At 44.1% G+C, this 55,298-nt stretch carries 66 protein-coding genes and 1 tRNA gene (2 of these 67 cut by a window edge); 60 read left to right on the forward strand and 7 right to left on the reverse strand.

Annotated features, from left to right (window positions below; translation table 11 throughout):
* The 20 genes from ACRD7A_RS11670 to ACRD7A_RS11765 form a co-directional block, all read left to right on the forward strand.
* On the forward strand, positions 1-499 hold the 3' portion of the coding sequence (locus ACRD7A_RS11670; RefSeq protein ID WP_430811301.1) for a phage antirepressor KilAC domain-containing protein. 212 nt of this gene lie to the left of the window's left edge; 499 of the gene's 711 nt are visible here — the last part of the coding sequence; its start codon lies beyond the left edge, outside the window; it ends in the stop codon at positions 497-499.
* 1 nt (position 500) lies between these two features.
* Positions 501-779 (forward strand): helix-turn-helix domain-containing protein, encoded by a 279-nt coding sequence (locus ACRD7A_RS11675; protein WP_430811300.1) that lies wholly within the window; start codon positions 501-503, stop codon positions 777-779.
* Positions 780-789: 10 nt separating this feature from the next.
* Positions 790-948, forward strand: a complete 159-nt coding sequence (locus ACRD7A_RS11680; RefSeq protein ID WP_430811299.1) for a hypothetical protein — start codon at positions 790-792, stop codon at positions 946-948.
* A 171-nt stretch (positions 949-1,119) separates the two neighbouring features.
* A complete protein-coding gene (locus ACRD7A_RS11685) occupies positions 1,120-2,316 on the forward strand; it encodes a coiled-coil domain-containing protein (RefSeq protein WP_430811298.1) in 1,197 nt (398 codons plus the stop codon).
* A gap of 2 nt (positions 2,317-2,318) precedes the next feature.
* A complete protein-coding gene (locus ACRD7A_RS11690) occupies positions 2,319-2,888 on the forward strand; it encodes a hypothetical protein (protein ID WP_430811297.1) in 570 nt (189 codons plus the stop codon).
* A 3-nt stretch (positions 2,889-2,891) separates the two neighbouring features.
* Positions 2,892-3,929 (forward strand): hypothetical protein, encoded by a 1,038-nt coding sequence (locus ACRD7A_RS11695; RefSeq protein ID WP_430811296.1) that lies wholly within the window; start codon positions 2,892-2,894, stop codon positions 3,927-3,929.
* Between the two features lie 2 nt (positions 3,930-3,931).
* The gene (locus ACRD7A_RS11700; RefSeq protein WP_430811295.1) at positions 3,932-4,234 is read left to right on the forward strand and encodes a hypothetical protein; all 303 of its coding nucleotides are present in this window, start codon (positions 3,932-3,934) and stop codon (positions 4,232-4,234) included.
* A gap of 1 nt (position 4,235) precedes the next feature.
* A complete protein-coding gene (locus ACRD7A_RS11705; RefSeq protein ID WP_430811294.1) occupies positions 4,236-4,673 on the forward strand; it encodes a recombination protein NinG in 438 nt (145 codons plus the stop codon).
* Complete coding sequence (locus tag ACRD7A_RS11710) at positions 4,670-5,425, forward strand: hypothetical protein (protein WP_430811293.1); 756 nt, start codon at positions 4,670-4,672, stop codon at positions 5,423-5,425. The genes ACRD7A_RS11705 and ACRD7A_RS11710 overlap by 4 nt, the downstream gene beginning before the upstream one ends.
* The gene (locus ACRD7A_RS11715) at positions 5,422-5,637 is read left to right on the forward strand and encodes a putative quorum-sensing-regulated virulence factor (RefSeq protein ID WP_430811292.1); all 216 of its coding nucleotides are present in this window, start codon (positions 5,422-5,424) and stop codon (positions 5,635-5,637) included. The genes ACRD7A_RS11710 and ACRD7A_RS11715 overlap by 4 nt, the downstream gene beginning before the upstream one ends.
* Positions 5,621-5,863: a hypothetical protein gene (locus ACRD7A_RS11720; RefSeq protein ID WP_430811291.1), complete on the forward strand. Its 243-nt coding sequence runs from the start codon at positions 5,621-5,623 to the stop codon at positions 5,861-5,863. The genes ACRD7A_RS11715 and ACRD7A_RS11720 overlap by 17 nt, the downstream gene beginning before the upstream one ends.
* Before the next feature lie 141 nt (positions 5,864-6,004).
* Complete coding sequence (locus ACRD7A_RS11725; RefSeq protein WP_430811290.1) at positions 6,005-6,439, forward strand: PcfK-like family protein; 435 nt, start codon at positions 6,005-6,007, stop codon at positions 6,437-6,439.
* Positions 6,436-7,719 carry a PcfJ domain-containing protein gene (locus ACRD7A_RS11730; protein WP_430811289.1) on the forward strand — a complete coding sequence of 428 codons (1,284 nt, stop codon included), beginning with the start codon at positions 6,436-6,438 and terminating at the stop codon, positions 7,717-7,719. Before ACRD7A_RS11725 ends, ACRD7A_RS11730 begins: the two co-directional genes overlap by 4 nt.
* An 18-nt stretch (positions 7,720-7,737) precedes the next feature.
* Positions 7,738-8,448, forward strand: coding sequence for a hypothetical protein (locus ACRD7A_RS11735; protein ID WP_430811288.1), 711 nt, complete (start codon positions 7,738-7,740; stop codon positions 8,446-8,448).
* 2 nt (positions 8,449-8,450) lie between these two features.
* Positions 8,451-9,194, forward strand: a complete 744-nt coding sequence (locus ACRD7A_RS11740) for a DUF6291 domain-containing protein (RefSeq protein ID WP_430811287.1) — start codon at positions 8,451-8,453, stop codon at positions 9,192-9,194.
* Positions 9,179-9,778 (forward strand): P-loop NTPase family protein, encoded by a 600-nt coding sequence (locus ACRD7A_RS11745; protein ID WP_430811286.1) that lies wholly within the window; start codon positions 9,179-9,181, stop codon positions 9,776-9,778. Before ACRD7A_RS11740 ends, ACRD7A_RS11745 begins: the two co-directional genes overlap by 16 nt.
* A gap of 9 nt (positions 9,779-9,787) precedes the next feature.
* Positions 9,788-9,946 (forward strand): hypothetical protein, encoded by a 159-nt coding sequence (locus ACRD7A_RS11750; protein ID WP_430811285.1) that lies wholly within the window; start codon positions 9,788-9,790, stop codon positions 9,944-9,946.
* Positions 9,933-10,307 carry a hypothetical protein gene (locus ACRD7A_RS11755; RefSeq protein ID WP_430811284.1) on the forward strand — a complete coding sequence of 125 codons (375 nt, stop codon included), beginning with the start codon at positions 9,933-9,935 and terminating at the stop codon, positions 10,305-10,307. Before ACRD7A_RS11750 ends, ACRD7A_RS11755 begins: the two co-directional genes overlap by 14 nt.
* A 1-nt stretch (position 10,308) precedes the next feature.
* A complete protein-coding gene (locus ACRD7A_RS11760) occupies positions 10,309-10,503 on the forward strand; it encodes a hypothetical protein (protein WP_430811283.1) in 195 nt (64 codons plus the stop codon).
* Between the two features lie 641 nt (positions 10,504-11,144).
* Positions 11,145-11,417 (forward strand): hypothetical protein, encoded by a 273-nt coding sequence (locus ACRD7A_RS11765; protein ID WP_430811282.1) that lies wholly within the window; start codon positions 11,145-11,147, stop codon positions 11,415-11,417.
* A gap of 60 nt (positions 11,418-11,477) precedes the next feature.
* Here the strand turns inward: ACRD7A_RS11765 and ACRD7A_RS11770 are convergent, their stop codons facing one another.
* On the reverse strand, positions 11,478-11,885 hold the full coding sequence (locus ACRD7A_RS11770; protein ID WP_430811281.1) for a hypothetical protein: 408 nt from the start codon (positions 11,883-11,885) through the stop codon (positions 11,478-11,480).
* A gap of 31 nt (positions 11,886-11,916) precedes the next feature.
* Positions 11,917-12,114, reverse strand: coding sequence for a type II toxin-antitoxin system HicA family toxin (locus ACRD7A_RS11775; protein WP_430811280.1), 198 nt, complete (start codon positions 12,112-12,114; stop codon positions 11,917-11,919).
* A 142-nt stretch (positions 12,115-12,256) separates the two neighbouring features.
* On the opposite strand from ACRD7A_RS11775, the gene ACRD7A_RS11780 reads away from it, so the two are divergent.
* From ACRD7A_RS11780 to ACRD7A_RS11885, 22 genes are all read left to right on the forward strand, one after another.
* Positions 12,257-12,637: a hypothetical protein gene (locus tag ACRD7A_RS11780; RefSeq protein WP_430811279.1), complete on the forward strand. Its 381-nt coding sequence runs from the start codon at positions 12,257-12,259 to the stop codon at positions 12,635-12,637.
* Positions 12,609-12,986 carry an HNH endonuclease gene (locus tag ACRD7A_RS11785; protein ID WP_430811278.1) on the forward strand — a complete coding sequence of 126 codons (378 nt, stop codon included), beginning with the start codon at positions 12,609-12,611 and terminating at the stop codon, positions 12,984-12,986. The genes ACRD7A_RS11780 and ACRD7A_RS11785 overlap by 29 nt, the downstream gene beginning before the upstream one ends.
* Before the next feature lie 2 nt (positions 12,987-12,988).
* The gene (locus ACRD7A_RS11790) at positions 12,989-13,366 is read left to right on the forward strand and encodes a hypothetical protein (RefSeq protein ID WP_430811277.1); all 378 of its coding nucleotides are present in this window, start codon (positions 12,989-12,991) and stop codon (positions 13,364-13,366) included.
* A 126-nt stretch (positions 13,367-13,492) separates the two neighbouring features.
* Positions 13,493-13,819 carry a P27 family phage terminase small subunit gene (locus ACRD7A_RS11795; protein ID WP_430811276.1) on the forward strand — a complete coding sequence of 109 codons (327 nt, stop codon included), beginning with the start codon at positions 13,493-13,495 and terminating at the stop codon, positions 13,817-13,819.
* Positions 13,819-15,546, forward strand: coding sequence for a terminase large subunit (locus ACRD7A_RS11800; RefSeq protein WP_430811275.1), 1,728 nt, complete (start codon positions 13,819-13,821; stop codon positions 15,544-15,546). The genes ACRD7A_RS11795 and ACRD7A_RS11800 overlap by 1 nt, the downstream gene beginning before the upstream one ends.
* The gene (locus tag ACRD7A_RS11805) at positions 15,543-16,793 is read left to right on the forward strand and encodes a phage portal protein (protein ID WP_430811274.1); all 1,251 of its coding nucleotides are present in this window, start codon (positions 15,543-15,545) and stop codon (positions 16,791-16,793) included. The genes ACRD7A_RS11800 and ACRD7A_RS11805 overlap by 4 nt, the downstream gene beginning before the upstream one ends.
* A complete protein-coding gene (locus ACRD7A_RS11810; protein ID WP_430811273.1) occupies positions 16,786-18,417 on the forward strand; it encodes an HK97 family phage prohead protease in 1,632 nt (543 codons plus the stop codon). The genes ACRD7A_RS11805 and ACRD7A_RS11810 overlap by 8 nt, the downstream gene beginning before the upstream one ends.
* A gap of 78 nt (positions 18,418-18,495) precedes the next feature.
* Entirely contained in the window at positions 18,496-19,008 is a 513-nt protein-coding gene (locus tag ACRD7A_RS11815; RefSeq protein ID WP_430811272.1) for a head-tail connector protein, read from the forward strand.
* On the forward strand, positions 19,005-19,319 hold the full coding sequence (locus ACRD7A_RS11820; RefSeq protein WP_430811271.1) for a head-tail adaptor protein: 315 nt from the start codon (positions 19,005-19,007) through the stop codon (positions 19,317-19,319). Before ACRD7A_RS11815 ends, ACRD7A_RS11820 begins: the two co-directional genes overlap by 4 nt.
* Positions 19,319-19,804, forward strand: a complete 486-nt coding sequence (locus ACRD7A_RS11825; RefSeq protein ID WP_430811270.1) for a hypothetical protein — start codon at positions 19,319-19,321, stop codon at positions 19,802-19,804. Before ACRD7A_RS11820 ends, ACRD7A_RS11825 begins: the two co-directional genes overlap by 1 nt.
* Entirely contained in the window at positions 19,788-20,186 is a 399-nt protein-coding gene (gp17, locus tag ACRD7A_RS11830; protein ID WP_430811269.1) for a tail completion protein gp17, read from the forward strand. The genes ACRD7A_RS11825 and gp17 overlap by 17 nt, the downstream gene beginning before the upstream one ends.
* Positions 20,187-20,202: 16 nt before the next feature.
* Entirely contained in the window at positions 20,203-20,634 is a 432-nt protein-coding gene (locus tag ACRD7A_RS11835) for a phage tail tube protein (RefSeq protein WP_430811268.1), read from the forward strand.
* A gap of 64 nt (positions 20,635-20,698) precedes the next feature.
* Entirely contained in the window at positions 20,699-21,016 is a 318-nt protein-coding gene (locus ACRD7A_RS11840; protein ID WP_430811267.1) for a hypothetical protein, read from the forward strand.
* Between the two features lie 44 nt (positions 21,017-21,060).
* On the forward strand, positions 21,061-21,384 hold the full coding sequence (locus ACRD7A_RS11845; protein WP_430811266.1) for a hypothetical protein: 324 nt from the start codon (positions 21,061-21,063) through the stop codon (positions 21,382-21,384).
* The gene (locus tag ACRD7A_RS11850; RefSeq protein ID WP_430811265.1) at positions 21,371-23,437 is read left to right on the forward strand and encodes a hypothetical protein; all 2,067 of its coding nucleotides are present in this window, start codon (positions 21,371-21,373) and stop codon (positions 23,435-23,437) included. Before ACRD7A_RS11845 ends, ACRD7A_RS11850 begins: the two co-directional genes overlap by 14 nt.
* Positions 23,437-25,482, forward strand: a complete 2,046-nt coding sequence (locus tag ACRD7A_RS11855; protein ID WP_430811264.1) for a hypothetical protein — start codon at positions 23,437-23,439, stop codon at positions 25,480-25,482. Before ACRD7A_RS11850 ends, ACRD7A_RS11855 begins: the two co-directional genes overlap by 1 nt.
* A complete protein-coding gene (locus ACRD7A_RS11860) occupies positions 25,479-27,167 on the forward strand; it encodes a tail fiber domain-containing protein (protein WP_430811263.1) in 1,689 nt (562 codons plus the stop codon). The genes ACRD7A_RS11855 and ACRD7A_RS11860 overlap by 4 nt, the downstream gene beginning before the upstream one ends.
* Positions 27,167-28,207 carry a hypothetical protein gene (locus ACRD7A_RS11865; protein ID WP_430811262.1) on the forward strand — a complete coding sequence of 347 codons (1,041 nt, stop codon included), beginning with the start codon at positions 27,167-27,169 and terminating at the stop codon, positions 28,205-28,207. Before ACRD7A_RS11860 ends, ACRD7A_RS11865 begins: the two co-directional genes overlap by 1 nt.
* 19 nt (positions 28,208-28,226) lie before the next feature.
* Positions 28,227-28,526 carry a hypothetical protein gene (locus tag ACRD7A_RS11870; protein ID WP_430811261.1) on the forward strand — a complete coding sequence of 100 codons (300 nt, stop codon included), beginning with the start codon at positions 28,227-28,229 and terminating at the stop codon, positions 28,524-28,526.
* 43 nt (positions 28,527-28,569) lie between these two features.
* Positions 28,570-29,493, forward strand: coding sequence for a hypothetical protein (locus ACRD7A_RS11875; protein WP_430811260.1), 924 nt, complete (start codon positions 28,570-28,572; stop codon positions 29,491-29,493).
* Between the two features lie 3 nt (positions 29,494-29,496).
* Positions 29,497-29,718, forward strand: coding sequence for a hypothetical protein (locus tag ACRD7A_RS11880; protein WP_430811259.1), 222 nt, complete (start codon positions 29,497-29,499; stop codon positions 29,716-29,718).
* 18 nt (positions 29,719-29,736) lie between these two features.
* Positions 29,737-29,958, forward strand: a complete 222-nt coding sequence (locus tag ACRD7A_RS11885; protein ID WP_430811258.1) for a hypothetical protein — start codon at positions 29,737-29,739, stop codon at positions 29,956-29,958.
* 22 nt (positions 29,959-29,980) lie between these two features.
* Here ACRD7A_RS11885 and ACRD7A_RS11890 read toward each other — a convergent pair whose 3' ends face one another.
* Positions 29,981-31,198, reverse strand: coding sequence for a site-specific integrase (locus ACRD7A_RS11890; protein WP_430811257.1), 1,218 nt, complete (start codon positions 31,196-31,198; stop codon positions 29,981-29,983).
* A 130-nt stretch (positions 31,199-31,328) separates the two neighbouring features.
* Positions 31,329-31,406: transfer RNA gene (locus tag ACRD7A_RS11895), tRNA-Pro, on the reverse strand.
* Positions 31,407-31,564: 158 nt separating this feature from the next.
* Here ACRD7A_RS11895 and ACRD7A_RS11900 point away from each other — a divergent pair.
* From ACRD7A_RS11900 to ACRD7A_RS11930, 7 genes are all read left to right on the forward strand, one after another.
* Complete coding sequence (locus tag ACRD7A_RS11900; protein WP_430811256.1) at positions 31,565-32,152, forward strand: RNA polymerase sigma-70 factor; 588 nt, start codon at positions 31,565-31,567, stop codon at positions 32,150-32,152.
* An 89-nt stretch (positions 32,153-32,241) separates the two neighbouring features.
* On the forward strand, positions 32,242-32,415 hold the full coding sequence (locus tag ACRD7A_RS11905) for a hypothetical protein (protein ID WP_430811255.1): 174 nt from the start codon (positions 32,242-32,244) through the stop codon (positions 32,413-32,415).
* A gap of 64 nt (positions 32,416-32,479) precedes the next feature.
* On the forward strand, positions 32,480-33,445 hold the full coding sequence (locus ACRD7A_RS11910) for a FecR family protein (RefSeq protein WP_430811254.1): 966 nt from the start codon (positions 32,480-32,482) through the stop codon (positions 33,443-33,445).
* A 22-nt stretch (positions 33,446-33,467) separates the two neighbouring features.
* Positions 33,468-36,128 (forward strand): TonB-dependent receptor, encoded by a 2,661-nt coding sequence (locus ACRD7A_RS11915; protein ID WP_430811253.1) that lies wholly within the window; start codon positions 33,468-33,470, stop codon positions 36,126-36,128.
* A gap of 2 nt (positions 36,129-36,130) precedes the next feature.
* Entirely contained in the window at positions 36,131-37,084 is a 954-nt protein-coding gene (locus ACRD7A_RS11920) for a DUF4249 domain-containing protein (RefSeq protein WP_430811252.1), read from the forward strand.
* A gap of 142 nt (positions 37,085-37,226) precedes the next feature.
* A complete protein-coding gene (gene trxB, locus ACRD7A_RS11925; protein WP_430811251.1) occupies positions 37,227-38,228 on the forward strand; it encodes a thioredoxin-disulfide reductase in 1,002 nt (333 codons plus the stop codon).
* Positions 38,229-38,468: 240 nt separating this feature from the next.
* A complete protein-coding gene (locus ACRD7A_RS11930) occupies positions 38,469-39,194 on the forward strand; it encodes a FadR/GntR family transcriptional regulator (protein ID WP_430811250.1) in 726 nt (241 codons plus the stop codon).
* 83 nt (positions 39,195-39,277) lie between these two features.
* Here the strand turns inward: ACRD7A_RS11930 and murQ are convergent, their stop codons facing one another.
* On the reverse strand, positions 39,278-40,105 hold the full coding sequence (gene murQ, locus ACRD7A_RS11935; RefSeq protein ID WP_430811249.1) for an N-acetylmuramic acid 6-phosphate etherase: 828 nt from the start codon (positions 40,103-40,105) through the stop codon (positions 39,278-39,280).
* Between the two features lie 3 nt (positions 40,106-40,108).
* Positions 40,109-40,906 (reverse strand): ATPase, encoded by a 798-nt coding sequence (locus ACRD7A_RS11940; RefSeq protein ID WP_430817946.1) that lies wholly within the window; start codon positions 40,904-40,906, stop codon positions 40,109-40,111.
* Positions 40,907-41,227: 321 nt separating this feature from the next.
* On the opposite strand from ACRD7A_RS11940, the gene ACRD7A_RS11945 reads away from it, so the two are divergent.
* From ACRD7A_RS11945 to ACRD7A_RS11970, 6 genes are all read left to right on the forward strand, one after another.
* Complete coding sequence (locus ACRD7A_RS11945) at positions 41,228-44,194, forward strand: golvesin C-terminal-like domain-containing protein (protein WP_430811247.1); 2,967 nt, start codon at positions 41,228-41,230, stop codon at positions 44,192-44,194.
* 41 nt (positions 44,195-44,235) lie between these two features.
* Positions 44,236-45,690 (forward strand): glycosyltransferase family 2 protein, encoded by a 1,455-nt coding sequence (locus ACRD7A_RS11950; protein ID WP_430811246.1) that lies wholly within the window; start codon positions 44,236-44,238, stop codon positions 45,688-45,690.
* 218 nt (positions 45,691-45,908) lie between these two features.
* On the forward strand, positions 45,909-46,853 hold the full coding sequence (locus ACRD7A_RS11955) for a DUF4922 domain-containing protein (protein ID WP_430811245.1): 945 nt from the start codon (positions 45,909-45,911) through the stop codon (positions 46,851-46,853).
* 210 nt (positions 46,854-47,063) lie between these two features.
* On the forward strand, positions 47,064-47,969 hold the full coding sequence (locus ACRD7A_RS11960; RefSeq protein ID WP_430811244.1) for a GNAT family N-acetyltransferase: 906 nt from the start codon (positions 47,064-47,066) through the stop codon (positions 47,967-47,969).
* Positions 47,970-48,114: 145 nt separating this feature from the next.
* Positions 48,115-49,446 carry a SpoIID/LytB domain-containing protein gene (locus ACRD7A_RS11965; protein ID WP_430811243.1) on the forward strand — a complete coding sequence of 444 codons (1,332 nt, stop codon included), beginning with the start codon at positions 48,115-48,117 and terminating at the stop codon, positions 49,444-49,446.
* A 93-nt stretch (positions 49,447-49,539) separates the two neighbouring features.
* Complete coding sequence (locus tag ACRD7A_RS11970; RefSeq protein ID WP_430811242.1) at positions 49,540-50,829, forward strand: AmpG family muropeptide MFS transporter; 1,290 nt, start codon at positions 49,540-49,542, stop codon at positions 50,827-50,829.
* A 76-nt stretch (positions 50,830-50,905) separates the two neighbouring features.
* Here the strand turns inward: ACRD7A_RS11970 and ACRD7A_RS11975 are convergent, their stop codons facing one another.
* A complete protein-coding gene (locus ACRD7A_RS11975; RefSeq protein WP_430811241.1) occupies positions 50,906-51,601 on the reverse strand; it encodes an XRE family transcriptional regulator in 696 nt (231 codons plus the stop codon).
* 273 nt (positions 51,602-51,874) lie between these two features.
* Here ACRD7A_RS11975 and ACRD7A_RS11980 point away from each other — a divergent pair, with 273 nt between their 5' ends.
* The 5 genes from ACRD7A_RS11980 to bioA all read left to right on the forward strand — a co-directional run.
* Positions 51,875-52,675, forward strand: a complete 801-nt coding sequence (locus tag ACRD7A_RS11980; protein WP_430811240.1) for an SDR family NAD(P)-dependent oxidoreductase — start codon at positions 51,875-51,877, stop codon at positions 52,673-52,675.
* Positions 52,676-52,710: 35 nt separating this feature from the next.
* On the forward strand, positions 52,711-53,682 hold the full coding sequence (locus ACRD7A_RS11985; protein ID WP_430811239.1) for an NAD-dependent epimerase/dehydratase family protein: 972 nt from the start codon (positions 52,711-52,713) through the stop codon (positions 53,680-53,682).
* Between the two features lie 78 nt (positions 53,683-53,760).
* The gene (locus ACRD7A_RS11990; RefSeq protein ID WP_430811238.1) at positions 53,761-54,096 is read left to right on the forward strand and encodes a hypothetical protein; all 336 of its coding nucleotides are present in this window, start codon (positions 53,761-53,763) and stop codon (positions 54,094-54,096) included.
* A 49-nt stretch (positions 54,097-54,145) separates the two neighbouring features.
* A complete protein-coding gene (gene bioB / locus ACRD7A_RS11995; RefSeq protein ID WP_430811237.1) occupies positions 54,146-55,138 on the forward strand; it encodes a biotin synthase BioB in 993 nt (330 codons plus the stop codon).
* Positions 55,139-55,150: 12 nt separating this feature from the next.
* Positions 55,151-55,298 carry the start of an adenosylmethionine--8-amino-7-oxononanoate transaminase gene (gene bioA, locus ACRD7A_RS12000; protein WP_430811236.1) on the forward strand. It continues 1,142 nt past the right edge of the window, so the window shows 148 of its 1,290 coding nt (coding positions 1-148); its start codon is at positions 55,151-55,153; its stop codon lies beyond the right edge, outside the window.

The raw sequence follows: 55,298 nt of genomic DNA on the forward strand, positions 1-55,298 counted from the left end.
CGACTTAATGACCGGTTACAATGCCGAATTGCGAATTAAAGTAAATCGTCGCTGGGAAGAGTTAGAGAAAACAAAGGGCTTGCCCGATTTTTCGAACCCTGCCATTGCTGCCAGAGCCTGGGCTGATGAGGTTGAGAAAAAGATGTTGGCTGAAGCTCAAATAAAAGAGCAGGCGCCAAAGGTATTGTTTGCCGATTCTGTCACAGCTTCAAAGAAAAGCATCCTTATTGGTGAGTTAGCCAAGATACTGCGCCAGAACGGCATCGAGATCGGACAAAACAGGCTGTTTAGCTGGATGCGCGAGAATAACTTCCTGTGCAAGCATGGCGAAAAGTACAACCGCCCTACTCAGCGAGCAATGGAGTTGGGTTTGTTCGAAGTAATTGAGCGGACTATCAGCCGACCTGATAAAGAACCACTGGTGAGTATTACCACCAAAGTAACCGGCAAAGGGCAGGTGTATTTTATCAATAAGTTTTTATCGAAAAAAGCATGTTGATATGGCCCGACCTAAGCAAACACTACAAGTTATCTGCGACATTAACACCAAAAGGTATTTGAGTACGAAAGAAGCCATGGCCTATTTAGATGTAAGTGCCAATGTACTTGAAAACTGGCGAACCGAAGGTGTGATGATCAAGCAGAAGGTAGGAGGGAGCTACAAGGATAAAACTATTCAGTTACCCTACTACAAAGCAGGAAAAGGAAACAGCAGGATCCGTTACAAGCGGACTGAGATAGACTCTTTTATCGAACAGGCCTTTAGAGTGGCCACCTAAACCCATCCGAATGAAAACTGTAAACTATGTTATTGCCAGTGCTTTTACACTACTGGCGTTAGGCTGTGCTATATCCATATTCTTCGGTGCTTATCACCAAGCGATACTATTGCCAATATGTGCACTGGGGGCTTTGATGTTCTTTTTAGAAGCCCGCAAAGATGAGTAATAGAAGAGGAATGCTATCAGCCAAGGATAAGCCCAAGCCTAAGCCTAAACACAAACGGATGTTTTACCAAAAATGCCCCCAATGCTGACATCACTCATTAGCCAGTGGACGAGCCTGGCAGGAGTGTGCCGATTGTAAAGTGATATTTCCAATAACCTAAATATTATTAATATGTCAGAAACAAAGACATTGGTAATTTCCGATTTTCGGATGCTGCCAGAGTATATTAATGCACGGCAGAAGCAGGAGACCCTTGTAAAAGAGAATCCTTTTGTAGAAATCATCGACACCAAAACACTGAAAGAAGCTCAGCAGCGACGAACAGCCCTCAAGTCTGGCAGAACCGAGCTGCAGAAAGGTGAAAAACTTATTGCTTCGAAACTTGCAGAGTTCCGTAAGGATGTAAAGGAGGAAACGGCCAATCTGATTGCCATCACCTTGCCATACGAGGAAAAGCAACAAGCCGAAATTAACCGCTATGATGAGCAGCGTCAGAAGGAACGTGAAGAGCGTGCCAGGCAGGAGCGTCAGCGCATACTCAAGCATCAGAATGTTATCAAGGCTTTTAAGGAGGAGAAGATCAAAGCCATTAATACAGCCACGGTTAAGACCATTGGCGTGATAATGGAAGACATTTCAAACACAACACTCGATGTAGAGGAGTTTGAAGATGATTTCCTAACGGCTAAAAAAGAAGTGCTGGCCATGGCTGAGCAGAAGGAAACGAACCTGGCTGAAGCTGAGCGATTGCGCATTGAGCGTGAAGAATTGGAGAGACAGCGAAAAGAAGCAGAAGCCGAGCGCAAGAGGCAGGAAGCTGAACGCCAAAGAGCAGAAGCCGAAGCCCGAAAAAAACGACAGGTGGAAGAGGCTAAGTTGAAAGCCGATCGTGAAGCGTTGGCTAAGCAAAAAGCAGAGCTGGATCGTAAGGAGTCAGAGCGTAGAAAAGCCGAAGAAGCCAGGCAGAAGGCACAAGCCGAGGAGGCGCGAAAAAGGGCAGAAGCCGAAGCAAAAGAAGAGTTTGAACGCCGTAAACTTATCCTTAGTGATAATGGCTATACCTACGATGAGGAAACCGGCCATTTAACCTTTGGCAACCTGGTTATTAAGAAGTGGGAAGTAGAAGGTGCCAGCAATGAAGCTTTTGAAACAGCGTTATTGCCCGAATTAAAAGCTATGGTTCATAAAGAAGCCGCCCGACTGGAAGCTATTAAGCCGGATAAGGAAAAGATGCTTGAAGTATTGTCGAAGATTCAGCTACCCCAGTTAGCGCTAAACAGCGATAAGAGCAACAAGGTGTACGCCCAAATAACAGCCAATATTTCCGAATTGGTTCAAAATTCAATTGAATACATTAACGAACTATAATCATGACAGAGATAGAAAAAAGAGGATCATTCCTACCTGAAGCTTACCAGGTACCTGATAAAACTCGCCAGTTTATGAAGCTTACGCCTGGCGATAATGTAATACGTGTATTAAGTGCTCCAATGCTTGGTTACGTGGTGTTTACCGAAGATAAAAAGCCACATCGCCGCCATATTGAAGAGGGCGACTTTACAACAGATGCGTTACGAGAAGTAAGAGCCAAGCGTAATGAAGATGGCGACTTTGAAGGATCGAAACACTTCTGGATTATGCTGGTGTGGGATTACGCCAGTAAGGCTCCGAAAATTCTTGAAATCACCCAAATATCGGTATTAAAGCCACTCTACGCCTTAGCCGAAGATGAAGACTGGGGCGATCTGCGCGACTTCGATATCAATATCCACCGCACTGGTACCGGGAAAAATGATACCGAGTTTGCCGTAACACCTAAACCGCATAAGCCATTACAGGCGGATATCGAAGACGTAATCCAACAGCTTGAAGAAAAGCAGCTGCTTGATTTGAATGCCATCTGGCGTGGCGAGTATCCATTTGAAATTTACAACTGGTAAGATATGAGCGATTTTTTAAAACAAGGGGGAGCGAGTCTCCCCGCTGATTACGCCTCCATGCTAGAGGCCATGGAGCAGAAAGAAAAGACCCGACTTAAGCCACGTAATCCATTCCCTAAAAAAGTACAGGCCAGCTTTAGTCATGTTGCCACTCGCGATAATTACGACGATTACTTATTTCGCTGCCACAGCTTTGGCCGGTTGATGGGGGGCTTGCCTAAGCCATTAACAGAAAGCCAGGCGAAAACTTATGCAGCCTATCACGATCGCTTTATGGGCATTGGCCGGCCGCTTACCGAGAATCAAGAGGCTACCTATTATGATTTAGGTGCCAAGATGCGCGCTAAGATTCAGTTGTCCGATGGTGCTAAAACCCTTTGTGAAGAGCTGGTGAGAGAGGATGTGTTTAAAAGGCGCAAGGTTATTGAGACAAAATACATGGACAAGGGTATTGAAATGGAGGATGCGTCTATTAAGCTGTACGGCCAATACATTGGCCAAGAGTTGGAGAAGAATACCGAGCGCAAGCTGAATGATTACTGGGTTGGCGAGGCCGATAATGTACAGGGTAAGGTGCGCGACTTTAAAACCAGTTGGGATCATGATACTTTTCCGAGAGCAGTACCCAAGATAAGCACGTTGTACGAGTGGCAGCTTCAATTGTATATGGATCTGTGGCAGATGGATGAGGCTGAGCTGATTTACACCTTAGTAGATACTCCCATTCGACTGGTAGATGATGAGCTGAGGCGCATGGACTGGAAGTATAACCTGATGACCATGGATGGCTGCATACGTCCGGAACATATACCCTTTGTGGTAGAGAAGGTAAGCAATATGATTTATACCGAAGCTGGACTGGTGGAACTGTGCGAGATGAGCGGTACGCTTGATATTGACTGGTTTGCCGCTGGTTTTATGGAGCTGCCAATAGAACAACGGATAAAGGTTTTCCACACCAAGCGCAATGAAAAGATGCTGCGGCAGGGTCGCGAAATGGTAAAGCTGGCCCGCGATTACATGAACAAAATTAAAAACTAAACATGAAACAAGGAAGAAGACGCACCATGAGCATTTGCCTGAGTGATATTAAGGAAAATGCAGCGCATAAGATTGTTAAGGCCGGTAACGGTAAGCTATACCTCCCTATTGAGACATACGACTACGATGAGCCGGATCGGTTTGATAATGACTTTAGCGTGTCGGTATCGCTAAGCAAGGAAGAGATAGAAGCCAAGCGATCAGGCCAGCAGGTTATGCGTGTGTTTATTGGTAATGGCCGTATATGGGAGGATTTGCAAGCGCAGCCGCCTACACAGGATGATATTGACGATTTACCTTTTTAGCATGCACGTATCGGATGAGATAATAGCGAGGTACGCTAAAAAAACAAATCAATGGCTGGATAAGGAACTATGGCGGCTTATGTCGCTGTGGGTTCGCCAGCAAAACACCGACGATAATGGAGTGGGGCGATGCGTAACCTGCGGGGCTTACCGGCAATGGCGTAGTATGGATGCCGGCCATTACATGAGCAGGCGGCATAAGATTACCAAGTTTCACCCGCAGAATGTGCATCCGCAATGTAAGCGCTGCAATGGACCCGAAGGAGGTGGTGAGCCGGAAAAAATGGCCAGGTATATTGATCGGCTTTATGGCCCCGGCACCGCTCAGCACCTTCAGGCACTATCGAAGCTTAGCCATCATTGGTCGCGCTTCGACTACATAGAACTGATTGAGAAGTATAAATCGATGCTAAGCAAGCTAAACTACGAGCTAAGATGAAAACAAGAAAAGACGAAACAATAATTACCACCAATAAGCCGGAAGAGATGCAGGGCATGTACCTGGCAGAGCGCCTTTGTCGCGGTTGGATGGAGGACTTTGTGGATGAAGACACCAGCGAAGTGGTATCCATCGAGCGCAAGGAAGTGATATTGGGCAAAGGCACATATCTCGAGAATGAGACAATCTCTTCTATCATGTTCCACATTCAAAGCGGCGATGTGGCCGAGGTTACTGTGAGCAACCAACGGCGCGAGGCAACCATTATGATGGATGGCGGCACTCGAATATGGAGCGCTCTGGTTGAGGTGGGAAAAAAGAAGGTGAAACTGTTGTTGTATGCCAATTCTTTTGATGTGGCCACGGCTATTGTGAAAGATTATGTGGAGCAAAACTATTCGGGCTATTGCAAGCTGTCGCAGCTTAAGGAGTTTGGCGATTACACGGTTATTGAAGAGTCCTTGGCGAAAGAAGATGCAGACAACGATACGGAAAAGAAACTGTACAAAATGGCCATGCTGATTAACGATGACGGCCATGTATATTCCAACAACTTTCTGGTATTTGCCACCGACGTAGAGGCGGCATCCACAGCCATTAATTATTGGATAAGCAATGAACTGAACGCCAGTGGGCATGTGGCTGATTTTTCCACCACCTTGGAGCAGGCTGTTATTATCTCATTCACGGCCATTATTGGTCGCGATTTCTCCGAAGCTTATATCCAAACGGCAAAAAACGAAGAGCAATGACACTAACAGATAATGACCCCATGCCCTATGGCAAGCACCAGGGAAAGCCGATGATTGATGTGCCCGCAAGCTACTTGATGTGGCTGTGGGAAAATAATAAGGTTAAAAAAACCAGCGGCGGCACACGCAATGCCGTGTACTGGTACATACACGAGAACCTGGATGTAATTGAAAAAGAACTAAACGAACAGAACAATGAAAACGAAATTTAAGATTGGCGACAAAGTGGCCTACATGAGCAACAACCGAATTTGTGAAAAAGAGATACTTGGCATTGTAAGTATCGAAGGAGCCGTGAAGAATAGCTGGCTTGAGAACAAGAGTAACGAAAGTAGGGTGCAGTATCAGTTTGGCCCTTACGATTACACCGATGAAGAGAATGTACATGCCAGCATTGATGAGCTGAAAAAGCATCTTTTTGCGAACATACAATCCTGATACAACGGTACCAGGGAGCCGCCACCAATAAAACTATTTATATCAAAATATCAAAAAAACAGACCGGCGGCTTTTGAGCGGATTGGATGCAAGAGGGTTCGACTCCCTCTCCGCTCGCTGAACTGAACTAAAAATGGAATTATGAAGTCAACCCAAGAATTTAAGCAGATTATTAAGGCGGAACTGGAAGCCAGGGCGGCCAGCGATGCATTATTTGCCGCCAATTATGCCAAAGCGGGTAAGAGCATTGATGATTGCATTACCTACATAATTAATACAGTGAAGGCAAGCGGCTGTAATGCCTTTGCGCCTGATGAAGTTTACGCCATGGCCGCGCACTATTACGATGAGGATAACATTAAGGTGGGTAAGCCGGTGCAGTGCAGGGTGGTTACCAATAGGCCTGCAAAGCAGTTTGTTGAGTTGTCCGATGAGGAGAAAGCCCAGGCGAAGGAAGAAGCCAAAAAGCAAGCCATTGCCGAGGAGGTGGCGCGGCAAAAAGAAAAGCTAACACGCAAAGCAGCAAAGGCCAATAATCAACCCAATTCGATAACCCAAACAAGCTTATTCGGATGAAGCCAAAAACACTTTTTCAGCAGCAGATCTGCAAGCTAAGTAAGCAACTGCCGCCCATCAGCGAGAAGCAAAAGGATTGGGCTTTTAAAACTTTGTATCAGGATTATGTGGTGATTTCGCGCAATCGTACTTTTTGCCTTAGCTGCGGGCATAAATGGGAAGAAAGGCCATTGCTGGCTGTTAAGTTAGATGGTTGCATCTGCCCGGCATGCAGCAATAAGCTGAAATATACCGATAAAACGCATGTAGATAAGGAATCGGCCTACTTTGCCGTAATTACCACAAAAGGTGGCTATCAGGTTATCAGGATGTTTCTGTTTGATCAGCATTTTAGAAAAAAGAAACCGAGCCACTTCAACATAACCGAGGTGATGCAGCACTGGATTAATCAACGCGGTGAAATGAAAAGCTTAATGAAGCCGGCCAATACCATGAGTGGCATTGTTGACCAGTGGTGCCTTGGCGATTTAGAGCCACGCACCGAAACATGGTCGCACCAGATAAGGCAGGGTATTGGTCCTTGGAAAGTGTGCCCCGGGCGAAAGGTGTTGCCCATAATAAGGCGCAACGGCTTTAACGGACATTTCTACGGCTTTGCGCCCCAGTGGTTGTTTACTGAACTGTTGACCAGTAACCGTGCCGAAACGCTTTTGAAAACGAAGCAAATTAGTGTACTGGCTAACATTAACAGCCGCCAACGAGATATTGGCTACTTCTGGAAGAGCATTAATGTATGCACTCGCCATGGCTACATTATTAAGGATGCCACCACGTGGTTCGATTATCTGAACTTGCTCCATTATTTCGGCAAGGATGTGCGGAATCCCAAATACATCTGTCCGGATGATTTGCAAAAAGAGCATGATGCGTTGTTGGTTAAAAAGAACAGGATACGCGATGAACGCATGCGCTTGGAAAAAGAGCGTGAGTATGCTAATTATCAGGAATCGTATAAGCGCGAGAAAGGTCATTTGTTTGGCGTTCAGTTTCAGGATGGCGAGCTGTGCATTAAGGCAATGACCAGCATTGATGATTTTAAAGCCGAGGCCGATGCGCTTAGTCATTGTGTGTTTTCAAACAAGTACTTTACCCGTGAAGATTCGCTGATAATGTCGGCGCGAATCAAGGACCGTCCGGTTGAAACCATCGAAATAAACCTGAAAGAATTTAAGGTAGTGCAGGCACGGGGCAAGTACAACAAAGCCAGTGAGCACCATGATAGGATACTGGCCGTTGTGCAGCAGAATATGGAACAGATAGCTAAGCTGGTGGCAGTGTAACCCTTTAATAGCATATTGATGATTAATTATCACCCTATAGATTGCGTTGCCTTCATGAAAGAACTTCCTGACCAATATTATGATTTGGCAGTTGTTGATCCGCCTTATTTCAGTGAACCCGAAAAACGCATGTTTTATGGCAAAAAGAAAAGTTCTATCAATGTTAAGCGCAAGAATTATGAAGAGATGGAAACTTGGGAAGTACCAGGAAAGGAGTATTTCAGAGAGTTATTTCGGGTTTCTAAACGTCAAATTATTTGGGGGTGCAATTATTTTGAATGGGATTTTACCCCTGGTAGAATAATATGGGATAAAGTTAATGGCAACTCTTCTTTCTCTGATTGTGAAATAGCTTTTTGTAGCATGCACGAATCCGTTAGGCTTTTCCGCTTTATGTGGAACGGCATGTTACAAGGCAAAAGCATCAAAGAGGGCCACCTTCAGCAAGGCAATAAAAGGCTTAATGAATTTCGTATTCATCCTACACAGAAGCCAGTTAAGTTATACCTATGGACATTTCAGACTTACGCGGAAAACGGATGGAAGATACTTGATACGCATCGGGGAAGCGGAAGTAGCGGCGTGGCCATTCTTGAGTTAAACAAAAAGCTCGGAATGAATCTCACTTTAGATTCTTGTGAGAAGGATATTTCCATGCATAGGAAATCAAGCGAATGGCTGGTCAGAGAGCAGGCAAAGTATGAATTAAACCCAGTTTTATTTGAATAACCATGGCAGTAGATAAAAAATCATTCCTCTTATACACTGACCTCATCCACACGGTGAGCCAGTTGCCCGATGATAAAGCCGGTGCATTGTTCAAGCATATTCTTGAATACGTGAATGACAATAATCCTCAAACGGACGATATCATTGTAAAGATTGCATTCGAACCAATTAAGCAAGGCTTGAAAAGGGATCTGAAGAAATATGAAGAGATTAAGAAAAAACGAAGTGAGGCAGGGAAGGCAAGTGCACGCAAAAGGCAACAAGAGTCAACAAGTGTTGAGCAAAGTGAACAAATGCCAACACATGTTGAAAGCGTTGAACAAACCTCAACAAAATCAACCGTAAATGATAATGTTAATGTAAGTGTTAATGATAATGTATTACCTAACGGTAATGAAAAGAAAAGTACCCCTAAATCCCCTAAGAGGGGAAAACCACCTATGAAATTAGATTTTCCTTATTCATCTGATAAGTTCATGAAATCATGGGATCAACTATTGACCTCTCCGAAGTGGAAGAAGAAAATACAAGCCGCTTTGCAGATTTCACTAAACAAACTTGGTAAGTATGAGGAAGCCTTTGCCATCGAGTTGATGGATGATTGCTTTTCGGCAGGCTGGCAAGGTGTTGTTTTTCCCGATACGGATGAGAAATATCAAAAGTGGCTTAAGAATAAGGGCAAAGGATTAAAACCCGGACAAAAACATTATCAACCCTCAAATAACAGAAAATGCAAAGATTGGTAGATACATACGATAACATGCGTCAGCATAATCAAACATTTAAGATCCGTGAAGCAACAAAATTTTCGTTTGGAACTATTGAGCAATGCAGAACGCTGCTTCACGATGCACTTAAGCTGGTTGATACAACGGCGGAAATAGTTTGGCTACCAGAATACGACCAGGTGGCCGACTGGATGAGTAACAACCGGGGAAAAGGTTTGCTTTTGTCGGGTGATTGCGGACGAGGGAAAAGCAATATTGTGATGTTTGCTTTGCCGCTATTGTTTCTGCATCATTTTCGGAAAGTTACCGAGCCGGTACATATTCAGCAGCTGCCAGATAAGTTAAAGCAAAGTACGTTTATGAGGCGTTGGTCATATGCGGTTGATGAGGTAGGAGCCGAGCCCGAAACAAGTGACTATGGGGTGAAGTACTATCCGTTTATGAACCTCATCAACGAAGCTGAAATAAACTTGAAAGTCTGCCTTTTCTCAACAAACCTAAGTAGCATGCAGATGCTCGAAAAGTACGACAACCGAACGCTTGATCGCTTAATACGTCTTTGCAGAGTTGTGAAATTCGAAGGCGAATCATTACGAAAATAACACATCCTAATGAAAACTGAACGCATAAACATAAAGCTTAGTAAAGCAGATCGAAAGAAAGTTGACTACCTGGTAAACTGCGCCAAAACAGATAAATCGAAGGTAATACGTGGCTTGATAGATAATGCCTACGAACTTGTAAAATCAGTAGCTAATGAGAAAGATTGATCCTAACTACCTAAATGATGAAAAGTACACGCCGTATCAGGAGCTCACCAGCCAGGAGCGCGAAAACATGCTGTCTCGATACGAAGAGCTTCACCCCTTTTACGCTAAAAAAGCCGAAGTGATTGATGCCCGTGGATTTTGCCCAATGGATGTGCTGCACGAAATAATACTTACTGAGAAAAAACAAGCATGGACCACCGAGCGAACGCTGCGAACCGAGGCGATCCGCGAAAGCCAGAAGCAAGAGGAATACTTGTATGGGCTTGATACCAGCGAAGAGCAAAGCGATTTTAGCGCGCTGGCATACATCGAGCAGCATGAAGATGAATTGAGTAGAATATTTAAAATAAAAACGAATTGATATGAGTAAAATACATTGGATAACAGAAGCATTTAACATGCAACCTGTCACCTATTCAATCGGTCAGTCTCTAGTGACACGAACATCAAATGGTGATATGAGCAAAATTGAAGTTGCTGAGATAAAACTTGAAACTACCAGGATAGAGGGAGATCCTTTTGAGTTTTACAAAGGCTACAGAAGAAGAATATTATAGGGCGGTAGCTGATAGTAGCTAACGTTGAGTGTATGAGTAGTGGCACATACACCGAACCTTTGATTTTTGCCACAAACTTTAACGTGCCATTACTTATACACATTGTTATGTGCCGTTTTTAACCGTATAAAAAAATTAATTGAAATGAGATACGTAAATGGATTAAACCAAACAATAGCTACTGAGCAATCCGACTTAAAATATGGTGAATACAGATGTACAGAATGTAGCAAGGTAATAACAAGAGGCGAGGTTGTTCCAAATGATAGAGGACAATCAATAACTACAAACTCAATTAATTTTTGCAGTAGTAGATGTCGTTCTGAAAACAGAATTGGTTATGATAGAAGAATGTCTTTTTAAATGGCACATAACAACGATGCATGGCGCGTTTTAATGCGCTATTGCATAAGGTTAGCGGCTTTGGTGTTTGTTTTCATCGGAAAAATATTAAGTTTGCAATGACTTTCATTTACAAAGGCAAGTACACTTGCTAATTGGTGCTACTGGCATTGCCGGTTGTGCGCAAAATATGCGGTGCTACTCCCGTGTGGAGCGTTAATGCGCCCACTGCCTTTGTAGGTGAAAGTCAACGGGTCGGTAGCACCGTCCTTAATTTTAACCCTTATATTTTTCGTTAAATGACTTCCAATGGAAAGACTTGCAGCGAAGCGAACAATAGTACCTTACAAGCAACGCCCTCAGCCAGCGAAATGACTGCAATAAAAAAGTATCATGCGCATAACCAGGCCGCTAATTACCCCTTATATCTCAATAAGCATAAACACGAGCTCGTTAGTGAACTATTAAAAGAGCAGGATGCGAAAAATCAAGCCCATTATTTTTTAATGGAAAAGGGATTGATAGAAGAATTTAAGCAATACTGCCACCAAGCAGGTTATGCAATCGATTAAAACAAAAAGAGGGTATCCGTAAGAAGATACCCTCAAGTTGTGTAAAAAGGTGTCAAACAATCACACAACTGACATAAGATCGTTACCAAGCTGGTGCAGTCCGTTTATGAGCTTGATTCTGGTTGCTGGCCTTGGAGTTTTAAGTCCTGAAGCATAATGCCCAATTTGTCGCTCATTAATTCCTGACAGCCTAGCCAAAGCCGCACGGCTAAGAATACCATCATATTTATGCAAAAGCGCGGCAGTTGTATAGTGGTATTCAAATTCATATTCCCCGGTGACAACCCAGTTAGGAATATCGTCACCATCTTCAATACATCCTTCTACATGGAAATCAAAAGCGCTTTTAAATTCTTCATTTAGCTTACCAAGATCTTTAGCGGTTACGATCACTGCGCCTCCCACCTCATTAGTAGTTGCACTAAAGTTTGTATCAGTCCAATCTATTGTAACATTTATTTTTTGCATAATTTACGATTTAGAGTTTGAAAAGCGGGGGTTATTTCCACCCCGCTTGTTTAAAAATACTGTTTAAAATCTCTTGGCTTAAGGTTTCGCTCGGCTTGCCATTAACTGTCACTTTGCCTTTAACCGTTGGATGTTTAAACTGCCTGTGACTTGTACCATTGTGCCGATGCATATACCAGCCTTGGGCTTCTAACATCTTAATGATTTCTCTTACTTTAAATCTCTTCATATCTGTGATTGTTTGACGACATAAAGGTAGTAAAATTACTACCATTCACAAAGATCCAAGACGAAAAAATCTGTATTTTTCATTTTCCTTCAAAAAACGTGCGTACGTTTCGTCGCTTTCTGTCTTTATAAGTAAAAGCAAGATGAAAAATAAAGACCTTGAACTTCGTGAACAAAACCTAATGCTGCGCGAAAAGGAGTTGGAGTTAAGAATTGAGCTATTCGAGGCACGAGCTCCAAAGGTAAAAGTGATAGAAAAGACCATGAAGAGGCGCACAGTTGCTAAATGGTTCTTTTTCTTGTTGTCAATATCGGCTATTGCTCCAATTGCCCTCCCATACATAGAGCCTGAACTATTTCAGCAATACAAGTGGATGCTATTAGCCCAGCTGATCATGTTTCTATACCTGCACTGGCTGGCATCGGGCAAGATCAAAACATGGGTGTACAATATTCGCAAGTGGTTCAAGCGTGGAATCGAGCGAGCAAAAGATCATGAGCGAGAAAGAAAGAAAGCGGTTTAAGTTTGTTAACCAGGATAAGCGAATAGAGAAGGGACAGACCGAGGTATCAAGGGCAGGATTCTACAACAAGAAGGAGTGGCAACAACTCAGAGCGTCATTTATCCGTCAAAATCCATTATGTGAGCATTGCAAAGTAAAGAGCCGATATATAGCCGCTACCGTTGTAGACCACATCGAACCGCTCACACTCGACAACATGTGGACACTCGGCCTGCAATGGGATAACCTCCAAAGCTTATGCGATACATGCCATAGGAGAAAGACAAACCGGTCCAAAGGTAAATACTCACCAGAGAACATGAGAAAGGGCCGAGCGCTAATGAATAAGTTTAACGATTTCAATAAATAGTCATGGCAGAACAAGACGAAAAGCAAACTACTGAACAAGTAGAACAGAACACCGAACAGGTAACAGAAGAAACCACTCAGACAGATGCTACACAAGAAGAGCAGACAACTGAGGAAACACCTACCGACACTCCATCGGAAGAAGGACAAGGGCAATCAGGTGAAGGATCCAGCGAGGAAGTAGAACAGAAGCCTACAGAAGAGAAGAAAGCTAAGAAGGGAAAGAGTAAGACAATAGGCTTTGCAGCTGCTTACATCGGCAAGGGTGGACACCCACAATCATTACCAGGCTTATTCAAGAGGAAGAAGGATGCAGAAAGAAAATTACGAGAGAGTGGAGTGAGCAAGGAGAGCATGCGTGTTACTCCAGTAAAAGAATAAATGCAGTAAGCCCTGGGGGGATGTAAAAGGGGTTCAACCCTCTTAAGCGGAAACCACACGCCCCTATCTCGCTTATAAAATATCCAATTCCGTGCGGGTGGGGGGTGATAATTTAACAATAACAATATGGCATTACAGACAGCGACGATTAAAGCAAAGCTAGAGGAGTTGGGCGTTTGGAAGCCAGCACTCACCCTCTCGGTTAGACAACTGGTCGACGTCGACGAGACGTTAGACTTGATGCAAAAAGCGGTTAAAGAAGATGGGGTGAGTATAAAACACACATCACGGGAAGGACATGAGCGAGTTGTTGCTCATCCGCTTTTGGCTGAGATTACAAAACTGCAAAGTGTAAAGCAGAAGCTAATGAACGACCTCATGCTTACACCTTCGGCGCTGGATAGGTCGAAGAAGCAAGGGGTGGATGATGACGATACTTTTAAGAAAATATAATGTACGGCAGATATGATCCATCAATTGAAAAAGATAGAGAAGCATTTGCCGATGAGGTTTTAAGAAGATCGGCGGAGTACCAGGAGCAAGTTTTGAGCGGTGAGCAAATTGCACCCGAGACGATTGTAAAAGCGGTAAAACGCCACCAACGATTTAAGGAAAAGTACGAATACCGTGAGGAAGAGGTAAGGCGAATAGCAAAGATCTTTTGCTTTATGGCTATTCCCATTGATGACCGGCCCACTCAGTTTATGCCGGCACCGTGGCAATGTTTTGTTTTGGAGGCTTTGTTTGGTTTGTGGAGAGGTGATAAGCGAGTGTTTATGTTTGCGCTGATTCATGTGAGTAGGAAGAGCGGTAAGACGATGTTTGCCGCTGCACTCGCTATCATCTTCTTTACCAAACTGGGCGGCATGAGCTCTGAGGTGTACGGATGCGGCACCACCTTTGACCAGGCTAAGCAGCTTTTGAACTATTGTAAAACGATAGTGCGGAATAGCCACAAGAGCCTGAAGAAAGCCATTAAGACTTACCGCGACTCGCTGACGTATGACGATGGCGGTTCGAGCCACATACTGAAACCAATTGCCAACACACCGGAGCTACTGGATGGTAAAAATCCGAGTGCATGTGTATATGATGAATCACATGCCTTCCCTGATGATGATTTGAAGGAGGTAATTATTACCGGTATGGGTGCCAGGGCGAATCCGCTGTTTATGGAAATATCGACAGCCGGTTTCTTAACGGTTGGTTATCCGTACTTTGAAAATGTGGCACTGGGGCGCAAGGTGCTGGATGGTGAGGTGGAGGATGACAGTACCCTCTACCTGATTTACGAGATGGAGAGCGAAGAAGAGGCGGCCACCTGCCCGGTTGAAGAGTTGGAGAAAAGTAACCCCGGCTTGGGGTATTCGATAAGCCCGGATCGTTTGGAAGAGATGCGCAAAAAGGCCAAGCTGCTACCCAGTAGCTGGAAACACTTTCTGGTTAAGAATGCGAACATCTTCCAGACGACCACGGAAGATCCATTTATTGCAGATGAGGATTACTTGCAGTGTTGCGACCCGGTGTTGCTGGAAGAGTTGGAAGGCGCACGGGCATGGATAGGCATTGACTTAAGCCAGGCGGTTGACTTAACGGCCTTTGTTGTGATTGCCGAGCATCCCCAAACAAAGAAGCTGCACGCTATACCCTTCCACTTTTTCCCGATGCGGTTTGTGGATAAGAAAGCAGTAAGGGCCAACGGGGTTGATCTTCGCCCATGGATTAACGAGGGCTTTATTGAACCACACGAGGACCGGATCAATGAAGACCGGATTATACAGGTGATATACGAGCAACTGAATTATTTCAAAGTACAGTTGATAGTGTACGATCCTTTCTCGGCCCACAACATTATTGCTCATTTCAAAGGCGACTTGGATGTGCTGAAACAATGCGACATTGTGGCCTATCCGCAATCAATAAAGTTTATTTCTCCGGCGGCTAAGTTTCTTGAGAAATTGGTATTGGGCGGTGAAATAAACCTGGGGCAAAACCCGGTACTGCGTTACTGTAACTCCAATGCGCGGGTGCAATACTCCATATCATCAAACCTGATACGCATTACCAAGGATGATCAACTGAACCCGATTGATAGCATGATGGCCCTTATTATGGCGCTGGGTGCATACATGGAGACTGAATACGATGAAATTAACCACTTATTAGGCGATAAAGAATGAATTTTTTAGACATAATAAACGGCTTTGTGGGCATACCAACCATTGTTAGGCAGGGTGTTTTTAACCCTGATGCGATACACAGTGTGCGCGAAGAGCCGGAGAATGGCGCAGCGGTGTACACCTGTTGCAAGATTCTTTCGGATAACTTTAGCCGCCTGCCCGTGGTGGTGAAGCATAATGGCGAGGTGGTGAGCGACCATAAGATTAGCAAGCTGTTTAACGGCAAGCCCAGCAGCTTTATTAATCGGCAGCAACTGTTGGCACTGGCCGAGTGGGAGCGTAATACTTACGGTAATTCATTTGTTGAAATACTGGACAGCGGCAAGCTGATGCCCATTGATGCCGGGCGTATCATCAACTACGAGGTAACACCGGCGGGCAACTTACGTTACGAGGTGATGACAGCGGCTGATCCGCGCCTGAAGTCTGACCACTTTATCAGGAGCCGATGGATTGAAAGTAAAGACATGCTGCACTTTAAGCATACCGGCTTTATCATGGGCCTCTCTCCTATTTCGGCAGCGGCGGCTAATCTTAAGTTGTTGCAGAATGCCAGCGATACGGTGAATAGCTTTTACCGCAACAGGGCGGTAATACCGCAGGCGCTTGAAAGTACAGTGAGCGATCCGAAGCAATATGCAATGCTTAAGGATGATCGTGACAATTTTGAAAGCAAATACCAGGGAGCATTGAAAAGTGGTAAAACTGCTGTGCTTCCTGTTAACTCAAAGCTGTTGCCGCTGGCCGTTCACTTTGCCGATGCGGAGCTGATCGGCACCATGAAGTTTAGCCGGGATGAAATCTGCACCATGTTTTCCATCCCTAACTTTTTGGTTAACGAGATGGACAGCAAGCAGAAAATTGAGGACGTGATGCTGTTGCTTAAGCAAACCACGCTGGCACCTATCGCCAACATCTATGCTCAGGAGATTGCCTTCAAGATGCTGACTGATGAAGAGCTGGCGCAAGGTTACACGGTAGAGTTTGATTTTGATAACCTGCTAGAGGTTGACTTCCAGTCGAAGGTAAACGCCTACTCCAAAGCCACCACCACCGGATTGATGAGCCCGAACCAGGTGATTAAGCGCTTTGGTGGTAAGCCAATAAAAGAAGCGTGGGGCGATATGCACTTTATGCAGGCGCAATACATACCGCTTGAGCAGTACGAGAAATACAACAAGCTATTGAAGGACTCGCCCAATGTGGATAAGCAACTAAAGGACAATAAACTTAATGCCGATGAATGATAAGAAACTAGTATTGGTCCGGCAAGACTCGGACGGCAACAAGCTGCTGAGCTGGTATCCCATTGTATTTGGGCAATTATCGCACAAGCCAATTGCCTATGCCGATGGTGTGAAAGCCTACGAGCGAATTAATGCCAATGCACTGGCTACGGCTGACATGAGCAACACCAAAGCGGTGGTGCATCACGACAATACCAAGATACTGGGGCGCACCAATGCCGGAACCCTCACCCTTGAGGTGGATGAGTACGGCTTGTTGGCCACGGTAAATATGGGAAAAACGCAGCTGCATAACGACACCTTGGAGCAGGTACAGCGGGGTGATTTGTTCGAGGGTTCTTTTCTGGGCACCTGCACCAGTTACCGCGATCTGCACATGGGAGAAACGCCAGTGCGCGAGATTATGGTGATAAACGAGCTGCGCGATGTAGCAATTGTAACCGATGCTGCCTACAAGGGCGCTATTATATTAAAACGAAGTGAAATTAATAAATCTGAGACGATGACAGATGCAGAAAAAAAGGCGCAAGAGCAAGCCGAAGAATTGAAGCGCAGCCAGGAGGCAGCGGAGAAGGCCAAAACCGATAAACTGGAATTGGAGCGTAAACTGGCCGAAGAGCAGGAAGCCAAAAAGAAGGCCGAAACCGAAGCGGCCAAAGCCAACGCCGAACTTAAGCGGAAAGAAGAAGCGGAGAAAGCCGCCGAGGAGTTGAAACGCAAAGCCGCAGAAGAGCAAGAGGGCGACTACCTGAAGCTGGTGCGTAAAGCCGCCGAAGCTGATAACGGTGGCACTCTGGTGCTGGAACGTGCCGCCGGTGATGGTACCACTACCACCGAGGCGCAGATGATACCTAAAGCGGTGGCAGAGCTGTCGATCAAAGGTAAAGAGCCGATTTGGGAGCAGTTGAATACCAACCACCACCCCAATGCTGTTGGCAACATTGTATTGCCTTACCGTTCGCCAAAAGTTGGACAGACCGTAGCTGAACGCGCTGCCTATACCCGCGATACTGTATCGCCACAGGGTAACATCCTTCAACCAAAACGTTTCGGACATACGTTTGAAATTACCGTTGAAACACTGGCCGCTGCCGGTGATGCTTATTTCCAAAAGCTGATTGTGGATGGTATGAAAGCCGCTGACCGTAAGTTTGACGAGTACATTTACACCAAGCTATTGGCTGGTGCAACCCCAGTGGCGGCGGCATCGGAATTAACAAAAGCTGACTTTGATAAGTTGCAGGCGGCTGTTGATTCGGACGGCGAAACCTCTGTAATGTCAACACGTTCTACCTTCTTCGAGGCTAAGGATGTGAAGATCGATGCCGGATCCGGTCGCTTCCTGGTTGAGAAAACAGGAAAATACAAAGGCGAAACTTACGATGGCTTAGATTACATCTACTCTTCGAACTTTGTTGAAGTCGCCAACGAGAAGCATGTTGTTATGGGTGACATGAGTGCAGGTTTGGCAACTGCCGATTGGAACAAAACCGAGGTGATTGTTGACAAGCTGACTGGTGCCAAGCAGGGTATTATTTACGTGACTGTAAATAAACTGATGGATGCCGCGCTGTGCAATCCTTTGGTGGTGGTTAAGTCTGCCGATTTGGATCAGGCTGCGTAATTATTTGATTTTTCCATTTTTCTAAGGGTGTAGGCTATTGGGTTGGCCTGCACCCACCAAGTCAAAACTGACAAAGCTATGATTGAAAAAACCGTAACGGCCTACCGGGTAACGGAGGCGGAAGTAAAAAAGCAACTGAACATTGAGCCCGAGCATGTGGAGGATGATGCTTACATACGCTCGCTAATTGAGGCCGCAACAAACTACATAAGCGGCTACATCTGCGCCGATGTGGAAGTGACCGACTGCGTGCTGGAGGTGGAAGAGAGCGAGGTGGAGATTGTGAATAACGCCCCTTTCCTTTCGCTTACCACCGTTACCAATGCCGATGGCGTGGATGTAAAGGACCAGTGCAAGGTGCATGCCACTTATTCGGCCTTTACTATTACATTTCCGGAGCGGGGCAATTATACCATTACCTGGAAGAGTGGTTACAAGAACCTGCCGCCTGCACTGAAGCAGGCCATCATCATTAAAGCGGCTGACTTGTTCGACCCGGAGCGATCGGCTATCGTGATTGGTACTATCGTGAGCCAAACCCACCTGATACCAGGATTAATTAACCAGTTTATAAGAAGCTATTGGGTATGAGAGCAGGAGCATTAAGGCATACGGTTGATATATACCGCATTGAAAAAACTGAGGACGATTATAACTCAGAAGTTGAAAAGGAGGTGCTATTTATCCGAGGCTTAAAGGCCGCAAGAAGAGGCATATCATTCGACGAGGGTGAGAGCTTAAACAAAAAGAACTCCAGCCAACGCATTGAATGGCGCATTAGGTACCGCCGCGGCGTTAACGAAGATTGTATCCTGGTACACGAGGGTGTTAAGTACAACATAATTGGCGTTGATCCGCTTGGGCGAAATGTTGAGATGAAGCTGATTACAAGCAAAGTGTAATGGACGGAATAGGCATTGAAATATTTGGCAGAAAGGAGCTTGACGAGCTGTTTAACCAGCTGCGTAGCAAACAGCAACTGGTTATTTTGCGTGGAGCTTTTAAGAAAGCTGCCCGCCCCTTGGTGCTTGCTGCGAAAAAGAACCTGAATGGTACGCGCTATAAAAAGTTGAGGCGCTCGATAGGCGTTAGGGCAACCCGCAACTCGCCCAATGCAAGTGTATTTGTTGGGGCGCGAATATTTGGCAAGTGGAAAGGCCAGCTTGGGTACATTGTTAACGCAGGTACCGACGAGCGCAGATATATTACAAAGCGGAAGTTTGTGCACCGCACCGGGCGCATACAGGGCAATAACTTTTGGGACGATGCCATACAAGCCAGCCGCAACAATGTAGAACAATCGATAGAGCAGGAAGTATTTGAAAGTTTCACCAGGTACGTGAGCCGTGCCAATAAACGCAGAAAAAGCCGTGAGTCTAAAGATTAATAAAGCAGTTATTTCCATAATAAGCGGCATGCCCGAGCTGGCTGCCAATGTAGGCAATAAGGTTTACCCAATAATTGCCCCCAAGGGCGTTAGCTTACCCTACATTACGGTTATTCGCGATGGTGGCAATTCGGAGTACACCAAGGACAAAACAGGCTTCGACAACATTCGCTCTGCGGTGGAGATACAGGCGAAAAGCTATGGCCAGTCGGTTGATATTGCACAAGCCATACTGGAGACCATGGAAGCCACGCGCGGAACCATTGAAGGCATTACCATCAACCAAATAAGGCGGGTGGATGATGACGAGGATTATGTAATTGACAAAGACAAGAACGATGCTTATCAGCAAGTAATCGTATTCAATATTAAAGTTCAATAATTTTAAAAAGACAGCTATGGTAATAAACGGAACTGATCTGCACTTATTTATTGGCGCGGATGCAGCTGAAAAGCACGTAGGTCACGCCAAAAGCCACACCATTGATATGGGCACGGGCGAGATTGACATTAGTAATAAAGATACTGGCGGTTGGGATGACTTTCTGGCCGGGCGAAAAAACTGGACGGCGAGCTGCGATGCTATGTTCGACATGGAAGATGCACAGGGCTTTGAGCAAGCTTTTGATGCGTGGTTGGCAGGTACGCCAGTGCGCCTGGTATCGGCCATTAAAACAGGTGCCAATGCCATTGATACTGGCGCTATGCAGTTGGTAGGTACGGCCATTATCACCAGCATTTCATTGTCAAGCGGCGATGGTGAAGCGGTGACTTACAGCGTATCGTACAAGGGAAAAGGCGCATTGGCAAAGGTGGCTGCTATTCCGTAAGGGTGATTAATTGATGGTTGTAGCCCCTTTGATACGTCATTGGGGCTTTTTTTAATACAAAAAAATGGAAAAGAAAGACGATTTAAACGCGCTCAACCCGCAAGTTACAGTGGAGATAGAGGGCAATACCTACATAATTCAGAAGAGTAAACGCGCTCAGATTGTTTGGGAGATGATGTTTAAGAAATCGATTTTTAAACTTGACCCCACCAACGAGGGCGAAGTGTTTTACCTCCTTTACCAACTTTTGAAGTGCAAGAACAAAAACTTTGATTACAGCTTTGAGAGTTTTATTGACTTGGCCGATGACGAAAGCACCTTTGATGGCGTGGTGCTGGCCTTTAATAAACTCAATGAGGACGATGAGGTAAAAAAAAAGTAGATGAGGGCAACCAGGAGGTTGACGAGGATAAGCAGATACTGACCATGCAAGACGTGTATGGTATATGTGTGAATACCGGTATCGCTCCCGCTTACTTTTTAGATGAAATTTCGGAACTGGAAGTTGAGGCTATCATCAAGCAATACTACAATAACCTGAAGCGTGAGATGGAAAATACACGATTCATCATGTTTGCCTCATTGGCTCCTTACTCCAAAAATTTAAAATTAACCGAAGTGCTAAAGTTTGACTGGGATAACGAAACGGTTGCCCCCGTAAAGCTGACAGAGGAGGAGCGCGAGAAAATAAAGCAGGAAGGCGCAGCAATACTTAAGCAACTAAAGAAAATGGACCATGGGGAAAGCTAAATTTACGTTAACAGCCGAGTTAAAAGCTCAATTCGACGATTTTAAAAGAGGTTTAGCTAAGGCAACGCGATACAGCAAGCAAAATGCGAAGGCCATAAGTAAATCGTTTAACGGCGTTAATAACTCGCTGGCCAATGTGGCCGGTGCTATTGGCATTACCTTTGGTGCCCGCGAGCTATTTACCTATGCTCAGGATGCGGTTGAGCTGGCCGGGCAGATTTCGGGTGTTGAGGAGGCCTTTAATAAGTTGAAAGGCGTTAACATGGACGAGCTGCGCGCACAAACCAAAGGCACAGCCAGCGACTTTCAGTTGATGAAAGCCGCCGTTAAAGCTGCCGAGTTTGGTATTGATGCCAGTAAGATGCCTCAGCTGATGCAGTTTGCAGCCGTTCAGGCCAATAAAATGGGTGAATCCGTTGATTATATGGTTGAGAGTATTGTAACCGGTTTGGCCCGTAACTCTATTCCTATTTTGGATAACCTGGGACTTTCATCGACCATGCTTAAGGAAAAGATGAAAGAGACTGGCGATATCAGCTCGGCAGCCTTGGCCGTTATTAACGAGAAGCTGAAAGCCACCGGCGGCTTAAGTGACAATGCCGGCGTAAGAGCCCAGCAGCTAAAAGCCGATTTTGCCAACCTGAAAGCTGAGATAGGCAAGGAGCTAACACCGGCTTTTAATGAGCTGTTTGGCCAGCTGAAAGAGAACTTGCCCGATATTATTGATAATGCCAAGGCGGTAGCCACATTCATAGCCAATAACTTCGATTTAATACTGAAGCTCACTACGGCCATAGGCGGCTTGGTAATTGCCTTAAATACAGCAAAGGCAGCTCAATCCGCTTTCAACACGGTAGCAAAAGCGAATCCTTATGTGTTGTTGGCATCGGCTCTGCTGGGTGTGGCGGTGGCCTTGGGTAAGATGAAAAAAGGTTGGGAAGATGCACGAAAAGCGCATTACGATTATTATCAGCAAGTCAGAGATAAGACAAAAGACGTATCTCAGCTAAGTGACGAGGAACTTATTAAGGAATCTGTAATAGCAGCTGAAAAGATAAAAAGAGCAAAAAGAGGGGTGAAAGAAGCTTCATCACTAAAAAGTGATGCACATTGGAATACCCAGCTTAAGAATTATCGAGCTTATTTGAAGGCCATAAAAGAAGAGTACTTCGCCCGCGATGCTGCCAGAAAAAAAGCCAAAGCCGCCACTAAAGAGCAGCTTGAGAACATTGCCAGCATTGAAGCTGAGATAAAGGCCTTGCAAGAAAAGCAAAAGACCGCTTCGCTGGAAGAGATTGCCGGCATTAATGACCAGATTGCCGCACTTGAGAAAAAGCTGAAGCTTTATAAAGATGCCACCAACGAGGTGGATAATTACACGGCCTCAATGGATAGGCTGCAAAGCAAACAAGGTGTAGATGTTGGTTCGCAGGTGAAGTTTAAGAAAAAAGGCTTTAAAGTAACCAACGATAAGGAGGTGAACCCCTTTGCTTTGGCAGCTATGGATAACCAGGAGCCCAACGAAAAGATACTGGACTACTGGGATGAATTGGGCGCACGCATAAGCGATACGGGTGCATTGGTGCAAACCTTCGAAGGAGGTATTAACACACTTTCCGATGCTTTTGTGGACATGTTCGAAACCGGCGAGGTATCGTTTAAAGGCCTGGTTGTATCTATGCTCGACGGGTTTCGTCAGATAATTAACGGCCTGTTGGCGCAAGCTATTGCGGGTATGATTGCGGGTGAGTCAAAGAAGGGAATCCTGGGTTTGGCCACTGCCTCAATTGGCCTTGCAGCCATTACAGGCTTGTTCAAATCGAAGGTGCCGGCCTTTGCCAGTGGTGGTATTGTGTATGGTGAAACACTGGCCCGGGTGGGTGAGTACTCAGGCGCAGCCAGTAACCCAGAAGTGATTGCACCATTAAACAAGCTTAAGCAGCTTATTCAGCCCGTTAATGAGGGATTAAGTGGGGATGTTCTTTTCGTGCTGAAAGGCGCTGACTTGTATGGTTCAATCCAGAATTTTGAAACCAAGAAAAGGAGATTTTAATGTACGGACTAGAGCTATTTTATGAGTGGAAGTCGAAGAATGGCATTTCTAATCGAGTTGAGATACGTGATGCTTCCAAGGCAACTGACAGTGGTGCTTTAGAGGTTTATTCAGGATATGAGCCATTTAGAGTGGAATACCCTGAAGTAAAGCTAGGGTATGAGCCTATACGCAGCTGTGGCGCTACTTTAACTTTTGTATATAAAGGCAGTGAAGGGTATTTGGATAATTTTTTCACCTCGGAATTAAAGCGATTTAAGGTTGTGCATTACCGTGATGGAGCTGTGAATTTTATCGGTTATTTGAATACCGAGCTGTACGAAGAAGATTATTCTATAAGTACCGAGGTAGGGGTTGAGGTTATGCTGACTGCTAATAATGGGTTTTCAATCACAGATCGGCTAAATTACATTCAGGATAATGGGGATTATTATTATGGTATTGATAATATCAGGGATGTTTTCGCTCGCATTTTCAATGCTATTGGCTTGGAGTATGAGAACCTGTATTTGACCACACTTTTTGATTTAGTCATTGATGATGAGCAGGGCACTTTATCAAGTAATTACCTTGCTGATGAGTATATTAATAACGCTAACTGGATTGATGAGGACTTTGAAACATCGAGTATAAGAGAGGTGCTTGAAAATATACTGATTGCTAATGGTGTGTACCTGATAACCAAGGAGGATGATATATACATATTACCCATTGAGAGGCAGGCAAAGGCGAACTCAGCAAATAGCTTTTATCACTACATTTTGCCTGATTTATCCAAACAGGGCAACAAGAATGTAGATCTGAGTGCAGTAGAAATTAGTGCAATTGGTTATCGTGGAACTGGACAAGGGAAGAGTAAATTAACGGCTATAAATAGTCAAGATCTTGAGTATGACCCATATTGCATAGAATATATATTTGATGGTGTGGTAGGGGATGTTGGTAAATATTTGAATAAAACCGGCAACAGTAATTACCCTCATAAGGAATTCCCATGGTCAACAGAAAATTATTCGCATCATGTTAACTACATCAATTACAATGTGTATGATTCGCAATTTGTAATGGCATACCCTGATGATGAAGGCTTGGGTAAAGCGGAGTATTATTTTGAATGGGCTCCGCCTGCGGATAATACACAAGTACCGGTGTTGGAATCGAAGCAGCAGCCAATTCATTTAATGAATGGTAGTAATATAAGGATAGGGTTTCGATTTTATTATCAAACCGCAGATAGTTGGATGAATAATGCGGATGATGGTATATCAGATGGATATTTCCCAAAGGTTACATTTGCTTTGAAATGTGGTGATAAATTTTACAATCGTGATACTAATACGCTTGAAGATAAACCGCAATATCTGTTTGCAAGCCCTCCAGAAAACTTCCAACTACCAAGAAGAAATGGGTGTGATATGATGTTAGATGCAGAAGTCGATTTTAATTTTTTTGTTGGTGAGAATAGCGCTACTGCATATAATGGGCAGCCTTTAAGTGTGGTTATTAGCAGTTCCGTTTGGACAGGATCGTTTAATTTTTCATCACCATTACCTGATAAGTTGAGAATCTACGACATTTCAATTGACATTGTTGATACAACGGCAAGCTTTTATAACACTGACCTGAGTTCGTTGGTAAAATCAAGCGAATTAAAATTAGATTCAAGCTACAAAAATAAAGGACATAAAATAGAGACACGGATAGGTACACTGCTAAAGGAGCCTGATTTTAAGGTTTCAAATCCAAATCAGCGGGGTGCAATATTTCACTCTGCTGATGGCATCAATTTCTTTGCAATTACCACCTTTCAAAAAGATGGCATTAGTGCATCTTCTTCAGAATACTGGGTATTAAAACAAATTGTGGATAACTATGCTACACCCTGTAATGTACTGAAGGTTAGGCTTAATACTTTTGACATGCTTAGGCCGGTGAAAGATACATCTTACCTGGGTAACTGCATTATGGTGGCAGCAGGTGGCGTAATAGATTACCAGGACGACACTATTCATACTACGCTTCAGGAAGTAAAACCGATGACATGATATTTAGGCAAACATTAAAAACTAAGGAATACGGCAGGAATGGGCGGATCTATGGTAAAGCAGGGGGTAGACCTTCATTAGGCACTGGGGTGTCCAATAGCTCGGGAGCTTCCTGGCTCGATCAGTTCTTTACCTACGACGAGGTGAATGATGCGTTAATTGTCAACAAATCATTCGCCTCAACCGGCGAGGTTATGGCCTACGCTGCCGGTGCAGATATACCCAGTATTTGGGATGCCATGCCCGTGGCCACCGCCGCCACATTGGGCGGTATAAAAGTAGGCAGCGGCCTTGCCATAGATGCGAATGGCATTTTGTCGGTTGATGGCAGCGTGGGTGGTGCATCTACATGGGGCGAGCTGGCCGATAAACCCACATGGCTGGCGCATGGTACGCAAGCACTATTTGAAGCAGGGCACGGGCACGACTGGGGGAAGATAACAGGCAAGCCGGCCACTTATGCGCCATCGGCTCACGCCCATAGTTGGAGTAGCATTACAGGCAAGCCCAGTACATTCACCCCATCGGCACATACACACACAATAAGTCACGTTACAGGCCTACAAAGCGCACTGGATGGTAAGGCAGCAGTGGGGCACAATCACAATAGCAGCTATCATCCGCTGGGTGGCGGTTCAGCAACCGACTTTAGCGTTCGCAACCTGAACATCTATGGCGAGGTGTCGCAGATAAACAGCGGAACCATCATCATCGACGATGCACTGCTTAAGTTGAACAACGGCAACAGCCTTGTTGACTCAGGCTTGATAATCGACAATGGGGTTGACGATAAGGCGCGAATATTCTTTAGAGCCAGCACAGGCCGCTGGGTGTTTGGCGACAACGATGTGTACAATAACATTGCCAGCGAGGCATGGGTAACAGCCAACTTTAATAAGTACACGCACCCGGCCAGCCACCCGGCATCGATGATTACAGAGGATAGCTCACACCGTTTTATTACCGACACAGAGCGCAGCCAGTGGAGCACGGCTTACAACTGGGGCAATTGGAGTACCGGTGTAACTAAGGCTTTTGTGGATGCTCTTAATGTGGATGCTGATACCTTAGATAGCTATCATGCAAGTGCTTTCCCAAAAAAGGCGGAGAATGCAGTTATTGCAGGGAGTTGGACGTTTAATAATATGATAACTGGGAGTAATGGTAAAGCCCTTCTTCACAGCAATCAATTTGGTGGCTATTTTCAATTAAAAGACAGTAGCGGTGTAAAAAGTCTCACTATACGAGGATATAGCCACAACAATTTTAATCTACCAGTTAGAATTGGGGATGGTAATATCCCCACCGAAGCTCTTGATGTGTCTGGCAACATCCTTGCCTCTGGCGAAGTAACCGCCTACTCCGACATTCGCCTAAAGAGCAACTTCAAGCTCATCCGCAACCCATTACAGCGCATTAATCAACTCAAGGGCTGCACTTACCTCAAAGATGGAGAGCGCAGAGCAGGACTTATCGCGCAGCACGTACAGCGAGTACTCCCCGAAGCGGTGCATGGAGGCGGTAAAGACCGCTATCTATCAATCAACAATGCAGGTGTAACAGGCTTGCTAGTTGAGGGAATTAAGGCGGTGAATAGGCGTACAGAGAGCAATACTGAGCGCATTGAGCGACTTGAGAGAGAGAATAGGGATTTGAAACAGAAACTTAATAAACTAATAATATAATGGCAGTACTACCCGAAGTTGGCATAACAACTACAATGGTAAGAAATGCACTTGGTGCTTCGAGCAATAAGGTTACGGATCTGTGTTCAAGTAGTAATATTAACAGGTACTCTAAGAGAAAACCTATACGTTACGAAAGTTCAAACCCAGACAAGTGGTATAGTGGCAATGACAATTGGTATAGCCTGTATGTGCCTGGTTATAATGGCACAGACACACAAGAGTGGAGCTACAGAAAGCCGCTGGGGGGGGTTGATTCCCCTTACCGCATGGGGCACTTTCGCGGATACTATCACGGTGCTGAATATCCTGTTGTGGTACCATATGCATCTATTGGTCAAGCTATTAATAGAAATGGGCATGAGTTTGTTGCCTTTGCCCCAATAACGTCAGATACGCAGGTTACTATTGCTGATTTGGGGTTGGGTCTTGGTGTAGAGATAAGGGACGCTGCGGATGACAGCCTTATCAATTGGGCATCCGCCCCTGTTGGTGAAGCTAGTGTAAATATTAACCTTGAGAACTATGTAAACCTCAATGAGGTCAATGTAAGATTTTTTCTTGCAGATGGTGCAAAGTTGTTTGAAGGTGCAAATACCGGGGTTTCAAGATACAGCTTACCCAGAGGATCTAAGACGAATGAGATACCTCTTACTGTTAATAGTTTTTGGAATAACATTCCCGTTACAGGTGGTGATCAAGACAGTCCTTACCTTGAAACCTTTACAGTTTACCAGACAGCCCCTGGGGAGGATAGGGTTAGGATCAACGTAAAACCTCGCGGCTATTACGGTACACTCAACGTTGTTATCCGAGAAAACAACGCCAATCAGGTAAAAGTTGGTGACTTTGACCTTAATATTATTAATGGAAATACTGCTTATGAATTTGTGAGAGATTTAAGTGCATCTCATCATTTTCAACCTGACTTATCTTACAAAGCCGCAGCTACATGGAAGAATGTTGCTGGAGTAGACCCAAACCTTCAAGTTGGATACTTCGAGTTTTTCCCATTCGCACTCAACCCCCTATTTATATAAATCAACTAAAAAAATAATCATGAAAGTAAATTTTAACAGAAATTTGAAAGCCCTTAACGGCAACGATCTGACCGAACCAATTGAAGGTGGCGGTAAAAAAGTAGTAACGCTTAAAGATGTCTGCGCCTCGGCCTTGGCCAACAAGCAGGAGGGCGACGAATTAGAGAAGCTGAAAGCCTACAAACTGGCCGTGGACATTGCCACCAGTACCAAGGCTATTGAGGTAAGTGTAGAACAAGTGGCGGAAATTAAGAAGGCATTGAAGCCTTACCCGGTGCTGTACTGCGGGCAGGCGTGTATGATGCTTGAGGAAAATTGAAAAAGTATCAAGACATAAGTATCAAGATTTAAAACCAATTTAAATGAAAACATTCTTTAAAATTTTCAAGCTGGAATTAGTATGGATACCGGCGGGGATCCTGCTATTTTTCCTTTTCAACTGGCTATTAAGAGATGTAGCCGGTATTAAGTTAGTAACCAACTTTTTTGGTGAAGTCGATTATATCGCATTAGGTGTTGTTCGCGCTTTGGTATCTGCCGGCGTGGCATGGATCATCTTAAGAATCATGTTACCCAATGTGTTTAAGAATATCATTGCCGACTATTATACCGGATTTAAGACCTTGCAGCCCGAATTGAAGTATAAGCTAAGCACGGCCTTGATCATTGGCTTTCTGCTGGCGGCTACCATGGCCGTTAATGGGCAGGTATATAATTATAATCAGTTTGATAGGTTGGAGCATCCGGCATTTGCTCACCTGGATATTATTAAGCTCACACCGGAGCAATATAATACGCTGAGTGGTGATGCCGTGCGTGAGATACTTACCTATAACCTCATGCAGCAGGTAGGCGTTAAGGAAGTGACAACGAACAGAAGCCCTATCATCGACGAATACGCCAAAAGAGTAGGCTTTAAGCCTGAGCAGCGTATAGCATGGTGTGCGGCCAAGTCATCGTTTAACTATTCGATACTATCTATACCCAACCCCAATAGTGCGTGGTCGCCTAATTTCGCAAAGGATAAGGATGTGATATGGTACCGCTCGCAAGGATTCAAGCGCAATCGTACTCAGTTTAAAACAGGCGATGCAGCTACCTTTTACTACGACCGCCTTGGGCGTGTTGGTCATGTTGGTGAGATACTACGACTAGACCGGCATGGCTACGTGGTAACGCACGAAGGAAATAGCAACAATAACGGAAGCCGTGTTGGCGATCAGGTGGTTATTCATAAGCGACGATTAAGAAGTATTTACGCCGTTTCGCGGTACATAAAGGATTGAGGTATGACATTAAAAGGTAAAGTATTTATGTGTACCACCTTCCTGTTCATGGGGATGTTCATAGGTGGCGCGTTGGTGTATAGCTGGATGGATAGCAACAGCAACACCGGCAACCAGGTTAATGTGACCGTTGACGGTAAGGTCAAGAAAGGATCGGAAGTGAACATTGAACTGGAAAGCGACCAGGAGCAGAAAAAAGAAAAGAAATGGTGGAAGCTGTTTTAACCTAAAAAACTCACACGCATGAGAGAGCATATTATAACTGGTTTGTTGGCTTGGCGAATCGAGATACTTGGACCCGTAACAGGCGGTAGCTTGTTCACTATATTAGCAAGTTGGGCACCGATTATTGGTTTGGGTTTTGGTTTTGTAGGGGTTATATTCGGATACCTGACTTACCGGCTTAAGCTGAAAAAAACACGGCTAGAAATGGAGATATTACGCGCAAAATTTGAAAAAAACTAAAGTAAAGGCTAGCCGGTTTCGGTTAGCCTTTTTTCATTTCATCCAGTACCTTTCTGTTTAGGTCATCCACTAGCTCCCAGTCGTAGTCGAAGTAGGTATCAGTAACAGTGGTTTTACCATGGCCGAGTGCCTGGGCGATGAGGGGCTTGCTGGCTCCTATGGGTTTCTTGGCTGCAATACCTGCCCAAGTGTGTCGTGCATGGTACATAACAAGCTCTTCAGGGATGGTGATGCCTTTAACCTGATCTTCCTCCAGCTTAGCGTTAATATCTTTCGCCAAGGTTTTCAGGTGTTTATTCATCTGCTTGGTCAGGTTTTTAAAGTTTGCGTACCGCTCCTGGTAGATGAGTAGTGCATTGAAGCCTTTTCGTTTATCAATAATGGCTTGGGCTTCGGGCTCTACTTTTATGGAATAGCGTTTGGTTGTTTTGCGCCGATCGTACTCAATGCGACCATCGTTGATGTCGGCTATTTCGTATATGTCGCTGTTATTCATGCCAATGAGGTAGAATGAGAGCATAAAGAAATCGCGAGCCAGTGAGGTGTACTGATCCTTTGCTTCGAAATCGCGTATCAGGCGAATGGCTTCAATAGGCAATCTGAGGTTACGCGGTTGAGCTTTTGCAAATTCAAACTTTCGGAAGGGGTAGAGGTTCTGATCAATGAGCTCATCCACATCTATTGCCCGATTGAAAAGTGCACGGATATTTCGTAAATCGATGTTGGCGGTGCCGGGCGATGTTTCTTCAATGCGCCACTCCTTAAATCGGTTCAGCCAGGGTTTATTGATTTCGGAAAACAATAAGGTGCCTTTGCTGTACTCGGTTAGGATGGTGAGTGTTGAGTTGTAGCGTTCGCGTGTTCCCTGGTTGTCGATCTTGGGAATGTAACTCTCGAAGTATGCGAGAAAATCGGCATTGTTATTAAAGGCGCTGCCCCCTTTCTTGATGTACTCTCCAATTTGCTTAGCGCTCATGTGGTCGATCTTACGCCGCTCCTCCAGTTCCTCAATGTAATCCCAGGCATCGTTGAGCTTAACCGAAAGGCTGCGATTGGTGGCTCGTACATTGTCAACTTGCGTGCATCCTCTTTTTATCTGTTCGTTGCCCCAGTACTTTTTATCAATAGCAACTTTTGTGGCTAATTCGGTATTGGTGCCTTTGTGCGAAATAAGGATCATAATCTGGTAAAGATTATCCTTGTTTGGTTTCCGTTTTAAAATCAATCGAGCTGTGGCCATAGAAAAAAAACTAAAAAAAAACTAAATTCTATCCGATTTCGTGGGGTAAAAAGGTACAAAAACCACCTGAAAAAAAAAGCATAAAAAAAGCGACTACTAATGTAATCGCTTAATATTGAGGTTTTTACTTTGGTCGGGATGACAGGATTTGAACCTGCGACCCCTGGTCCCCCAGACCAGTGCGCTAACCGGGCTGCGCCACATCCCGTAATTGTGCTGCAAATATAGTCAAAATGGTTGATTACGCAATTCTAAAGACGAAAAAAAATCAAAAAATATTACGCATTGCATTTAGTGGTCTTTTAAGTGAGACGATTAGCAATGAATTTATATTTTTGCTTTTCTACTAATTACAGCCATACCTTAATGCAGAAGGAACTTAACGATATTGAATTAATAAAAGGGATCGAAAGAGGTGATGAAGCAGCTTATCAGGAGCTGTTCGTTCGTTATTATGCCCAATTGGTGGTGTTTGCCCGCAAGGTTGTGATAGATGATGATCTGGCGCGTGACCTAGTGCAAGATGTTATTGTTAATTTTTATGAGAAAAGGAAGGTGATTAAAATACACTCTTCCTTAAAAGCACACTTATATCAATCGGTGCGCAATCGATGTTTGAATCAGATAAAGCACACACAGATAAGGCGCGATCACCATGCTAATATTTATCAGATTAATAAATCGGAAGAAGCCTTTGTTGATGATAAGTTGGAGGAGACCGAACTACAACAGAAAATTTACACCATTATAAAAGGTTTACCTACGCAATGTAAGCGCATTTTTGAAATGAGTCGTTTTGAAGGTGTCACGAATCAGGAGATTGCCGACCGCCTGGATTTATCGAAGCGTACGGTAGAGACGCAGATTAGTAAAGCCCTTAAAATTATGCGTAAGCACCTGGCAGCTTATCTACAGGTGTGGCTTGCTTTTGTGTGGGTGATGATAAATAAATAAAAAAATGATAAAGGCAATACGTGTAAGCTATAAGAGCGTTGTCATAATTACTGACACGATGTATTTGCAAGTTTTAAAATAAGACAACCATGGAATTTGTTTTTCAATTATTAGCAGATTTGCTTTCTCCGGTGGATGAGAAGCAAGTGAAGGCCGAGCAGGAAAAAATTGCACAAGAACCGGTGAAGACCACTTTGAAAGAGGAAATAAGAGAGGAAGAGGCCAGAGAGACAAACATCTTTGGAGTAATGGATTTCCATTAAGCACCGATACTTATATTTCAAAGAGCGTAATCTTTTGTTAGGAAGGATGAATAAGCAGACAAACATGAATGAGCCGAGTAAGCATATCGATGAACTGATTGTAAAACAGCTGGTAGGTGAGTTAACGTCGGATGAAAACCAGACGCTTAATGCTTGGTTGGATGAATCAGATGAAAATACGACCTATCTGCGACAAATGGAGCGTGTGTGGGAGCAATCTCAAGGTCTTGAGGCTTTTCGCTCGGTGGATGTGATGGCTGATTTTGCGCAGTTCAAAATGCGTGTGGGCATGTCTCATAAGGGTGCGGTACTGCGGCATACGATTTTACGCATAGCAGCAGTGATGGTGCCTGCGCTTTTGCTGCTGGCTGCATACGGTTTGTACGAGCGGGTGCCCGGCTTTGGCAAGTGGGAGGCGTTTTACACTCAGGACAAGGTGGGCAATATAGTGCTGGCGGATGCCTCAGAAGTAGCCTTAAATCGTGATAGCGAGTTGCTGTTTGAAAAAGATTTTCGGGGTGATGAACGTCGTCTTCGTTTGAAGGGGGAGGCCTATTTTAAGGTGGCTAAGAATCCGGATAAACCATTTATTGTTGAGGTGGGGGATGCCCGGGTGAAAGTGTTAGGCACCGCATTTAATATTGATGAAACCAAGGAGTTAATCACCTTATCGGTAAACGAAGGGCGCGTGCTTTTTATTGGTGGCGATCAGCAGTTAGAGGTAGTAGCTGGGGAGGAAGCCCTTTTCAGCGGGGGAATGATGAAAAAACGGTCGCTTCACTCGGATAACTACATGGCTTGGAAAACCGGCACCATCGTATTTAATAAGGCAAGCCTTAGCGAGGTGCTGAAAACGGTGCAGGATTACTTTGATGAAGTGGAATTTATTGTAAATAACGCTAGTAGATCGACCCTAAATATTACTTCACGCTTTAAAAATCCCTCTTTGGATGATGTTTTAGTGGAGCTGCGCATCCATTTCAAGAAAAAATTTGAGATTAATGATAACAAATTGATCATCTCTGATTAATTTCGGAGGTGATTAATATTTTATGTCAATAATCTTACAGCATACTTTTAAACGTCTTTATGTTGTTTTGCTTGTTCTACTGATGACTGTCAGTTTGAGCGGGCAAAACGTGTTATATACCCCTGTTAACCTGTCTTCAGAAAATGTTTCTACCCATGATTTTCTGGGTGATATTGAGCAGCAAACTGGCATTGTATTCAGTTATAGTAACCAGTTGTGTTTTCAGGATAGCATAAGTCTTATGCAACTATCAGGGACGGTACGCGAAATTCTGGATGCTTTATTTAGTAATTGCCCTGCCGGTTATATCGTGCGTGGCAATAAAGTTATTATTCAGGTACAGGACGATGGTGATCGTAAATTTGTGATTAAAGGTTATGTGCTTGATCGTCAATCGCGCGAGGCCCTTATTCAAGCCAATATCTATGAGCCTGATCTGTTGTTGGGAACAGTCAGTAATAATTTTGGTTTCTTTAGTATTGCCATGCCGCGGGGCTTTGTCCACCTAAGTAGTTCTTACGTGGGTTATAAAAATGCACATCACTATATGCAGCTCGAAAAGGATACTGTGCTTTACTTTATGATGGAACCCAAAAAGGAGCTGGAGGAGATTGCCGTTGTGGGTCATCGTGTGCCGCAACAAGTTAAAAGTACGCGTACAGGTACTATCGATGTGCCCATCGAGCAGATAAAAAACGTGCCCGTGTATTTAGGAGAAGTTGATGTAGTAAAGAGTATTCAGCTATTACCCGGCATACAGAGTGGTGGTGAAGGTTTTAGTGAGTTGTACGTACGAGGTGGCGGCCCTGATCAAAACCTGGTATTGATGGATGATGTACCCATCTATAACTCCAGTCATCTGCTGGGTTTCTTCTCTATTTTTAATGCCGATGCCGTTAATAGTGTTCGGGTTATTAAAGGGGGGTTTCCTGCGCGCTATGGCGGACGCCTATCATCGGTTGTAGATATTCGCATGTATGACGGTAATGTTCAGGAATATAAAGGAGTGGCCAGTGTGGGTTTGTTGTCCAGTAAACTAGCTGTTGAGGGACCACTCATTAAAGATAAGTCCTCATTTTCTGCCTCTTTTCGGCGCACTTATTTGGATATAATGACCAGTTTGTGGCAGATGAAGGAGGCTGATAAAAGCCGATACTATTTCTACGATTTCAATGCGAAACTTAATTATCGCCTGTCTCATAAGGATCGGCTCCATCTCAGTGCCTATATGGGCAAGGATCAGTACGGAATTTCTTACAATGAGCAAAATATAGTTATCAATGCTCCCGAGGATGTGCCCCGACAAACTGTGAAAACCTACGATGAAAGTGATATGGGCTGGCGCAATTATGTGGGGTCAGTGCGCTGGAATCATGTGTTTGGGAATAAGATGTTTGCTAATACAACACTTACCTATAGTGATTATCGATTCTTCATTGATCAAACCTTAAACTATGTATCTAAAGATGTGTGGAATAAGGGTAGTCAAGAGTATTACAGTGGTATTCGTGATGTAAGTGCTAAAGTGGATGTGGACTATATGCCATCTGCGCGTCATTATATTCGTTTTGGCGCCAATGCCATAGGTCATATTTTCTATCCGGGTATTGATGTTGTACTGGCTGAGATAGCCGGAGGAACACCTGTTGACACAACATTTGGTGGCACACGTATGTATCGCTCTGAATATCGCTTTTATGTGGAGGATGATTTTCATTTACTGCCCCGTCTTAAGATGAATATTGGTGGGCATTTTTCTCTTTTTCAAACCGAAAGTGATAAGTTTTACTGGTCGGCCGAACCGCGTTTGTCCGCTCGTTTTCTCATGCATGATAATTTATCGGTTAAGGCAGCTTATAGTCAGATGACACAATATATGCACCTGCTGCGTACGGCAACTGTAGCTATGCCCACCGATTTATGGTTGCCAGTGTCTGATAACATCGCGCCGATGCGAGCCTCTCAGTATGCACTGGGGCTGGAGTATGAAATCGCTAATGGTTTTAATTTATCGGTAGAATTTTATTATAAGAAGTTAAAGGATATACTGGCATATAAAGAAACGGCGGGTTATTTTGATTTCTCGTCGGACTGGCAGAGTAAGCTGACTGTTGGTAAGGGACAGTCGTATGGGGTGGAACTGCTGCTGCATCGCAAGATGGGTAATTTATCGGGCTGGTTGGGTTATACTTATTCTAAAAGTACCAATCAGTTTGATGAACTGAACAATGGACGTGAGTTTCCGGCCAACTTTGACCGTACGCATGATGTGTCACTTTATACAACCTATAAATTTTCTGAAAAAGTAGATATGGGTGCAACCTGGACTTTTGGTACGGGTAACCCCCTTACCTTGCCCGAGAAAAAGTATTATGCACCTCCACTCCCTACTGCTGAATCAGATAATACGGGAGGTTATAATCAGTATATTGCGGAGCGTAATAGCTATCGTATGCCCAACTTTCATCGTTTAGATGTGGGGTTTAATTTTCATAAGAAAAGGCATTGGGGTAGCCGTTTGTGGAGCGTAGGCATCATGAATACATATGGTCGTCAGAATCCTTTCTTCCTGTATTTCTCCGATAGAGAAATTGAAGCTACCGGAGAGATTGAGCGCTCCCTTAAGCAGTTTAGTCTGTTTCCTATACCCATCCCCTATGTGCGATACACCGTGAAGTTTTAGCCATGAAGAAAAGAAGAATTTATTATCTGTTGTTTACTGTATTGGTGCTGATTGGCTGTGAAAAGGATATTGAAATTGCCCTTAATGAGCAGTCTGATAAACTGGTGATGTACGCTTTTGTATATCCCGATAGTGCTTTGCACTTGCATCTGAGTAAAAGTCAGAATATTCTGACACCCAATGATTATCAAAAGGTAGAGAAAGGGCGATTTGAACTGGCCATTAATGATGATTACAAGGGAACCTACATTTTGCCCTCAGATACGGTGTGGAGTAGGTGGGCAGAGTTTTCTTTTAGCAGTAAGGATCGTTTGATATTCAATGCTTATGAGATTGATGGTGATACGGTTTTGGCACGTAGCTTTATTCCGCACAAAGTCAATATTTTGGCTTTGGATACACTGTCGGTGAATGTCAATGTTGGTGAAGAGGTGGATGTACCTATGCTGCGTACCACTGTTTCGTTTAAAGATCCGGGAGATGAAAAAAATTACTATCAGCTTTATGTACTGCGCGAAGGATGGGGTGTGGAAGATGGGAAAGTTAATTATACGCGGCAAACTGTCTCGTATGCCAAAGAGGATCCTGTTTTTACGCAGGGTGAGCAGAGTGGTAGCTTGTTGCCGGGACTTGATCTTCAGGGCTTATTTGCCGATGATATTATTAACGGGCGCACGCATCCGTTAAGGCTGAACATCCCCTCGGAGTACTTTTTATTTAGTTACCATGAACAGAAAATAAAGATAACCGTTTACCTCTATCACCATACCATCGATTATTACGAGTATTTGCGATCCACCATATTAGCTGATGGCTATGCTGGTATTTATGAAGGATTGCCGGTTTTTGAGCCTGTTAAAATTCATAGCAATGTAAAGGGTGGGCTGGGATTGGTATCCGGTATGAATTTCGACAGTGATTCGTTAGTATTTACACGTGATATAAGGCATGAATAGTTCTACTGGTTTAATCATGAGGGTTTTTGGGGATTTTTTGGTGTGCAAAATGTCATATTTATAAGTGCGGCATATCTTTTGAGGAGGCGGATGGAAATTTGTAGTTTTACGACTTATTCAGAAATAATTATATTTAGATATTATGGCTCTTTTTGAAAAAATGGGAAACCTGGAGGCTCCCCAGGGGGAAAATAAGGAAATGGGAGATGTGGAAAAGGTAAAAGTATTAATTGTTGGGTCAGGACCAGCAGGCTATACCGCGGCCATTTATGCGGCACGTGCTAACCTGAGTCCGGTTATGTACGAAGGTCTGCAGCCCGGCGGACAGCTTACTACTACCACCGATGTTGAAAACTTCCCTGGCTATCCTGATGGTGTAACAGGGCCAGAGATGATGGAGGATCTGAAGAAGCAGGCTGCTCGTTTTGGTACCGATATTCGTTTTGGTATGGCTACGGCTGCTGATCTTAGTCAGCGTCCGTTTAAGGTTACTATTGATGGTAATAAGGTTGTTGAGGCTGAAGCCTTGATTATTGCTACAGGTGCTACAGCTAAGTATTTAGGTTTACCCGATGAAACAAAGTATGCAGGTTCTGGTGTGTCGGCCTGCGCCACTTGTGATGGATTTTTCTATCGCGGCAAAGATGTGGCTGTGGTTGGCGGTGGTGATACGGCCCTTGAGGAGGCCATGTATTTGGCCGGCTTGTGTAAAAAGGTGTACCTGATTGTGCGTCGTGATGTATTCCGTGCCTCAAAAGTTATGCAGGAGCGCGCCCTGAAGACTCCGAACATCGAAGTACTGTGGAAGCATCAAACCAAAGGATTGTTTGGCGATGGTGTAGTAGAAGGCGCCACTTTGGTTAAGAATATGGGAACACCCGAAGAGGAGGAAGTGAAGATTAAGATCGATGGTTTCTTTCTGGGTATTGGTCATAAGCCTAACTCAGATATCTTTGCTGAATATATTGATACCAATGATGTGGGCTATATCAAGACGGTTCCCGGAACATCTAAAACAAACGTACCAGGGGTGTTTGCCTGTGGCGATGTGCAGGATGATCAGTATCGTCAGGCTGTTACGGCAGCCGGATCAGGCTGTATGGCAGCCATTGATGCCGAACGTTTCCTGGCTGAACAGGAATAAGAATATTTTTGATTATAGATTAGAAGAGGGGTGGCTGCGGTCATCCCTTTTTTTTGCCTCAAAATGGTCCGTATTTCTTTCATTATTTCACCATTGAACCTCGCCCTTTGCAACATTCTGAGTCCAAAAAAACTATGTTATACTCTGCTTATTGCTAAAATATGATGAAGGATTCTATTTGCTTAGTGAATTTTAAAGAATTAATTTTAAATTTGTATGATGTATTAAGCGGATAGATAAATGGAAGAATTATTTGGAAAAATTGGTACGAGTCAAACCTTAAGCCAAAAGATAGAACGAAAAATCGAGGAGGCCATCCGGTCAAAACGATTGATTACCGGGGCTAAATTGCCCTCCGAGAAGGAGTTGTGTGAGAGTTTTGCCGTGAGCCGAACGGCCTTGCGCGAAGCATTGCGACGCCTGAGTGCCCGGGGGCTTATCGAAATAAAAAAGGGAAGTGGCATGTATGTATCTGAAATTAAGATTGAGGATGCCATCAAGTCTTTGAATTTGTATTACGATCTAAAATTTGATTCGAGTCTTATCCGCCAGATTATTGAGGTGCGACGTATTTTTGAGCCCGAAATCGGCCGCCTGGCTGCCATTAATCGCACTGATGATGATGTGAAGTTGTTGCAGTCAAATATTGCCGAGCTAGAGCGATGTAATCCCGATAATACTCAGCTGGAGGTGGATTTAATTAACCGCTTTCATATGAATATGGCGAAAGCCACGGGGAATCCCATTGTAATCATATCCATGGAGCCAATTTATTCATTATTGCCCCGCATGCGTAATATGATTTATGCCAATATTGAGGGAGAGAAAGAGTACACTGTGCGCTTGCAGCATGAGATATTAAAGGCGGTGATTGATAAGGATAGCGAACGTTCTTATCAGTATACTGTTGAGTTGCTGGAGCGTAATATGGAGGTATACGATAAATATTTTAAGGATACGGATTAAAATATATTAGTGCAGAAGCGTTAAGCCATAAAAGCCGGAGGAAACCACGCAACGTGGTTCATCTCCGGCTTTCCTTCTTAAAACTATCGTCGGTAGGCATCAATTGCTTTCTTCACTGATCCATGTTCCAGCAATAATCCTTTTGCTGTTTCGTAGTTCATGTTCAGCTCATCCATAATCATACGTGCACCCCTATCAACCAGTTTTTTGTTGGTTAATTGCATGTTTACCATTTTATTGCCTTTTACACGCCCCAGCTTAATCATAATACTGGTGGTAATCATGTTAAGGATCATTTTCTGGGCTGTTCCTGCTTTTAGGCGTGTGCTGCCCGTAACAAATTCAGGCCCCACAATGGCTTCAATGGGAAATTCGGTCACAGCAGCCACCTGAGTGCCCGGGTTGCAAGTGATGCAACCGGTCAAGAGGCCGTTTTTACGGGCATGTTGTATGCCGCCAATAACGTAGGGTGTAGTACCCGAGGCTGCAATGCCGATTACCGTATCCAATTCATCTACTTTGTATTCGCCCAATTCTCGCCAGGCTTTGTCCGGGTCATCTTCGGCTGATTCAACGGCTTGTCGTAATGCCCTGTCGCCACCCGCTATTAGGCCAATCACCATATTGTCAGGCACCCCAAAAGTGGGCGGCAACTCTGAGGCATCCAGTACCCCCAAGCGACCACTTGTGCCGGCACCCAAATAAAAAACCCGGCCGCCCTGTTCCATTCGTTTAATGATACGCTCAACCAGTGCTTTGATTTGGGGTAATGCTTTTTCAACGGCCAAATGCACATTGGCATCTTCGCGATTGATGTTTCTAATGAGTTCTTCCACTGACATCTTTTCCAGATTGTCAAAATGGGAAGGCGATTCGGTTATGCTTAATCTTTGTTTCTTTTGTGCTATCATAATTTAATGCTTTAGTGCGGTATGGTATTGTATCAATCCTTCCATGGGTGCCTGTGTAATGGATCCCAGCTTTAGATTGTACTTAATAAGTGCCTTTTTAAGTTGATTTTTAAAATAATAGGCGATGCTACCTGTAAAATGTATGGGTAAGCTGGCAGCTTGCTCATACTGAAGCAGGTTACGTTCTATAAATTCGCAAAAGGCCTGTGTGACCAGGCTTTCAATCTCCGGTTTTTCAATGTGTTGTGCTAAAAATCGTGTGTATTGTGCCAGGTAACGATTGGGGAAGCCTTGTTTGTAAATGTGATCCAGTATTTCGGCCTGAGTGGTTGAGTAGGTTTCAAAAAAATGCTTCCTTACACTTTCGGGTAGCTGATTTTTTAATAAGTCACCAATAAGTTTTTTGCCCAGTACTGCGCCACTGCCTTCATCGCCTATGATAAAACCCAAGGGTGATACGTTATTTACCATGGCTTGCCCATCGTAGTAACACGAATTGGAGCCGGTACCTAATATACAGGCAATACCAGGCTGTTGCTGGCACAGAGAACGGGCGGCTGCGCATAGGTCACTGTCTATATGAATATCAGCACCTTGAAAATAGGCTGCAAGACCTTCTTTTACAATGTTATTTTTTTCCTCGTTGGCACAGCCGGCACCATAAAAATAAATGGTTTGAGGCTTTTTGTAATTTAGTGTATATTCCTCCATTAAATTTTGTAGTATCTCGGAGGAGGTTTGATAAAAAGGGTTAATGCCTTTTGTAATACATTTCTCTATGGGCTGTCTATTTTCAATCAAGCACCATTCTGTTTTGGTTGATCCGCTGTCTGCAATAAGTATCATATAATAATAACGTGATATGTATTATAAATATTAGTTTAGTGTTGTATAAGCAAGATATATTGAACTGTGTAGGTGTTTATCTTCGCTATTTCTTCCTGAATACCTTGCAAATGTATAAATTATTTGAGTGTGAATCAAGAATAACACGTAAGATGTATGACAAAAATTTGTAACTTGAAAAAAACTTTCTACTTTTGGTTCATCGTAAAGCGATATTTACCAGGGATGATGAAAAAATATAATCCACATATTATTGTATGTATAATTGCTTGCTTCATGGCTGGCGCAATAAATGCTCAAACTGTTTCAGACAGAAGCATGGAGAGTTTGTTAGATACCGTCTTGAAGAAGTGGAGCGATCCCATGCCGCATCAAATGCATCAGGGCATTGCCAAGCTGGATTCTTTTGTCATTAGCCGGGCAGATAGTTGCATAAACTACTACTTTAATAAAACCTTATCCTATCGACCTTGGCGCGAGGCAACCGTTTCCGGGTTTAAGAAAAGCCTGCAATCTATGCAGGATAGCCTTGTTGAAAGTTATTGTGTTCAGGTATTTAGCGACGGTCAGACCCTGGAGAGTTTAATTCCTAATTTATTTCGAAAGAGTGATCGCATTGATACGGCACGCTTGTCAAAAGTCGACAGTGGTGCAAAGTTTGTTACACGCCTTGAGCAGCCTGTTTTTCCTCAGGGTCTTGATGGTAATCATATTGCCTTATGGCATAGTCATGGCTGGTATTATGAGTCAAAGCTTGATCGATGGGAGTGGCAGCGGGCCCGGTTGTTTGGCTCTGTAGAGGATATTTCGCCAATGATGTATGTGCTGCCATACCTTGTCCCCATGCTGGAGCGAGCTGGTGCCAATGTGTTTTTGCCGCGTGAACGCTGTCTCAATCCTCGTGAAGTGATTGTGGATAGTGACCGTTCGACGGGTAAATCATTTGTGCAGTACAATAATAAATTAAAGGTATTTAGGCAGTTGGGTTTTGCTTATAAAGACACCCTTTATCCGAGCGACAATCCGTTTCTGATGGGCAGCTCCCATCTGTTTGAGTCAGGTGGGGGTAAAGTTGCTGACTTCCATGCTGATATACCGGCTACCGGCAACTATGCGGTTTATGTGAGCTATAAGCACGATCGGAATAATAGTACAGCTGTACGTTATGTAGTACAGCACAGTGGAGGATCCACCTCATACCTTCTTAATCAATCGATGGGTGGCAATACCTGGGCTTATTTGGGCTCTCACCGCTTCGAAAAGGGTCGGGAGGCTGTTGTCGAAGTGCATGGAAGAGGTCGTATTTCAGTGGATGCCATGCGCTTGGGTGGTGGTATGGGCAATGTAGCCCGCCGCCCGGCCAATGAGGTGGTGCCCAATCAATGGTCCTTGCGGAGTCAGGATGATAAGAAAGTGAAGCCTGCCCAAGTAAACCCCAAACAATATTCCTGGAAGCTGTCGCAAAGACCCCGTTACATGGAGGCTGCGCGTTACTGGTTGCAATATGCCGGCATGCCCGATACTCTTGTTTACAGTCTCAATGAGGGCAAGAATGATTATAATGATGATTATCAGAGCCGGGGCGAATGGGTCGATTATTTAATGGGCGCCCCCAATGGGCCTACTAAGTGGAGAGCTGTTAAAGGATTGGGATTACCGATTGATCTGTCTTTCGCTTTTCATACTGATGCAGGGGTAACGCCCAACGACTCGGTGATTGGTACCCTTGGGATATACAGTGCAGCCCGCGACAGTGGTTATTTTCCCAATGGACAGTCAAAACTGGCCGGTCGGGATCTAAGTGATATTATTCAAACACAAATTGTTGACGATATACGATCTCTTTATAAAGATGACTGGACGCGGCGAGGTTTATGGGATAAGCAGTATTCAGAAGCTTGGCGCCCCAATGTGCCAACAATGCTATTGGAACTTTTGTCGCATCAGAACCTGGCCGATATGAAATATGGTCTTGATCCGCATTTTCGGCGTGATGTCAGTCGCGCCATTTATAAGGGCATTTTAAAGTTTATGGCCATGCAGGAGAGACGCGACTATTGTGTGCAGCCTCTGCCGGTTGATCATCTGGCCATTGGTGAAACAAAAAAAGGCTATGAGTTGACATGGCGGCCGGTAATCGATACCCTGGAAGCAAGTGCTACGCCTACTCGATACAAGGTATATCGCCGCGTGGGTAAGGCCGGTTTTGATAATGGCACTATTGTGAACCAGCCCTTTTATGCAATACCAAAATTAAAGAAGGGCGATATCGTTAGTTATAAGGTAACAGCGATTAATGACGGAGGAGAGAGCAGTGCCAGTGAAGTTCTGTCGGTGGGAATGGCCCGCAAAAGATCTGAAACAGTGTTGGTGGTGAATGGCTTTGACCGCATTGCAGCACCGGCCTTTGTTGATGAGGGTGATTTTGCCGGTGTTGCCTGGTGGGATGATCAGGGTGTGCCCGATCAGTATGAGTATGCCTATACGGGACATCAGTATGATTTTAATCGCCAGTCGCCCTGGCTCGATGATGACAGTCCGGGTTGGGGAGCGAGTTACGGCAATACTGAAGGAAAAGTCATCAGAGGAAATAATTTTGATCATGTATGGGTACATGGACAGGCCATATTGGCGGCCGGCTATTCATTTATTTCGGTGAGTGATGAGGTTTTTGAAGATCCTGAATACGATGCATCATCATTTAAGGTGGTCGATATTATTTTGGGAGAAGAGCGAAGCACTGAGGTGTATAAGGGTAGGTCACCCCGCTATAAAATATACACATCGGCGTTTATGAATAAGTTGTGTGCGCTGACCGCCAACAAGCAGCATGTTTTGTTAAGTGGAGCCTATGTGGGTTCGGATATTTACCTCAATAAGGATACGGCAGCCATGGATTTTGCAGCCGATGTGCTCAGATTTAAATGGCGGACGAATCATGCTTCGCAAAGTGGCAATGTTTACGCAAGCGATTATGCCTTGCCTTACCTAAAGGGGCAATTTGAGTTTAACACAGAGTTCAGTGAGGAGTATTACGCCGTGGAGGCACCCGATGCCATTGAGCCCATGGGAATAAATGCCATAACAGCCATGCGCTATGGCGAAAATAATGCCAGTGCAGCAGTCTTGTATGATGGTAACTATAAAACGATTGTAATGGGCTTTCCCTTTGAGACCGTGATGGGTGAAAGAGAAAGGGAAGCATTGATGAAGCAAATACTGAATTTTTTTTATCAGAAATAAAATAAAATATCTCTATAATATAACGACTAAATCAAAATACAATGAGTGAAAAAATAACCTGTATTCTTCCGTATTCAAATGCGGAAGAGATGAAGCCTACGCTGGAGGCATTTCAGAAGGAAAAGGCGGCAAACATTATAGTAGTTGCCAAAGAGGCTGTTCATGTGGAAGGGGCCACTGTAATGGTATCAGAAGGTGATTTGGGAGCCACAGCAACTTGGAAACAATTGCAAAAGCATATCACCGGTGATTTTGTGGCGGTTTATACCAAAGCGATGGCCTTGAATATTGGTATGAATGCCTTAGAACGCATGGCGCGATGCTGTGCCGATGCAGACGCCGGTATGGTGTATGCCGACTATTACGAAAAGAAGAACGGACAGCTGTCGGCACATCCCGTAATCGAATATCAGGAAGGGAGCCTTCGCGATGATTTTAATTTCGGCTCTTTATTGCTGTATAAGGCCAATGCTCTTAAAGCAGCGATTGAAGCAATGGATGCTGATTATAAGCATGCTGCCTTATATGATTTGCGCCTGCGCATATCACAGAACCACCGTCTCTTGCATCTCCCTGAACTGCTGTATACCGAAGTGGAGCTGGATACACGCAAGTCGGGAGAGAAGATGTTTGACTATGTGGATCCTCGTAATCGCGAGCGTCAGATTGAGATGGAAATGGCATGTACGGCTCATCTAAAGTCAGTGGGTGCTTATCTGAAGCCTGAATTTAAAAAGATTGAGTTCACTGCGTCCGACTTCCCGGTGGAAGCATCTGTTATTATTCCGGTGCGGAACCGCGAAAAAACCATTGGTGATGCCATCGAATCTGTATTAAAGCAAAAAACAGATTTTTCTTTTAACCTGATTATTGTTGATAACCATTCAACGGATAAAACCTCTGAAATTATACGTTCTTTCAGTGATGAGCGCTTGATTCATATCATTCCCGAGCGTGATGATCTGGGAATTGGTGGCTGCTGGAATGTGGCGGTGGCCGATGCCCGCTGTGGTAAATTCGCCATCCAACTGGATAGTGATGACCTGTATATTGATGAGACCGTAATTGAACGTATTGTGAAAGCTTTCTATGAGCAAAATTGTGCCATGGTAGTGGGTAGTTACCAAATGGTGAACTTCAAGCTTGAAGAAATTCCTCCGGGATTAATCGATCACAAGGAGTGGACACCTGATAATGGACGAAACAATGCCTTGCGCATCAATGGGCTGGGTGCTCCGCGTGCCTTTTATACACCGGTGCTGCGCGATGTAAAAGTGCCCAATACAAGCTATGGCGAAGATTATGCGCTGGGACTTAATATCAGTCGTCACTATCAGATTGGTCGCATTTATGATCCGTTATACCTCTGTCGCCGCTGGGATGATAACTCAGATGCCTCGCTGGATATTAATAAGATGAATGCCCATAATTTCTATAAGGATAAAATCCGCACCATGGAGTTTATGGCACGTAAGCAGGTAGTTAATAGAAAGTAGAAATAAGTCCGGAGTGAAAAGGTGAGCGCAGAGCCATTCAGTCGGTGACCATAAGTATCGTGTAAATGTCACCTCCTGAATAGGAATACAGCCTTACTTGGACTCAATTAATAACCAAGCTGAAAATAGCTATCAGCGAAAGGCGGGTAGCTATCAGCTAACATAAAGCAAGCTGCCACTAGCTTATCGCTAGTGACTAGCTTCCAGAAGCTTGACAAATGAATATTTCTCTCAAAACCAAAAAACTTATTGAGCACCAGGTTCTAAATTGGAGCCTGGCTGCCAATAACTACGCCGACCTTGAAAAGGTTCAGACCAAAAGTGTTACGCTGGTAGGAGGCAGCACTGTTAAGGTGCAGTTTAATCCCGGACGTATCCGCTCATCGGCGGCTAAAGTCGATGCGCAATCCATTCAGGAACGTCCCTGTTTTCTCTGTGAGAAAAATCGCCCGGCCGAACAGGAAGGGGTTGATATTGATGATTATACTATCTTGATTAATCCTTTTCCAATATTTCCGGAGCACCTTACCGTTCCGCACCAGCAACATACCTTACAGTTGATTGCGCCTTATTTCCCTTCGATGCTGAAGCTAGCAAGGGAGTTAGATGAGTTTACCCTGTTTTACAACGGACCCAAGTGTGGTGCCTCAGCCCCGGATCACTTCCATTTTCAGGCGGGTATAAAAGGATTTATGCCCGTTGAAAAAGATTTCAGGGAAGCAACGTATGCACAGCTTATTGGAGTGCAGAATAATGTGAAAGTGTTTAACTGGCATGGCTATCAGCGGGGCGTTATTACATTTTCAAGTGAGAATGCCGAGGCCATTGCCAACCTTTTCACCCATTTACACCAACTGTTGTGGGCGAATCAGAAGGAGGAGGTGGAGCCAATGCTAAATGTTTTGGCTTACAATGAGAATGAGGAATATGTAGTGCATGTATTCCCTCGTATTTTGCACCGTCCGTCGTGTTATTTTGCCCAGGGCGATGCGCAATTACTGATAAGTCCGGCTTCTGTAGATATGGGGGGAGTGTTTATCACGCCACGTCCGGAGGACTTTGAGAAGATCAATGCCGGCCATGTAGCTGATATTTTAAGTCAAGTCTGCATGCATGAAGATGATTGTTTGAAATTATTGAAAGAACTATTAAAATGCTGTTAGGAGCTGGCGACTACTAGTAAGTTCTGAAAGTTGCATTATCATTAAGTTTTTAGGGAACGCTTCTTTATAAACATCTTAGGAAAGAGAACCGTTCCCTAAAACTTATTAAACGCTCTACTAGCTTAAGAAACTGAGAGATAAATTTAAAAGAAACCTTAGCTTCGATGTAAAGTCCGGCATTTAACAGCAAAGCACGCTAATATCTAATCTATGACGAATCCAATAACCCAATTTCAAGCCACAGATATACCTGAACTAGCGCGTTTTTTGAACGCCTCTTGGGAGTATGACACAATAACAGAAACCTTACTCGAAGAAAAGTTGCAAGGCGATCCTTACTGGCTGCCCGAAGCAACATTTGTTTATCGGAAAGGCAATCGTATTGTTGGCTTTATGCAAGGTGTGATGCGCGATATAAGAGGCACGCGCTATGCCTATATCAAGCTAATGGCTGTAACTGCAGAAGAGCGCAGGCAAGGGATTGCAACAGCTTTGTACGATCGTATTGAAAAGGTATTTGTGGATGCAGCGGCCGATGTAGTGCGTATCTACGATGTGCCCCTTAATTATTTTATGCCGGGCATTGATCCACGTTATACACCCGCTCTTTGTTGGGCCATGCGTAAAGGTTTTGTACGCTTTAGCGATACCGCTAATTTGTTGGTTGATTTGAACCAGGATTGGAATATGAGCCCTAGAGAACTGGCGCTGCGAGACGAGAATATTGAAGTGCGCCGTGCTAATCCTGATGATAAACAAGCTGTTCTTGATTTTATTAAAGACGAATGGCAGCTGTGGAGCAATGAGGTGGAGATGGCTTTTGCCAATGCAGTACCATCCATTCACATTGCCTTGCTCAAAGGGGAGGTGAAAGCATTTTCGGCACATAACGCCAATAATAAAGGCACCGGTTGGTTTGGTCCCATGGGAACGCATCCTGATCTGAGGGGCAAAGGCATGGGAGCCATTTTGTTAAAGCGATGCCTGCAGGATATGAAAAACATGGGGTTGTCGCATTCAGTTATTCCGTGGGTGGGTCCCATTGACTTCTATGCCTGGCACGCTAATGCTCGCGTGGATCGTGTTTTTTGGCGCTTCGAAAAGAAACTAAAGTAGGCGGGTATTCTGATAGCTCCGGACTCTGGACCATCGGCTTCAGGATCTTTAAAATGTAAATCAGGCACTTTGCACTAGGCACTAATCATATTGTAAACTCAGCTTCGGACTCCGGACTTCCGGTCTTCGGACTAAAGAAAATATCATGGAAAAAATCCCTGTAATACATGTAGGTATTCAGTTTAAAGAATCTATAGAATTCACCCTGCATGGCGCACACACAAGCAATGCGGGTATTGCGCTTAATGGCAGATACAAGGTCAAACGCGTTAAAGGTGGTCTTGAGCTTAGTAATGGTCATGATCGTATTAGCCTGCCTTCAGGCTCACTTATTAAGCCACAGGATAATGATGCATTTTTTACGCTTCATGATGTTACCATTGGCATTAATTTTCATTGGGAGCGGGATGAAGATCAGTCTTTCAAAGGAGCCTTGAAGCTTTTGGTAGATAAGGACCTTATCAACGCCATCAATGTATTGCCTGTTGAGGACTATTTGATGAGTGTGATTTCTTCTGAGATGAGCGCCACATCATCCCTTGAACTTTTGAAGGCCCATGCGGTAATTTCGCGCAGTTGGTTGCTGGCCCAAATACAGAAAAATGAAAATATAAAGCAGAAAAATGATGAATATCAGTCTGTTTTTGAGTCTGACACGGAGTTTATAAAATGGTACGATCGTGAGGATCATCATCATTTCGATGTGTGTGCTGATGATCATTGTCAGCGTTATCAGGGTATTACAAGGGCCAATACGCCGGAGGTGGTTAAGGCTGTACGTGCCACCTGGGGTGAGGTACTCTTGTATGATGACGCTATCTGTGATGCACGATTCTCAAAATGCTGTGGTGGCATGGTCGAGCAGTTCGAAAATGTGTGGGAGCCAGTTAATCATCCCTATCTTCAGGCTTTTGTGGATAATGAGCGTAATCCAGAGGGCTTTAAGTTGGACTTGAAAAAGGAAGATAATGCCGAAAAGTGGATGCGTGGTGCCCCCGTTGCTTATTGTAATACCAATGATCATGCGGTATTGTGCCAGGTGCTGAATGACTATGATCAGGAAACCAATGATTTTTATCGCTGGAAAGTGAGCTATACGCAGAAGGAAGTGAGTGAGTTGCTTGCCAAGAGAACGGGCATCGACTTTGGTATAATACAGGACATGGTACCTGTAGAGCGGGGCGATTCAGGTCGTTTAATAAAGCTTAAAATTATAGGTGATAAAAAAACGATGGTAATTGGTAAGGAGTTGGAGATTCGTAAAGCCTTGTCCGAATCGCATCTGTATAGTTCCGCTTTTATCATTGAGAAATCAGAGACCAACGGCGAAATCAACTTTACACTTGTGGGTGCCGGTTGGGGGCATGGTGTTGGTCTTTGTCAGATAGGAGCGGCTGTGATGGGAGCTAAAGGATATGATTACAACGCCATCTTAATGCATTATTTTAGAGGAGCAGAGTTGAAGAGAAAATATTAAAAGACTGAAGACAGAGGGCAGGAGACACAGTAAGAAGTATTGAAGTTGATTATTGCGCTTCAGTCCTTATACTTCATCATTAAGCATATTATTATGAAACAAAAATCCCCCTGGGCCTGGGTGCCCTCCTTATATTTTGCCGAAGGAATACCCTATGTTGTGGTTATGACGCTGGCTGTTATCATGTACAAAAAGTTGGATATTTCCAATACTGATATTGCTTTATACACCTCGTGGTTATATTTGCCTTGGGTAATAAAGCCATTTTGGAGTCCCATTGTGGATACCATTAAAAGTAAGCGATGGTGGATTGTTACCATGCAACTATTGATAGGCGCGGGACTGGCCGGTATTGCCTTTACTATTCCTACAGCATTTTTCTTTCAGTCCACGCTGGCCTTTTTCTGGTTGCTGGCTTTTAGTTCAGCTACCCACGATATTGCTGCCGATGGCTTTTATATGTTTGGCATGGATGAGAGTAAGCAAGCTTATTTTATTGGTATTCGCAGTACCTTTTATCGCTTGTCGATGATAGCTGGTCAGGGGCTTTTGGTTTTTTTGGCTGGTCAGCTGGAAGAGATGACGCTGTTTGGAAATGAAGGGCCAAGTGTTCCACTGGCGTGGTCATTAACCTTCTATATTATTACGGGAATGTTTTTGCTGTTTGCACTCTATCATAAGTTTGCCTTGCCCCACCCACCCGACGATCAGGATCGTGAGGTGAAGTCCTTCAATGATGTGCTGCGTGATTTTGGGCATACTTTTAAATCATTTTTTACTAAGAAGGATATTTGGGTAATTATGGGTATGTTGCTGTTTTACCGTCTGGGTGAGTCGCAGCTTGTTAAAATGGCATCTCCCTTTTTGCTGGACGCACGTGAAGTGGGCGGACTGGGCTTAAGCACCAGTCAGGTGGGTATAGTATATGGTACATTTGGTGTTATTTTTCTTACTATCGGAGGTATATTGGGTGGTTTGGTGGCCTCGCGTAAAGGCTTGAAATACTGGCTGTGGCCCATGGTAATCGCCATTAACCTGCCCAACCTCATGTATATTTATCTGTCCTATGCCTTGCCCGAATCATTTGTAATGGTGAGTATTGCCGTGGCTATTGAGCAGTTTGGCTATGGTTTTGGTTTTACAGCATATATGCTCTATCAAATATATGTTTCGGAAGGTCAGCATAAAACGGCCCATTTTGCCTTTTGCACAGGTTTAATGGCTTTGGGTATGATGATACCCGGTATGATATCCGGATGGGTACAGGAGATGATTGGCTACCAACATTTCTTTATCTGGGTAATGCTCTGCACCATTCCAAGCTTTGTTATGGTAAAGCTGGTGAAAGTAAATCCTACTTTTGGAATAAAAAAGGCAAATTAAAACATTGTTTGTTTGTGTGTAAAAGGAAAGCTGCATCCTTCGGGGTGTGGCTTTCTTTGCTTTGTTGTTTGTCATTCTACTCAAAGTCAAAGCAAACATAGCCCCGTGCCCGCCATACCTCCATCACGCTTTGACAAGGCAGGCTATAAGGGTCAAATAAGGGATTATCCGATTTTAGCTCCAATAAACCTTCCTCTGTTTTATGCAGCCGTTTAAAAACAACGCCTTCTTCGCGGGTAATAACAATGTGGGGTTCGCCCCATTTTAGTTGTTCCCAGTTTTGGGTGTATTCGCAAATGATGTAAGCGCCATGCTTGATGGGAAGCATGCTGTCGCCTTCAATCTGAAACACCCGATAAGTTTGGTGTTGCGATAATTCGGCAAAAGGAAGTGAAAAACGGGGGAGGTCAGCGATAAATTCGGCATCGGCATAGCCTGCTGTATAGCCAGCCGCAGCTTTTACCGGTACCAGCGATACATGCTCGGCATCACTTTGTTCATCCACCACAATGGGGAGGATTCTGATTTTCTCACCTTTCAGGTGTTCCGGTGTTTCTTTGTCTGCTTTTTGCAGATCAATGTACAGTAGTTCGTCAATTGTCCGTTTGTAGACCTCAATTATTTTTTCAAGACTTGATAGCTTGGGTTGCGACTGCCCCTTTTCCCACTTGCGGTAGGTAGATAGGGTAATTTTTAACTGACTAGCCGCCTGACGTTGCGACCAGTTTTTTAGCTGTCGTAAATAAATTATGTTACTTGATATTTGGTGCATTTGTGGATAAGGTGTTTTAAAATCCGGCGCAAAAGTAATATTGTTTATTGAAGATACTGTATGGAATAAGAAGAGAATGCTGCAAAAGAATGACTGGCTTACCAGTTAACCGAATACAAAAGTAGATATTCTAATTCGTAGAACTGTATTTCTTACAAATGTAACTATCTGTAATATAAATTACTGAATTACAATGTGTATCTCCCACCCCTACTAGAACATTAAAGGCCTTGTTATGTTTTACACTTGTTACGCAAGCTAAAAGTAATGGTGATGAAAGATAAAACGAATTCTTCCTATGCTGTTATTACAGGGGCAAGCAAAGGGCTGGGGAAAGCTTTCGCTTTTGAGTTGGCTCGTTTAGGTAGAAATATTGTATTGGTTAGTCTGCCTGACCAGAGACTGCAAAATGTTGTGGCTGCCATTAAAGGAACTTACGATGTTGAAGTTGCCTATTTCGAAACAGATTTTGTCTGCAGTGATAATATTATGGTTTTGTGTGAATGGCTCAATAGTAATTTCAACATCGATATTTTAATTAATAATGCAGGTGTGGGCGGCACAACCCGCTTTACCGATGTGAATGTTAATTATATAGAAACGATGATACAGGTGAATGTTACAGCAACGGTTATTCTTACTCATCAGCTTTTGTCAAATCTAAAAAGGCAAGCTTGTTCCTACATCTTAAACGTTTCAAGTATTGCCGCTTTTTCACCTGTTGGTTATAAAACGGTTTATCCGGCTTCAAAAGTATTTGTTCATTACTTTACTCGCGGTTTAAGGGCCGAGTTAAAAGATTCAAGTGTCAGTGTGAGTGTGGTTCATCCAGGACCAATGGCCACTAATCCTGAAATTGAGGCACGCATCGAAAAGCAGGGTTTTATCGCTAAGCTTACCTTGTTGAAGCCTGAGAAAGTAGCTCGTTTTGCTATTTGTCGTTTGCTAAAGAAAGATTCTGTGATTGTGCTGAGTCACTTTACGTGGGTGGTATCTAAACTACTGCCCGAGTGGTTAACCCTTTATCTGATGACCCGAATTGTGAAGCGTGAGATGAAAACCCAACTCGCCTAATCATCAGTCATGATTTAAGCTGATATACTAGAAGTATGAAGTCGGTATTTGTAACAGGAATAAATGGTTTGTTGGGCACCAATCTTGTCAATTTTTTATTAAAAAGTGGGTTTAAAGTATTTGGTCTGGTGCGCCACATCAACTCCTATCAAGGGATGCAGAGCGAGCACCTGAAGATTATAAGGGGTACCTTGTTTGATGATCACACAACGGTTCTGTCAAAGGTAGATTATGTGATTCATATAGCTGCTGTAACCGCACAGAATATTTTGTCGGAAACATATTATTGGAGGGTTAATACCAATGCCACCAAGCAGCTTTATCAAAACGCCATCAAATGCAATGTTAAGAAGTTTGTGTTTGTGAGTAGCGCCAATACCATTGGCTACGGTTCAAAGGAGAAACCGGGCAGTGAGGAGATGAGTTGGCGGCAACCCTTTTGTGATTCAATATACGCTCAAAGCAAGAAATTGGCCGAGAACCATGTTTTATCTGGCAAATGCCGTATGAAAACCATTGTTGTTAATCCGACATTTATGCTTGGTGCTTTTGATACTAAGCCAAGCTCCGGCAAGATAGTGCTCATGGCATGGAAAAAAAAGATGGTCTTTTATCCGCCCGGAGGTAAGAATTTTGTCCATGTTGAAGATGTAGCCAAAGGAATTTTATATGCCTTGCAAAAGGGACGAAATCGGAATAGATACCTTTTGTCCAATGAAAACTTGTCTTATTACGAGTTTTTTCAAAAGCTTAATAGGGTATGTCAGCAAAAGCCTGTTATGGTAAAAGTTCCAAAGGTGATTTTATTGGCGCTTGGTCATTTGGGCGATTTTCTGCGACGTGCGAATGTCGCTACAAGTCTGAGTTCTGTGAATATGCGCACATTGTGCATCAATAACTATTATACAAACCATAAGTCCGCCAGTGAGTTAGATTTGAGTTATCAGCCTGTTGATAAAGCCATAGAAGATGCAATAAGCTATTTCGAACACGGAGTTTCTACGTAAATGCTTATCTGCCTAAAAAACCGGGTTTTGTGTTGAAAAGCATCGAATCAAACCGGGCTTTTCTTATTTTCGGTGTTCATGGTTAAACTTTTTAGTATTAGTTTTGCGCTCGTGAATCATCAGTCGCAACATATCAATCGTAAATCTGTTAGCCGCTTTAAAAAGTGGAGCCGTAAAGGTTACGCCATTTTCGGATCGCTGGGGCATGTCGTGCACATTGGCCGTCTGTCGGTTGATTTGGTGCAATGGATTGGGCAAATTGTGTTGCATGTTGAAACAACGCTCCAACAAGCGCTAAAGCTGGAGCAGGACGATGATGATGACTTGAAGGAACTCAATGAAGAGGCATTGCTTACATTGGTTTTAGAAACGAATGATGTGGCATGTGCCGTAATCTATAACGAACATTATTAACAACCGTCAACAGGGCTAATCCTTGTTGGCGGTTTTTTATTTGATGCATATGGTACAAGAGATTACCGAACGAATTCTACAAGGCGGAGCGCTTACGCACGCGGAAGCCTTGGCCTTGGTTCATCTGGAGGATAAAGAGGAGCTTTATAGAGCAGCCGATGCGCTGCGTCGCCATTTTAAGGGCGATTTTATGGAAATGTGCTCCATCATGAATGCCAAATCGGGCAAGTGCACACAGGACTGTAAATGGTGCTCACAATCCATGTTTCATAATACCCATGTGGAGGAGTATGAGTTGGTTGATTTGCAGGAAGCCGAGCAGCTGGCTGAGGAAAATGCCGGTAAAGGGGTTTATCGGTTTTCGTTGGTGACCAGTGGGCGAGCTATTTCTAACAGCAACCTGGATAAATTGTGTGGGGTTTACAAAAGCATTCAGCGTAAAACGCCCATTCACCTATGTGCTTCAATGGGCTTATTAAACCGTTCACAACTCGATAAGTTGCGGGAAGCCGGCGTGGGGCATTACCATTGCAATATCGAAACCGCGCCATCGTATTTTAAAGAGGTGTGTAGCTCGCATACCATGGAAGATAAAGTTCGTACTATAAAGGCAGCGCGTGCAGCCGGGATGGGTATCTGTTCGGGAGGCATCATCGGCATGGGCGAAACCATGGAGCAGCGCATCGAAATGGCCTTTACGCTGTCGGAGTTGGAGATTGAGTCCATCCCATTGAACGTGCTGATGCCGGTGGAAGGCACACAGTTAGCGGGCGCAAAGCCTTTGTCGGATGAGGAGGTCTTGACCACTTTTGCGCTCTTTCGCCTGATTAATCCTAAGGCTAACATTCGTTTGGCCGGTGGTCGTAACCTCATTAGTCATATTCAGGATAGGGCTTTAAATGCGGGAGTGAGTGCGGCTTTGGTGGGCGATTACTTAACGACTGTTGGTACCAATATCAACCAGGATAAAGAGGCATTTAGCGGTGCCGGTTTTTCGCTTGATCATGAATTATTGAAAGAAAGAACCTGTTGTAAAGCCTAATTTGAGTTTGGAATGGATATAAATCAACTGATTGATATTGACCGTGAGCATGTGTGGCATCCCTATACTTCCATGCATAAGCCGCTGCCTGTTTACCCGGTTGAAAGGGCGGAATCCTGCACTATTTATCTTAAGGATGGTCGAGCGTTAACGGATGGCA

Origin of the sequence: Carboxylicivirga longa (assembly GCF_050589825.1) — a bacterium.
GTDB lineage: Bacteria > Bacteroidota > Bacteroidia > Bacteroidales > Marinilabiliaceae > Carboxylicivirga > Carboxylicivirga longa.

Excerpts from the sequence above, each read along its gene's own strand:
- ACRD7A_RS11675 (WP_430811300.1), top strand. The coding sequence starts at position 501 with ATGGCCCGACCTAAGCAAACACTACAAGTTATCTGCGACATTAACACC.
- ACRD7A_RS11680 (WP_430811299.1), top strand. The coding sequence starts at position 790 with ATGAAAACTGTAAACTATGTTATTGCCAGTGCTTTTACACTACTGGCG.
- ACRD7A_RS11685 (WP_430811298.1), top strand. The coding sequence starts at position 1,120 with ATGTCAGAAACAAAGACATTGGTAATTTCCGATTTTCGGATGCTGCCA.
- ACRD7A_RS11690 (WP_430811297.1), top strand. The coding sequence starts at position 2,319 with ATGACAGAGATAGAAAAAAGAGGATCATTCCTACCTGAAGCTTACCAG.
- ACRD7A_RS11695 (WP_430811296.1), top strand. The coding sequence starts at position 2,892 with ATGAGCGATTTTTTAAAACAAGGGGGAGCGAGTCTCCCCGCTGATTAC.
- ACRD7A_RS11700 (WP_430811295.1), top strand. The coding sequence starts at position 3,932 with ATGAAACAAGGAAGAAGACGCACCATGAGCATTTGCCTGAGTGATATT.
- ACRD7A_RS11705 (WP_430811294.1), top strand. The coding sequence starts at position 4,236 with ATGCACGTATCGGATGAGATAATAGCGAGGTACGCTAAAAAAACAAAT.
- ACRD7A_RS11710 (WP_430811293.1), top strand. The coding sequence starts at position 4,670 with ATGAAAACAAGAAAAGACGAAACAATAATTACCACCAATAAGCCGGAA.
- ACRD7A_RS11715 (WP_430811292.1), top strand. The coding sequence starts at position 5,422 with ATGACACTAACAGATAATGACCCCATGCCCTATGGCAAGCACCAGGGA.
- ACRD7A_RS11720 (WP_430811291.1), top strand. The coding sequence starts at position 5,621 with ATGAAAACGAAATTTAAGATTGGCGACAAAGTGGCCTACATGAGCAAC.
- ACRD7A_RS11725 (WP_430811290.1), top strand. The coding sequence starts at position 6,005 with ATGAAGTCAACCCAAGAATTTAAGCAGATTATTAAGGCGGAACTGGAA.
- ACRD7A_RS11730 (WP_430811289.1), top strand. The coding sequence starts at position 6,436 with ATGAAGCCAAAAACACTTTTTCAGCAGCAGATCTGCAAGCTAAGTAAG.
- ACRD7A_RS11735 (WP_430811288.1), top strand. The coding sequence starts at position 7,738 with ATGATTAATTATCACCCTATAGATTGCGTTGCCTTCATGAAAGAACTT.
- ACRD7A_RS11740 (WP_430811287.1), top strand. The coding sequence starts at position 8,451 with ATGGCAGTAGATAAAAAATCATTCCTCTTATACACTGACCTCATCCAC.
- ACRD7A_RS11745 (WP_430811286.1), top strand. The coding sequence starts at position 9,179 with ATGCAAAGATTGGTAGATACATACGATAACATGCGTCAGCATAATCAA.
- ACRD7A_RS11750 (WP_430811285.1), top strand. The coding sequence starts at position 9,788 with ATGAAAACTGAACGCATAAACATAAAGCTTAGTAAAGCAGATCGAAAG.
- ACRD7A_RS11755 (WP_430811284.1), top strand. The coding sequence starts at position 9,933 with ATGAGAAAGATTGATCCTAACTACCTAAATGATGAAAAGTACACGCCG.
- ACRD7A_RS11760 (WP_430811283.1), top strand. The coding sequence starts at position 10,309 with ATGAGTAAAATACATTGGATAACAGAAGCATTTAACATGCAACCTGTC.
- ACRD7A_RS11765 (WP_430811282.1), top strand. The coding sequence starts at position 11,145 with ATGACTTCCAATGGAAAGACTTGCAGCGAAGCGAACAATAGTACCTTA.
- ACRD7A_RS11770 (WP_430811281.1), bottom strand. The coding sequence starts at position 11,885 with ATGCAAAAAATAAATGTTACAATAGATTGGACTGATACAAACTTTAGT.
- ACRD7A_RS11775 (WP_430811280.1), bottom strand. The coding sequence starts at position 12,114 with ATGAAGAGATTTAAAGTAAGAGAAATCATTAAGATGTTAGAAGCCCAA.
- ACRD7A_RS11780 (WP_430811279.1), top strand. The coding sequence starts at position 12,257 with ATGAAAAATAAAGACCTTGAACTTCGTGAACAAAACCTAATGCTGCGC.
- ACRD7A_RS11785 (WP_430811278.1), top strand. The coding sequence starts at position 12,609 with ATGAGCGAGAAAGAAAGAAAGCGGTTTAAGTTTGTTAACCAGGATAAG.
- ACRD7A_RS11790 (WP_430811277.1), top strand. The coding sequence starts at position 12,989 with ATGGCAGAACAAGACGAAAAGCAAACTACTGAACAAGTAGAACAGAAC.
- ACRD7A_RS11795 (WP_430811276.1), top strand. The coding sequence starts at position 13,493 with ATGGCATTACAGACAGCGACGATTAAAGCAAAGCTAGAGGAGTTGGGC.
- ACRD7A_RS11800 (WP_430811275.1), top strand. The coding sequence starts at position 13,819 with ATGTACGGCAGATATGATCCATCAATTGAAAAAGATAGAGAAGCATTT.
- ACRD7A_RS11805 (WP_430811274.1), top strand. The coding sequence starts at position 15,543 with ATGAATTTTTTAGACATAATAAACGGCTTTGTGGGCATACCAACCATT.
- ACRD7A_RS11810 (WP_430811273.1), top strand. The coding sequence starts at position 16,786 with ATGAATGATAAGAAACTAGTATTGGTCCGGCAAGACTCGGACGGCAAC.
- ACRD7A_RS11815 (WP_430811272.1), top strand. The coding sequence starts at position 18,496 with ATGATTGAAAAAACCGTAACGGCCTACCGGGTAACGGAGGCGGAAGTA.
- ACRD7A_RS11820 (WP_430811271.1), top strand. The coding sequence starts at position 19,005 with ATGAGAGCAGGAGCATTAAGGCATACGGTTGATATATACCGCATTGAA.
- ACRD7A_RS11825 (WP_430811270.1), top strand. The coding sequence starts at position 19,319 with ATGGACGGAATAGGCATTGAAATATTTGGCAGAAAGGAGCTTGACGAG.
- ACRD7A_RS11835 (WP_430811268.1), top strand. The coding sequence starts at position 20,203 with ATGGTAATAAACGGAACTGATCTGCACTTATTTATTGGCGCGGATGCA.
- ACRD7A_RS11840 (WP_430811267.1), top strand. The coding sequence starts at position 20,699 with ATGGAAAAGAAAGACGATTTAAACGCGCTCAACCCGCAAGTTACAGTG.
- ACRD7A_RS11845 (WP_430811266.1), top strand. The coding sequence starts at position 21,061 with ATGCAAGACGTGTATGGTATATGTGTGAATACCGGTATCGCTCCCGCT.
- ACRD7A_RS11850 (WP_430811265.1), top strand. The coding sequence starts at position 21,371 with ATGGGGAAAGCTAAATTTACGTTAACAGCCGAGTTAAAAGCTCAATTC.
- ACRD7A_RS11855 (WP_430811264.1), top strand. The coding sequence starts at position 23,437 with ATGTACGGACTAGAGCTATTTTATGAGTGGAAGTCGAAGAATGGCATT.
- ACRD7A_RS11860 (WP_430811263.1), top strand. The coding sequence starts at position 25,479 with ATGATATTTAGGCAAACATTAAAAACTAAGGAATACGGCAGGAATGGG.
- ACRD7A_RS11865 (WP_430811262.1), top strand. The coding sequence starts at position 27,167 with ATGGCAGTACTACCCGAAGTTGGCATAACAACTACAATGGTAAGAAAT.
- ACRD7A_RS11870 (WP_430811261.1), top strand. The coding sequence starts at position 28,227 with ATGAAAGTAAATTTTAACAGAAATTTGAAAGCCCTTAACGGCAACGAT.
- ACRD7A_RS11875 (WP_430811260.1), top strand. The coding sequence starts at position 28,570 with ATGAAAACATTCTTTAAAATTTTCAAGCTGGAATTAGTATGGATACCG.
- ACRD7A_RS11880 (WP_430811259.1), top strand. The coding sequence starts at position 29,497 with ATGACATTAAAAGGTAAAGTATTTATGTGTACCACCTTCCTGTTCATG.
- ACRD7A_RS11885 (WP_430811258.1), top strand. The coding sequence starts at position 29,737 with ATGAGAGAGCATATTATAACTGGTTTGTTGGCTTGGCGAATCGAGATA.
- ACRD7A_RS11890 (WP_430811257.1), bottom strand. The coding sequence starts at position 31,198 with ATGGCCACAGCTCGATTGATTTTAAAACGGAAACCAAACAAGGATAAT.
- ACRD7A_RS11900 (WP_430811256.1), top strand. The coding sequence starts at position 31,565 with ATGCAGAAGGAACTTAACGATATTGAATTAATAAAAGGGATCGAAAGA.
- ACRD7A_RS11905 (WP_430811255.1), top strand. The coding sequence starts at position 32,242 with ATGGAATTTGTTTTTCAATTATTAGCAGATTTGCTTTCTCCGGTGGAT.
- ACRD7A_RS11910 (WP_430811254.1), top strand. The coding sequence starts at position 32,480 with ATGAATGAGCCGAGTAAGCATATCGATGAACTGATTGTAAAACAGCTG.
- ACRD7A_RS11915 (WP_430811253.1), top strand. The coding sequence starts at position 33,468 with ATGTCAATAATCTTACAGCATACTTTTAAACGTCTTTATGTTGTTTTG.
- ACRD7A_RS11920 (WP_430811252.1), top strand. The coding sequence starts at position 36,131 with ATGAAGAAAAGAAGAATTTATTATCTGTTGTTTACTGTATTGGTGCTG.
- trxB (WP_430811251.1), top strand. The coding sequence starts at position 37,227 with ATGGCTCTTTTTGAAAAAATGGGAAACCTGGAGGCTCCCCAGGGGGAA.
- ACRD7A_RS11930 (WP_430811250.1), top strand. The coding sequence starts at position 38,469 with ATGGAAGAATTATTTGGAAAAATTGGTACGAGTCAAACCTTAAGCCAA.
- murQ (WP_430811249.1), bottom strand. The coding sequence starts at position 40,105 with ATGATAGCACAAAAGAAACAAAGATTAAGCATAACCGAATCGCCTTCC.
- ACRD7A_RS11945 (WP_430811247.1), top strand. The coding sequence starts at position 41,228 with ATGGCTGGCGCAATAAATGCTCAAACTGTTTCAGACAGAAGCATGGAG.
- ACRD7A_RS11950 (WP_430811246.1), top strand. The coding sequence starts at position 44,236 with ATGAGTGAAAAAATAACCTGTATTCTTCCGTATTCAAATGCGGAAGAG.
- ACRD7A_RS11955 (WP_430811245.1), top strand. The coding sequence starts at position 45,909 with ATGAATATTTCTCTCAAAACCAAAAAACTTATTGAGCACCAGGTTCTA.
- ACRD7A_RS11960 (WP_430811244.1), top strand. The coding sequence starts at position 47,064 with ATGACGAATCCAATAACCCAATTTCAAGCCACAGATATACCTGAACTA.
- ACRD7A_RS11965 (WP_430811243.1), top strand. The coding sequence starts at position 48,115 with ATGGAAAAAATCCCTGTAATACATGTAGGTATTCAGTTTAAAGAATCT.
- ACRD7A_RS11970 (WP_430811242.1), top strand. The coding sequence starts at position 49,540 with ATGAAACAAAAATCCCCCTGGGCCTGGGTGCCCTCCTTATATTTTGCC.
- ACRD7A_RS11975 (WP_430811241.1), bottom strand. The coding sequence starts at position 51,601 with ATGCACCAAATATCAAGTAACATAATTTATTTACGACAGCTAAAAAAC.
- ACRD7A_RS11980 (WP_430811240.1), top strand. The coding sequence starts at position 51,875 with ATGAAAGATAAAACGAATTCTTCCTATGCTGTTATTACAGGGGCAAGC.
- ACRD7A_RS11985 (WP_430811239.1), top strand. The coding sequence starts at position 52,711 with ATGAAGTCGGTATTTGTAACAGGAATAAATGGTTTGTTGGGCACCAAT.
- ACRD7A_RS11990 (WP_430811238.1), top strand. The coding sequence starts at position 53,761 with ATGGTTAAACTTTTTAGTATTAGTTTTGCGCTCGTGAATCATCAGTCG.
- bioB (WP_430811237.1), top strand. The coding sequence starts at position 54,146 with ATGGTACAAGAGATTACCGAACGAATTCTACAAGGCGGAGCGCTTACG.